59 protein-coding genes and 3 tRNA genes (2 of these 62 only partly in view) are annotated in these 57,671 nt (G+C 45.8%); 54 read left to right on the top strand and 8 right to left on the bottom strand.

Annotation, left to right across the window (positions count from 1 at the left end; genetic code table 11):
* The 7 genes in view from TRQ2_RS00605 to nagA (TRQ2_RS00575) are tightly spaced (at most 49 nt apart) and all read left to right on the top strand, a layout consistent with a single transcriptional unit that may run on beyond the window.
* Positions 1-938, top strand: partial view of an ROK family transcriptional regulator gene (locus TRQ2_RS00605; RefSeq protein ID WP_012310335.1) — the 3' portion only. It extends 115 nt beyond the left edge of the window; only the last 938 of its 1,053 coding nucleotides appear in the window; its start codon lies beyond the left edge, outside the window; its stop codon occupies positions 936-938.
* Between the two features lie 7 nt (positions 939-945).
* Positions 946-2,349 (top strand): beta-N-acetylglucosaminidase, encoded by a 1,404-nt coding sequence (gene nagA, locus TRQ2_RS00600; RefSeq protein WP_148202873.1) that lies wholly within the window; start codon positions 946-948, stop codon positions 2,347-2,349.
* Entirely contained in the window at positions 2,346-3,608 is a 1,263-nt protein-coding gene (locus TRQ2_RS00595; RefSeq protein ID WP_012310333.1) for a sugar ABC transporter substrate-binding protein, read from the top strand. The genes nagA (TRQ2_RS00600) and TRQ2_RS00595 overlap by 4 nt, the downstream gene beginning before the upstream one ends.
* Positions 3,609-3,657: 49 nt before the next feature.
* Positions 3,658-4,560 (top strand): carbohydrate ABC transporter permease, encoded by a 903-nt coding sequence (locus TRQ2_RS00590; RefSeq protein ID WP_004080851.1) that lies wholly within the window; start codon positions 3,658-3,660, stop codon positions 4,558-4,560.
* Positions 4,553-5,368 (top strand): carbohydrate ABC transporter permease, encoded by an 816-nt coding sequence (locus tag TRQ2_RS00585; protein WP_012310332.1) that lies wholly within the window; start codon positions 4,553-4,555, stop codon positions 5,366-5,368. The genes TRQ2_RS00590 and TRQ2_RS00585 overlap by 8 nt, the downstream gene beginning before the upstream one ends.
* A 13-nt stretch (positions 5,369-5,381) precedes the next feature.
* Positions 5,382-6,374: an SIS domain-containing protein gene (locus TRQ2_RS00580; RefSeq protein WP_012310331.1), complete on the top strand. Its 993-nt coding sequence runs from the start codon at positions 5,382-5,384 to the stop codon at positions 6,372-6,374.
* 10 nt (positions 6,375-6,384) lie between these two features.
* A complete protein-coding gene (gene nagA / locus TRQ2_RS00575; protein ID WP_012310330.1) occupies positions 6,385-7,479 on the top strand; it encodes an N-acetylglucosamine-6-phosphate deacetylase in 1,095 nt (364 codons plus the stop codon).
* A 5-nt stretch (positions 7,480-7,484) separates the two neighbouring features.
* On the opposite strand, the gene TRQ2_RS00570 is transcribed toward nagA (TRQ2_RS00575), so the two are convergent.
* Positions 7,485-8,879, bottom strand: a complete 1,395-nt coding sequence (locus TRQ2_RS00570; RefSeq protein ID WP_012310329.1) for an MATE family efflux transporter — start codon at positions 8,877-8,879, stop codon at positions 7,485-7,487.
* A 108-nt stretch (positions 8,880-8,987) separates the two neighbouring features.
* Here TRQ2_RS00570 and TRQ2_RS00565 point away from each other — a divergent pair, with 108 nt between their 5' ends.
* The 9 genes from TRQ2_RS00565 to pheT all read left to right on the top strand — a co-directional run bounded on the left by TRQ2_RS00565 (position 8,988) and on the right by pheT (position 18,336).
* Positions 8,988-9,416 (top strand): MarR family winged helix-turn-helix transcriptional regulator, encoded by a 429-nt coding sequence (locus tag TRQ2_RS00565; RefSeq protein ID WP_004080846.1) that lies wholly within the window; start codon positions 8,988-8,990, stop codon positions 9,414-9,416.
* A 1-nt stretch (position 9,417) separates the two neighbouring features.
* The gene (locus TRQ2_RS00560; protein WP_012310328.1) at positions 9,418-11,442 is read left to right on the top strand and encodes an RND family transporter; all 2,025 of its coding nucleotides are present in this window, start codon (positions 9,418-9,420) and stop codon (positions 11,440-11,442) included.
* A gap of 43 nt (positions 11,443-11,485) precedes the next feature.
* Positions 11,486-11,572, top strand: a tRNA-Leu gene (locus TRQ2_RS00555).
* A 47-nt stretch (positions 11,573-11,619) separates the two neighbouring features.
* Positions 11,620-12,351, top strand: a complete 732-nt coding sequence (locus TRQ2_RS00550) for a WecB/TagA/CpsF family glycosyltransferase (protein ID WP_012310327.1) — start codon at positions 11,620-11,622, stop codon at positions 12,349-12,351.
* 51 nt (positions 12,352-12,402) lie between these two features.
* Entirely contained in the window at positions 12,403-13,602 is a 1,200-nt protein-coding gene (locus TRQ2_RS00545; protein WP_004080841.1) for a uracil-xanthine permease family protein, read from the top strand.
* 38 nt (positions 13,603-13,640) lie between these two features.
* Positions 13,641-14,828: an iron-containing alcohol dehydrogenase gene (locus tag TRQ2_RS00540; protein WP_004080839.1), complete on the top strand. Its 1,188-nt coding sequence runs from the start codon at positions 13,641-13,643 to the stop codon at positions 14,826-14,828.
* Positions 14,829-14,854: 26 nt separating this feature from the next.
* Positions 14,855-14,943, top strand: a tRNA-Ser gene (locus TRQ2_RS00535).
* Positions 14,944-14,976: 33 nt separating this feature from the next.
* The gene (gene pheS / locus TRQ2_RS00530) at positions 14,977-15,954 is read left to right on the top strand and encodes a phenylalanine--tRNA ligase subunit alpha (protein WP_004080838.1); all 978 of its coding nucleotides are present in this window, start codon (positions 14,977-14,979) and stop codon (positions 15,952-15,954) included.
* Positions 15,955-15,969: 15 nt separating this feature from the next.
* Positions 15,970-18,336, top strand: coding sequence for a phenylalanine--tRNA ligase subunit beta (gene pheT, locus TRQ2_RS00525; RefSeq protein ID WP_012310326.1), 2,367 nt, complete (start codon positions 15,970-15,972; stop codon positions 18,334-18,336).
* Positions 18,337-18,353: 17 nt separating this feature from the next.
* Here pheT and TRQ2_RS00520 read toward each other — a convergent pair whose 3' ends face one another.
* The 3 genes from TRQ2_RS00520 to TRQ2_RS00510 all read right to left on the bottom strand — a co-directional run bounded on the left by TRQ2_RS00520 (position 18,354) and on the right by TRQ2_RS00510 (position 21,443).
* Entirely contained in the window at positions 18,354-18,926 is a 573-nt protein-coding gene (locus tag TRQ2_RS00520; RefSeq protein WP_012310325.1) for a TetR/AcrR family transcriptional regulator, read from the bottom strand.
* 15 nt (positions 18,927-18,941) lie between these two features.
* Positions 18,942-20,390 (bottom strand): radical SAM protein, encoded by a 1,449-nt coding sequence (locus TRQ2_RS00515; protein ID WP_012310324.1) that lies wholly within the window; start codon positions 20,388-20,390, stop codon positions 18,942-18,944.
* Positions 20,391-20,471: 81 nt separating this feature from the next.
* Complete coding sequence (locus TRQ2_RS00510; protein WP_008193002.1) at positions 20,472-21,443, bottom strand: radical SAM protein; 972 nt, start codon at positions 21,441-21,443, stop codon at positions 20,472-20,474.
* Positions 21,444-21,570: 127 nt separating this feature from the next.
* Between TRQ2_RS00510 and TRQ2_RS09885 the strand changes: the two genes are divergently transcribed.
* From TRQ2_RS09885 to yqeH, 23 genes are all read left to right on the top strand, one after another.
* Entirely contained in the window at positions 21,571-21,741 is a 171-nt protein-coding gene (locus TRQ2_RS09885) for a hypothetical protein (RefSeq protein ID WP_148202872.1), read from the top strand.
* Positions 21,683-22,414, top strand: coding sequence for an ATP-binding cassette domain-containing protein (locus TRQ2_RS00505; RefSeq protein ID WP_238514452.1), 732 nt, complete (start codon positions 21,683-21,685; stop codon positions 22,412-22,414). The genes TRQ2_RS09885 and TRQ2_RS00505 overlap by 59 nt, the downstream gene beginning before the upstream one ends.
* Positions 22,415-22,443: 29 nt before the next feature.
* On the top strand, positions 22,444-23,403 hold the full coding sequence (locus TRQ2_RS00500) for a 1-phosphofructokinase family hexose kinase (RefSeq protein WP_004080817.1): 960 nt from the start codon (positions 22,444-22,446) through the stop codon (positions 23,401-23,403).
* Complete coding sequence (locus tag TRQ2_RS00495) at positions 23,404-23,856, top strand: HPP family protein (RefSeq protein ID WP_008193009.1); 453 nt, start codon at positions 23,404-23,406, stop codon at positions 23,854-23,856.
* Positions 23,853-25,157, top strand: a complete 1,305-nt coding sequence (mtaB, locus tag TRQ2_RS00490) for a tRNA (N(6)-L-threonylcarbamoyladenosine(37)-C(2))-methylthiotransferase MtaB (protein WP_012310322.1) — start codon at positions 23,853-23,855, stop codon at positions 25,155-25,157. Before TRQ2_RS00495 ends, mtaB begins: the two co-directional genes overlap by 4 nt.
* The gene (locus tag TRQ2_RS00485) at positions 25,117-25,938 is read left to right on the top strand and encodes an aminotransferase class IV (RefSeq protein ID WP_012310321.1); all 822 of its coding nucleotides are present in this window, start codon (positions 25,117-25,119) and stop codon (positions 25,936-25,938) included. Before mtaB ends, TRQ2_RS00485 begins: the two co-directional genes overlap by 41 nt.
* Positions 25,935-26,240, top strand: a complete 306-nt coding sequence (locus tag TRQ2_RS00480) for a DUF721 domain-containing protein (RefSeq protein ID WP_012310320.1) — start codon at positions 25,935-25,937, stop codon at positions 26,238-26,240. The genes TRQ2_RS00485 and TRQ2_RS00480 overlap by 4 nt, the downstream gene beginning before the upstream one ends.
* Positions 26,221-28,131, top strand: a complete 1,911-nt coding sequence (gyrB, locus tag TRQ2_RS00475; RefSeq protein ID WP_012310319.1) for a DNA topoisomerase (ATP-hydrolyzing) subunit B — start codon at positions 26,221-26,223, stop codon at positions 28,129-28,131. Before TRQ2_RS00480 ends, gyrB begins: the two co-directional genes overlap by 20 nt.
* Before the next feature lie 92 nt (positions 28,132-28,223).
* Positions 28,224-28,688 carry a DUF4894 domain-containing protein gene (locus TRQ2_RS00470; RefSeq protein ID WP_238514451.1) on the top strand — a complete coding sequence of 155 codons (465 nt, stop codon included), beginning with the start codon at positions 28,224-28,226 and terminating at the stop codon, positions 28,686-28,688.
* Between the two features lies 1 nt (position 28,689).
* Positions 28,690-29,940 (top strand): cell division protein FtsA, encoded by a 1,251-nt coding sequence (locus TRQ2_RS00465; protein ID WP_004080802.1) that lies wholly within the window; start codon positions 28,690-28,692, stop codon positions 29,938-29,940.
* Between the two features lie 16 nt (positions 29,941-29,956).
* On the top strand, positions 29,957-31,012 hold the full coding sequence (gene ftsZ, locus TRQ2_RS00460) for a cell division protein FtsZ (protein WP_004080800.1): 1,056 nt from the start codon (positions 29,957-29,959) through the stop codon (positions 31,010-31,012).
* Complete coding sequence (locus tag TRQ2_RS00455) at positions 31,012-32,712, top strand: GspE/PulE family protein (protein WP_012310318.1); 1,701 nt, start codon at positions 31,012-31,014, stop codon at positions 32,710-32,712. The genes ftsZ and TRQ2_RS00455 overlap by 1 nt, the downstream gene beginning before the upstream one ends.
* Positions 32,709-33,914 carry a COG1361 S-layer family protein gene (locus TRQ2_RS00450; RefSeq protein ID WP_012310317.1) on the top strand — a complete coding sequence of 402 codons (1,206 nt, stop codon included), beginning with the start codon at positions 32,709-32,711 and terminating at the stop codon, positions 33,912-33,914. Before TRQ2_RS00455 ends, TRQ2_RS00450 begins: the two co-directional genes overlap by 4 nt.
* A gap of 42 nt (positions 33,915-33,956) precedes the next feature.
* Positions 33,957-34,991 carry an FtsW/RodA/SpoVE family cell cycle protein gene (locus tag TRQ2_RS00445; RefSeq protein WP_255346206.1) on the top strand — a complete coding sequence of 345 codons (1,035 nt, stop codon included), beginning with the start codon at positions 33,957-33,959 and terminating at the stop codon, positions 34,989-34,991.
* 48 nt (positions 34,992-35,039) lie between these two features.
* Positions 35,040-35,693, top strand: coding sequence for a hypothetical protein (locus TRQ2_RS00440; protein ID WP_012310315.1), 654 nt, complete (start codon positions 35,040-35,042; stop codon positions 35,691-35,693).
* 16 nt (positions 35,694-35,709) lie between these two features.
* Positions 35,710-37,080: a PEGA domain-containing protein gene (locus TRQ2_RS00435; RefSeq protein ID WP_012310314.1), complete on the top strand. Its 1,371-nt coding sequence runs from the start codon at positions 35,710-35,712 to the stop codon at positions 37,078-37,080.
* Positions 37,081-37,118: 38 nt separating this feature from the next.
* The gene (locus TRQ2_RS00430) at positions 37,119-37,880 is read left to right on the top strand and encodes a response regulator (RefSeq protein WP_011942788.1); all 762 of its coding nucleotides are present in this window, start codon (positions 37,119-37,121) and stop codon (positions 37,878-37,880) included.
* The gene (gene ftcD, locus TRQ2_RS00425) at positions 37,877-38,791 is read left to right on the top strand and encodes a glutamate formimidoyltransferase (RefSeq protein ID WP_012310313.1); all 915 of its coding nucleotides are present in this window, start codon (positions 37,877-37,879) and stop codon (positions 38,789-38,791) included. The genes TRQ2_RS00430 and ftcD overlap by 4 nt, the downstream gene beginning before the upstream one ends.
* On the top strand, positions 38,788-39,243 hold the full coding sequence (locus tag TRQ2_RS00420; protein ID WP_011942786.1) for a 23S rRNA (pseudouridine(1915)-N(3))-methyltransferase RlmH: 456 nt from the start codon (positions 38,788-38,790) through the stop codon (positions 39,241-39,243). Before ftcD ends, TRQ2_RS00420 begins: the two co-directional genes overlap by 4 nt.
* A 16-nt stretch (positions 39,244-39,259) precedes the next feature.
* The gene (locus TRQ2_RS00415) at positions 39,260-40,627 is read left to right on the top strand and encodes a hemolysin family protein (RefSeq protein WP_012310312.1); all 1,368 of its coding nucleotides are present in this window, start codon (positions 39,260-39,262) and stop codon (positions 40,625-40,627) included.
* On the top strand, positions 40,566-40,964 hold the full coding sequence (gene cdd / locus TRQ2_RS00410) for a cytidine deaminase (RefSeq protein ID WP_012310311.1): 399 nt from the start codon (positions 40,566-40,568) through the stop codon (positions 40,962-40,964). Before TRQ2_RS00415 ends, cdd begins: the two co-directional genes overlap by 62 nt.
* Positions 40,960-41,856, top strand: coding sequence for a GTPase Era (gene era, locus TRQ2_RS00405; RefSeq protein ID WP_193325879.1), 897 nt, complete (start codon positions 40,960-40,962; stop codon positions 41,854-41,856). The genes cdd and era overlap by 5 nt, the downstream gene beginning before the upstream one ends.
* 11 nt (positions 41,857-41,867) lie before the next feature.
* The gene (gene yqeH, locus TRQ2_RS00400; protein ID WP_012310309.1) at positions 41,868-42,959 is read left to right on the top strand and encodes a ribosome biogenesis GTPase YqeH; all 1,092 of its coding nucleotides are present in this window, start codon (positions 41,868-41,870) and stop codon (positions 42,957-42,959) included.
* On the opposite strand, the gene dnaJ is transcribed toward yqeH, so the two are convergent.
* From dnaJ to hrcA, 3 genes are read right to left on the bottom strand one after another with little or no spacing between them, the layout of a single operon-like run.
* On the bottom strand, positions 42,956-44,065 hold the full coding sequence (gene dnaJ, locus TRQ2_RS00395; RefSeq protein ID WP_012310308.1) for a molecular chaperone DnaJ: 1,110 nt from the start codon (positions 44,063-44,065) through the stop codon (positions 42,956-42,958). The two genes, yqeH and dnaJ, sit on opposite strands and share 4 nt — an antisense overlap.
* A gap of 6 nt (positions 44,066-44,071) precedes the next feature.
* Entirely contained in the window at positions 44,072-44,590 is a 519-nt protein-coding gene (locus TRQ2_RS00390; protein ID WP_012310307.1) for a nucleotide exchange factor GrpE, read from the bottom strand.
* Positions 44,591-44,594: 4 nt separating this feature from the next.
* Positions 44,595-45,611 (bottom strand): heat-inducible transcriptional repressor HrcA, encoded by a 1,017-nt coding sequence (hrcA, locus tag TRQ2_RS00385; RefSeq protein WP_012310306.1) that lies wholly within the window; start codon positions 45,609-45,611, stop codon positions 44,595-44,597.
* A gap of 128 nt (positions 45,612-45,739) precedes the next feature.
* On the opposite strand from hrcA, the gene TRQ2_RS00380 reads away from it, so the two are divergent.
* The 11 genes from TRQ2_RS00380 to secF all read left to right on the top strand — a co-directional run bounded on the left by TRQ2_RS00380 (position 45,740) and on the right by secF (position 54,550).
* Positions 45,740-45,826: transfer RNA gene (locus TRQ2_RS00380), tRNA-Leu, on the top strand.
* A gap of 53 nt (positions 45,827-45,879) precedes the next feature.
* Positions 45,880-46,887, top strand: a complete 1,008-nt coding sequence (locus TRQ2_RS00375; protein WP_012310305.1) for an L-threonylcarbamoyladenylate synthase — start codon at positions 45,880-45,882, stop codon at positions 46,885-46,887.
* Between the two features lie 7 nt (positions 46,888-46,894).
* Complete coding sequence (locus TRQ2_RS00370) at positions 46,895-48,373, top strand: cell wall metabolism sensor histidine kinase WalK (protein WP_012310304.1); 1,479 nt, start codon at positions 46,895-46,897, stop codon at positions 48,371-48,373.
* A complete protein-coding gene (locus TRQ2_RS00365) occupies positions 48,342-49,199 on the top strand; it encodes an HDOD domain-containing protein (protein ID WP_041434233.1) in 858 nt (285 codons plus the stop codon). The genes TRQ2_RS00370 and TRQ2_RS00365 overlap by 32 nt, the downstream gene beginning before the upstream one ends.
* Before the next feature lie 12 nt (positions 49,200-49,211).
* The gene (gene rbfA / locus TRQ2_RS00360; protein WP_012310302.1) at positions 49,212-49,607 is read left to right on the top strand and encodes a 30S ribosome-binding factor RbfA; all 396 of its coding nucleotides are present in this window, start codon (positions 49,212-49,214) and stop codon (positions 49,605-49,607) included.
* Positions 49,604-50,533, top strand: coding sequence for a tRNA pseudouridine(55) synthase TruB (truB, locus tag TRQ2_RS00355; RefSeq protein WP_012310301.1), 930 nt, complete (start codon positions 49,604-49,606; stop codon positions 50,531-50,533). Before rbfA ends, truB begins: the two co-directional genes overlap by 4 nt.
* 5 nt (positions 50,534-50,538) lie before the next feature.
* Positions 50,539-51,420 (top strand): riboflavin biosynthesis protein RibF, encoded by an 882-nt coding sequence (gene ribF, locus TRQ2_RS00350; RefSeq protein WP_012310300.1) that lies wholly within the window; start codon positions 50,539-50,541, stop codon positions 51,418-51,420.
* A gap of 7 nt (positions 51,421-51,427) precedes the next feature.
* Positions 51,428-51,928, top strand: coding sequence for an ECF transporter S component (locus TRQ2_RS00345; protein ID WP_008193067.1), 501 nt, complete (start codon positions 51,428-51,430; stop codon positions 51,926-51,928).
* Complete coding sequence (gene yajC, locus TRQ2_RS00340) at positions 51,921-52,271, top strand: preprotein translocase subunit YajC (RefSeq protein ID WP_004080747.1); 351 nt, start codon at positions 51,921-51,923, stop codon at positions 52,269-52,271. The genes TRQ2_RS00345 and yajC overlap by 8 nt, the downstream gene beginning before the upstream one ends.
* A gap of 3 nt (positions 52,272-52,274) precedes the next feature.
* The gene (gene secD, locus TRQ2_RS00335; protein ID WP_004080746.1) at positions 52,275-53,672 is read left to right on the top strand and encodes a protein translocase subunit SecD; all 1,398 of its coding nucleotides are present in this window, start codon (positions 52,275-52,277) and stop codon (positions 53,670-53,672) included.
* Positions 53,669-54,550, top strand: a complete 882-nt coding sequence (secF, locus tag TRQ2_RS00330; RefSeq protein WP_012310299.1) for a protein translocase subunit SecF — start codon at positions 53,669-53,671, stop codon at positions 54,548-54,550. Before secD ends, secF begins: the two co-directional genes overlap by 4 nt.
* A gap of 23 nt (positions 54,551-54,573) precedes the next feature.
* Here secF and TRQ2_RS00325 read toward each other — a convergent pair whose 3' ends face one another.
* A complete protein-coding gene (locus tag TRQ2_RS00325; protein WP_012310298.1) occupies positions 54,574-55,641 on the bottom strand; it encodes a glucose-1-phosphate thymidylyltransferase in 1,068 nt (355 codons plus the stop codon).
* Between the two features lie 82 nt (positions 55,642-55,723).
* Here TRQ2_RS00325 and rplI point away from each other — a divergent pair, with 82 nt between their 5' ends.
* The 4 genes in view from rplI to TRQ2_RS00305 are tightly spaced (at most 13 nt apart) and all read left to right on the top strand, a layout consistent with a single transcriptional unit that may run on beyond the window.
* The gene (gene rplI, locus TRQ2_RS00320; RefSeq protein WP_012310297.1) at positions 55,724-56,173 is read left to right on the top strand and encodes a 50S ribosomal protein L9; all 450 of its coding nucleotides are present in this window, start codon (positions 55,724-55,726) and stop codon (positions 56,171-56,173) included.
* Positions 56,170-57,012 (top strand): ribonuclease Z, encoded by an 843-nt coding sequence (gene rnz, locus TRQ2_RS00315; protein ID WP_012310296.1) that lies wholly within the window; start codon positions 56,170-56,172, stop codon positions 57,010-57,012. The genes rplI and rnz overlap by 4 nt, the downstream gene beginning before the upstream one ends.
* A gap of 12 nt (positions 57,013-57,024) precedes the next feature.
* The gene (locus TRQ2_RS00310) at positions 57,025-57,447 is read left to right on the top strand and encodes an NfeD family protein (RefSeq protein WP_004080739.1); all 423 of its coding nucleotides are present in this window, start codon (positions 57,025-57,027) and stop codon (positions 57,445-57,447) included.
* Positions 57,448-57,460: 13 nt separating this feature from the next.
* Positions 57,461-57,671: the 5' end (the start) of an SPFH domain-containing protein gene (locus TRQ2_RS00305; RefSeq protein WP_012310295.1), read on the top strand. The gene runs 707 nt beyond the window's last position; only the first 211 of its 918 coding nucleotides appear in the window; its start codon is at positions 57,461-57,463; its stop codon lies beyond the right edge, outside the window.

Genomic DNA, 57,671 nt, shown 5'->3' with positions numbered 1-57,671 from the left:
ATTTTCGTTCTCTGCTGGAATCGGGTTTTGCTCTGAAGGTCGAAGAAGCATCTCCTGGTTCCTCGGGAGGTAGAAAAACCGCTCTCTATACGGCAAACCCGAATAAGTTCTTCGTTCTGGGGATTGGAGTTGAGCAGAACAGGTTGATCGGTGTTGTGATCGATGCGAAGGGAAACGAGGTTGAAAAAAGTGAGATACACAGAAGCTTTCGTGGAGACGAGATCGTAAACGCTCTTGTTGATTGTGTTGAACCTTTTAAAGAAAAGTATCCAAACACAGTGGGAATTTCCATCGGTATGCCTGGAATCATAAAAGAAAACAAGGTGATCTTTTCTTCGGCCCTCGGTATTGAAGATCTCGATCTTGGAGGAATTCTCTCCAGGGAATTTGGAACAGAGATTTTCGTTCTTAACGACGCAAACGCGGCAGTTGTGGGATACGGTTTTCAAAAGAAAAATGTAGTTTATTTTCTGATCTCTGTTCCTTACTATCTGAACCAGCCGGTGGGTGTTGGAGCGGGACTCTGGCTGGAAGGAAGCCTGTACCAGGGTTCCAACGGTGCTGCAGGTGAATTTGAAATTGACATCCTGCCGCCCATTCTGTCTGAACCAGCCACACTCGATGAAGTAGATTTGAAAAACCTTTCTTCCGATTCACTCTTGAAACTTCTTTCGAAGCTTTCGGAGGTTGCTTCTTTCGTTAGCTATCTTTTAGATCCCGAAACCGTGATTTTTGGTGGGGACATAACGTTGTTTTCCCCGGAATTTCACAGCGGTCTGGCAAAGAACGTTCGGGATCACCTCGAAAAAAGACACATCTCTGACGTTGAGGTTCTCTTCGATGAAAGAGGGCTCTGGACGGTCGCCTTCGGTGCAGCAAAAGCCTTCTGGAAAAGGATTCTGGAAGACTACGAGTTCGCCGGCAAGATTCTGAAATGAAGGAGTGGTGGACGTGGATCTTGGAAAGCTGTTCTTCTGCGGTTTCAACGACTTCAACGAAGAAGTCAAGGAAATAATCAGAAAATACAGACCGGCCGGTATTTTGATCTATCCAGGAGTTCTTTCGAAAGAGTACCTTCTAATGGATTTCATGAGTTTTCTATCGAAGGAAGGAGATTTTCTCATCAGTTCCGATCACGAGGGTGGCCAGCTTGAGGTGTTGAAATACGTTCCCTCGTCTCCGGGAAATCTTGCCTTTGGGAAAAACTCACCAGATGTGACTTACAGATATTCCAGGGTTGCGGGAAAGATCATGGAGATTGTGGGGTTCAACATGGTTTTTGCTCCTGTTCTGGATCTTCTTTCTGAAGAAAGCTCTTCGGTGATCGACATGAGAAGCTACGGCTCAGATCCCAAAATCGTAGCCGAGCACGGGGCAAAAGCCTGTGAAGGTTATCTGGAAGGTGGAGTTATGCCCTGCATCAAGCACTTTCCAGGTCACGGAAGAGCGAGAGAAGACTCTCACCTCACCCTTCCTGTGGTCGATGCACCCTTTGAAAAACTCTGGGAAGAGGATCTTCTGCCGTTCAGAAAGGTGCTGGAAAGGGAGAAAAAGGTCACGGTCATGACGGCCCACGTCAGATACTCTTCGATAGACAGTCTCCCGGCTACTCTTTCGGAGAAGATCATAACGGACGTTCTCAGAAAAAAGATCGGTTTCGACGGTCTTGTGATCAGTGACGCTATGGAAATGAGCGCTGTGTCGAACAATTTCTCTGTTGAAGAGATTGTGAGTCTCTTTCTGAACGCGGGAGGAAACATGATCCTTCTCGGTGATTACAGAAATCTTCCGGTTTACTATGAAACGCTGGTGAAACTCCTCGAGGATGGAAGGGTCCAGAAGGACAAAGTGGAGCGCTCCATAAGGATGGTGGAAAAATATCTTGCTTTTGCGAAGAAAAACAGCGGTGTTGGTTTCCTCGCCGATTCTTCGGCAAAGGCTGTGGAATTCCTCGGTTTTGAAAAGATAGATCATACCAGTGAAGTGACTCTTCTCGTTCCTTCCAGTGAGAATCTGAGTCAGGCAGACACCACGGGGGGCGATTACGATCAGATTCCAGAGATCGTTTCCAGATTTTTCGAAGTCGAGAATGTTGTTCGATACACCGTAGAAGACGGTCCCGAGTTCGTTGAAGGTGATTTGATCTTCGATTTTGTAGCCGACATACCGAACGAAAAGGCTTTGAAAGCCCATCTGAGCCTTCCGGCAGAAAAGACCATCTACTTTGTTCTGAGAAATCCGTTCGATGTCAGGTATTTCGAAGGAAGAAAGATGGTCGTCACAAGATCGACAAAACCCATTTCTATCTATAAATCCTTAGAACATTTTTTAGGGAGGTGTGATTCATGAGGAAGTTTTTGGTCATTCTCATGGTAGTTCTTCTCGCAGTTCTGGCACTGTCCAAAACCAAGATAGTCTTCTGGACCATGTCGTTGAAACCGACCTTCACAGATTTCATTCAGGGAATCATCGACAGGTACGAAGAGTTGAACCCGGATGTTGAAATCGTCTGGGAAGATGTTCCATGGGACGTTCTCCAGCAGAAGCTTCTTGCGGCCTTTTCTTCTGGAAATCCACCCGATGTTGTGAACCTGAACGCTCAGTGGACCATCGAATTCGCTCAGAAGAAAGTCCTGTTCCCCTTGAACGATTTGCTACCCGAAGAAGTTATCAACCAGTACTTCGACAACATGATCAAAGGACTCACTTGGAAAGACGGAATTTATGGAATTCCCTGGTACACAGCTGTGGACGTGATATTCTACAACAAAGAGATCTTCGAAAAAGCTGGACTGGATCCGAAGTATCCACCTCGAACCTGGGATGAAATACTCCTCTACTCAGTTTTGATCAAGGAAAAAACGGGAAAATACGGTGCTCTTCCTACGATCTTCCAAGATCCCTCTGCGATCTTCAACTGGGACGGATTGAATCTCTACACGGTGGATGAAAACAACAGAATAAAAGAAGTGCTCTTCGACAGACCGGAATACGCTCACACTCTCAACAAATGGGCCACTCTTTACAAACAGAAGTACATCCCGAGTGAAATCGTCCAGGGTGGAGAATGGACGAGAGCAACAGAACTTTATCAGGCTGGGGAACTCGCCATGTTGATCACTGGTGTTCAGTTCGCGGACAGAGTGAAATGGAACGCTCCGGAAATATACGAAAAATCCGATGTTGCTCCGATTCCGGCTCCAAAACCGGGTGTGAGAATGAGTGGATGGTACTCAACTCTGAACGTAGTCAGAGGATCCAAGAATCCTAAGGAAGCCGCTAAATTCGCAGCGTTCGTTGCAAACCTCGAGAACCAGATCGCATTCTGTAAGCTCGTGACCATATTCCCGACTCTCAAAGCAGCGGTGAACGATCCGTGGTTCTCAAAAGACGATGGAACGCTCGCTGCCAAAGCCAGGATCATGGGAGCCGAGTATCTTGAGAACATCACGTTCTACAACGATGACATACCGTTCAGAAAAGAAGCGTTCGACAGACTGAAGGATGCCATTATTCAGGTGTTCCTTGGACAGAAAGATCCCGAAACGGCGCTCAAAGAGACCGCGAAGTACTGGAGATATCTCATTCAGACTCAGCAATCGAAATAAAAAAGATGGGGAGGGGTGTGTCCCCCTCCCTTTCGAAAGGAGAGAGAGAATGCCAGGAAGGTACTACAAGAGTCTGAGAAAAAAACAGCTTCTTCTTGCATTCTTCTTCATAACGATCCCAACTCTCCTCATGGTGCTTTTCATATATTATCCTCTCGTGTTCGGTATCAAAATATCCTTTTACCAGTACGACATAGTGGGAGAATCTCTTTATATTGGACTGAAAAACTACGTCGATCTGCTTCGCGATCCTTTATTCTGGAACGCCTTCAAAAACAGTCTTTTGTACCTGCTTGTTGTACCTCCGCTCCAGCTCATTTCTATACTGCTTGCAGTCCTGCTCGACAGGGCCATAAGGGGTAGGAATCTTTTCAGAACTCTCATCTTTCTTCCAGTGGTTACTCCCATCACCATCGCTGCGATCACATGGCAGTGGATGTACAGAGAAAAAGGATTCATCAACTTTCTTCTCCAATCACTTCATATTATAGACGAGCCGATTGCTTTCCTCTCGGATCCCAAGATAGCTCTCTTCGCTATCATGTTTGTCACCATGTGGAAGGGCTTCGGTTACTACATGGTCATATATCTGGCAGGACTACAGAGCATCCCCAGGGAATTGATAGAGGCTGCCAGGGTTGACGGTGCGAAGCCTTCTCAGGTCTTCTTCAAAGTGACGATCCCCCTTCTGAAACCGTACATCCTGTTTTGCTCAACCATGTCATCTATAGCGGCTTTGAACGTCTTCGGAGAGATTTACGCCATGACAAAAGGTGGCCCGGTTCACGCAACGGAAACAATGGGAATTTTCATATACAATCGAGCTTTTGAATATCTCCAATTCGGATATTCGAACGCCGCCGCTGTTCTGTTCAGCTTCGTTGTGATTGCGTTTTCGCTTCTGAACTTCTACCTGTTCAGGGAAGGAGGTTTGAAGAGCTATTATGCCTAAAATCAGAAAGGTTTTGACTTATGTGGTTCTTGTTCTTTTTGCGATTCTCTCAGTGTGGCCGTTTTACTGGATCGCAAAGACCTCTTTCGAGGCAGGGGGCAACGTGTACAAGTATCCACCGAGTCTCATCCCGTACCCGGCAACCTTTTCAAACTACGTTGGGGCATGGAAAACTGTGAAACTTGGAAATTACTATCTGAACACGATTATAATAGCGGGTTTTGGCACACTTTTGAACGTACTCTTCTCACTGATGGTGGCCTATCCTCTCGCTAGGATAGATTTCAAAGGAAAACAGCTGGTGCTCTTTCTGATTCTTCTTCCGATGATGATTCCAGTTCAGAACACCTTGATAGTCAACTACCTCACCCTCAGAAAACTCGGTCTTTTGAACACCTACACTGGAGTGATTCTCCCTCAGGCCGTTACGATCTTCGGTATCTTCATGATGAGACAGGCTTACTTGAGTATTCCAAAGAGCTTTGAAGACGCTGCGAGGATAGATGGTGCCGGAGAACTTTACATATGGTGGAGGATAATCACACCTCTGATAAAACCAGATATTGCCACTCTCGTTGTGTTCCAGGTGATCACCTGGTGGGACAATTTCCTGTGGCCTCTCATAGTTCTGTCCGATTCCAACAAGTATCCACTTTCTGTGGCACTCGTTTATCTGAACAGCACTTTCCAGGTGAATTTCAGATACACCGCAGCTGGAATCGTTCTGGCAATACTTCCTGTTGTGCTGCTGTTCATCTTCGCTCAGAGGTACATAATAAACGCTATTGCCGGTGGCGTGAAATACTGAAGGAGGGAAGATTATGAGCAAAACGCTGAAAGAGATCACAGACCAGAAAAACGAGTTGAAGGAGTTCTTTGGGAATTTTGTTCTGAATCTGGAAAAAACGGAAATATTCAGTGAAATACAGAAGAATCTGACCGATGAAGTGCTCTTTGTGGGATGTGGGAGTTCGTACAACCTCGCTCTCACCATCTCCAATTATTTTGAGAGAGTGTTAAAGATAAGAACGAAGGCGATTCCAGCAGGTGAAGTGGCTTTCCAGAAGGTTCCAGATCTCAAAGAGAAAGGACTGGCCTTTCTCTTCTCGCGGACCGGGAACACAACGGAGGTACTTCTCGCAAACGATGTTCTGAAGAGACAAAACCACAGAACGATAGGAATCACCATAGAAGAAGAATCGAGACTCGCAAAAGAGAGTGATCTTCCACTCGTGTTTCCCGTACGAGAAGAAGCGATCGTGATGACGAAGTCTTTCAGTATGATCCTGCTCTCTTTGATGTTTCTTGCGGACAAGATAGCCGGAAATTCAACGGAGAGGTTCTCAGAACTCGTTGGGTATTCGCCCGAGTTCTTCGATATCTCCTGGAAAGTGATTGAAAAGATCGATCTGAAAGAACACGATCACTTCGTGTTTCTTGGCATGTCAGAGTTTTTTGGAGTTAGCCTTGAATCGGCTTTAAAATGTATCGAGATGTCGCTCACTTTCTCGGAGGCGTATTCAACGCTTGAATACAGACACGGTCCAAAGGCTCTGGTGAAAAAAGGCACCCTCGTTTTCATGCAAAAAGTGTCGGGAATGGATGAACAGGAGAAGCGCTTGAGAAAAGAACTCGAGTCACTCGGTGCCACCGTTCTGGAAGTGGGGGAAGGTGGAGATATCCCGGTGAGCAACGACTGGAGATCTGCCTTTTTGAGAACTGTTCCCGCTCAGATTCTCGGGTACCAGAAGGCGGTTTCCCGGGGTATCTCACCAGACAAGCCACCTCATTTGGAAAAGACCGTTGTTCTGTGAGGTGCATTCTATGATTGTTGAGAAAGTTCTGATCGTTGATCCCATCGATGGAGAGTTCACCGGGGACGTGGAGATGGAAGAGGGAAAAATCGTGAAGATTGAGAAGAGAGAATGCATTCCACGGGGTGTTCTCATGCCCGGGTTTGTTGATCCGCACATCCACGGTGTGGTGGGTGCGGACACCATGAACTGCGACTTCTCTGAAATGGAAGAATTTCTCTACTCTCAGGGAGTCACCACGTTCCTTGCCACAACTGTTTCCACTTCGCTCGAAAAAATGAAAGAAATTCTGGCGAAGGCAGGAGAATACATCCTTGAAAACCCGTCAACGTCGCTGCTGGGTGTTCATCTGGAGGGACCGTACATCTCGAAAGAGAAGAAAGGGGCACACTCAGAGGGACACATAAGACCACCTTCGGAGAGAGAACTGAGGGAGATCGATTTTCCGACAAAGATGCTCACCTTCGCACCTGAGATAGAAAGCTCCGAACTTCTTTTGAAACTTGTGGAAAGAGACATCGTTCTCTCTGCGGGACACTCCATTGCAACTTTTGAGGAGTTCATGAAATTCTACAAAGAGGGTGTCAAGAGAATCACACATTTTCCGAACGGGTTGAAACCTCTTCATCATAGAGAGATAGGAATCACGGGAGCGGGGCTTTTGCTGGACGATGTGAAGCTGGAGCTCATCTGCGACGGGGTGCATCTCTCCAGAGAGATGGTGAAGCTCGTCTACAAAGTGAAAAAGGCGGACGGAATCGTTCTGGTCACAGATTCTATATCTGCGGCGGGTCTCAAAGACGGAACGACCACCCTGGGAGATCTTGTGGTGAAGGTGAAAGGCGGTGTTCCAAGGCTGAAAGACGGTACGCTCGCGGGAAGCACGCTCCTTTTCTCGCAGGCCGTGAAGAACTTCAGAAAGTTCACGGGGTGTTCCCTTACAGAACTTGCAAAAGTGTCCTCGTACAACAGCTGTGTTGAACTGGGACTGGATGACAGAGGAAGAATAGCCGAAGGAACGAGGGCGGATCTTGTTCTCCTCGATGAAGATTTGAACGTTGTGATGACGATCAAAGAGGGTGAGGTAGTTTTTCGATCCAGATGAATGAATTATCCCAACTCTTTCACTCTCTCCCGTGTGAGGACGGCTCTCTTTTCCCACTTGCCGGAGAGGAAGAAGAGGAGCTTCAGTGTACTTCGAAAGATGATGTCTGCGATCATTCCGATCCAGGCACCGAGAAGCCCAAGCTGGAAGTACTTCACCATCACGAAGGCGACGGGAAGCCTCACGGTCCAGATGGAGATGAAGGTGATGATCATCGGTGGAAGGGTGTTTCCCGTCCCCCTGAGGGCACCGTTCATGGTTGAATCTATTGCGAGGAAAAATTGGAAGAGTCCAATTATCTTGACGGGGAGTTTTGAGATCTCTATTATCTGTGGATCACTGGTGAAGATGCGTATCAGTGGCTCTGGAAAAAGAAAGATTATAATACCAACCGTCACCTGAAACAGAAGACTCAGGATCCATCCCTGTCGAATGACTCCAAGAACGTGTTCCTTGTTTCCCATTCCGTTGTACCTTCCAACCAGTGTGGTGATAGCGACCGAGATTCCGAACGCGGGCATGAAAGATAGAGACTCGACGTTTATACCTATTCTGTGTCCAGCGTACGCTTCAGCTCCTGCGATGAGCAGGATGTTCGCAAACATCAAAACACCTGTGGAAAAAACGAAGTTCTCTATGGCAGTTGGAAATCCAACACGGAGAATTTCTTTTTGACTGGACCACTTGGGAGGAACAAACCCTTTTCTGAGCTGGAACTCCTCTCTTTTGAATATCACGTACGTGAGGATCGCTGCTCCCACAAATCTTGAGAGGATCGTCGCAACTGCTGCTCCTCTGACCCCCATCTCCGGGAATCCGAACTTTCCAAAGATCATGGCGTAATCGAGGAAGATGTTCAGAAAGTTCGTGAGACCAGTGACGATCATCGGCGTTTTTGTGTCACCAGCACCCCTGAGTATCGCAGAGAACACGGCCATGATGGAAAAGCCCATGGAACCGGAAAGGATGACTTTCAGATACTCCTTCGCGGATGATTCTATTTCTCCTTCCAGATTCGGAAAGATGTTTATCAGTACATCGGAGAGCGGTGTGAGGGCGGTGAGAATAACACCCGTGAATATGGCGAGAAAGACACTGTTCCAGGCAAGGGACCTCACAGCTTTCCTGTTGCCCGCTCCGATGGCGTTCGCTATCGTGACGGTGGCTCCCATACTGGCGGCGATCAGAACGACCTGAACCACCCAGAATACCTGGTTGGAGAGTCCCACACCGCTCATCGCTTTCCATGAGTAATGTCCCAAAAAGGCAGTGTCTGCCATTCCAAAGAGCATCTGAAGCACGTTTTCTCCCATGGCAGGAAGTGCCAATTTTATGAGTTCTTTTCTGATTTCTGGTACCTCTTCTTTCGGCAGGTAATTCTTGAAGAGTGAATATCTCATCCTCATCACCGGTTCTTATTCTACAACAAATAGTTCGTATGGTGAACCATTTGGTAAAATAATTGAACTGTTCTATAATTGAACTGTCAAAAAATGGGAGGTGAAGACATGGATGCTCTGGAGATATTCAAAACACTCTTTTCGCTGGTGATGAGGTTTTCCAGTTATCTTCCATCGAACGAAGAGATCTCTGACATGAAAACAACGGAGCTCTACGCGTTCCTCTACGTGGCTCTCTTCGGCCCAAAAAAGATGAAAGAGATAGCGGAGTTTCTTTCCACAACGAAGAGCAACGTAACGAACGTGGTGGATTCTTTGGAGAAAAGAGGCCTGGTCGTCAGAGAGATGGACCCCGTTGATAGAAGGACGTACCGGGTGGTCTTGACCGAAAAGGGAAAGGAAATCTTCGGAGAGATTCTTTCGAACTTCGAAAGTCTTTTGAAAAGTGTTCTTGAGAAATTTTCCGAGGAAGACTTCAAAGTGGTGAGCGAAGGATTCAATCGAATGGTGGAAGCTCTGTCGAGGGAGGGAAGGTAGCATGAGAAGGTACCTTTTCACCACAACATACGTGGTGCTGGTTTTTCTTTCGTTTTTTGTTGTTTTCTCCCTTGGAAAGATAGAGACCGGCCCTGAGGTGTTCCTTCCAGGTTACAATGGAGATCCCGAAAAGACTACGAACGAAAACGTGAAAAACCTCTTTCGTGTGAACAAGGAGTTCGGCGGTAGTTCTTCGATTGTGATCGTTGTCGAAAGCGATAAGAACTTCTTCGAAGACGCAAGGACTCTGTACGAACTCCACAGAGCTCTGGAGGAAAGAGAAGACATCTCGAGTGTTATGAGTCCCGTGAACCTTCCAAAGCTTTCTGGTTTCAGAATGGACTATTACTTCAAAGATGAGAAGATTTCAAAAGACGTATTGAACGACCCGAATGCGAAGAGTTTCATCACAGAAGATGGGAAGTACGCGCTTCTGAACGTGATATTCAAAGAAGGTGTCAATGCAAGGGACAAAATACCCGAGATAAAAAGGCTCGTGTCCAGCTACTTCGAGAAAAATTACCTCTTTGGTGAACCGGTGATAGACAGCACTCTTTTCAAAGAACTGGTGAAGCAGACTTTTGTTTATCCCGTTTTCATGTTTCTTGTGATCTTTCTTCTCTTCTATTATCAGTTGAGATCCTTCAGAGCGGCGATCTTTTCTTTGATAGTTCCTGTGCTGGCTACGTTTTTTGTGTTCGCTGTGTTTTTCGCTATGGGGAAGAGCCTCAACACCATGACCGTGATGACCATCACCTTCCTCCTCATCATCGGCTCTGCGTACGGGCTTCACTTCTACAACGCGCTGTTCAGGTTCAGTGATAAAAGAGAGGCGGTAAAGCACATCTTCAAACCCATACTCTTTTCGATGCTCACCACTGCAGCGGGATTCATGTCTTTCGTCTTCATCGATATAAGGGCGTTCAGAGAACTCGGAATCCTGGTTTCTTCCGGACTCGCTGTTGTGGTGCTTGTGATATTCACATCAGGTGTGGAGATCTTCAGAAACTACACTCCAAAGAGAACTCCAAGGAGCTTTGGAATGAAGTACGTGGTAAGAAAGATCGCTTTGATCGTTCTCGTTGTTTTCCTGGTGATGGCGGCTCTTTCACCGTTTCTGCTCAAAAGAGTACAGGTGGGTTCAGATATGGTGTCCTATTTTGAGAGGGATTCCGAACTCAGAAAGGCTTACGACCTCATCGTGAAAAAGTTCAACACGAGAGAGCCGATCTATCTGGTGCTGGAAAAAAATGTTCCGTTCGTTGGAACAGATTCCAAAATTTTGAAAGAGCTGATCGAAAAGATAGAAAAGAGCGAGTACGTCTCCAGTGTGGTGTTTCCTGTGGACATTTCCGTTCCGATAATGTACACGCTCTCCAGAACGAACCCGTTTCTCAAAACTTTCGTTGGAGACAGAAACAGGATAAGGTTGATCGTCAACCTCACTCCGGAAGGATACGAGCATGTGAAGAAAGTGGTAGATCTGATCAACGAAGTAGTCAGCGAAACGGGATGGTCACACTACGTGGCGGGATCCGTTCTGATCTGGAACGATATCAACGAAAGCATCATGAAATCACAGATACAGAGCATCGTTCTTGCGTCCATCCTGATCTTTGTTATGGTCTTCATCATATTCCGAAGACCGCTCACTACACTGAGTGTGATGATACCAATCGCTTTCACAACGGTGTTCAACTTCCTGTTCATGGCCCTCTTTGGCATCAGTCTGGATGTTTCCACGTCGATCACTTCCGGTATCCTCATGGGTCTTGTGATAGACTATTCCATTCACATTGCTTCAGAAGAGAGGAGACTGAGAGATCCGTACCTTGTGGTCAAGAACGTGGGACCATCTGTTCTCACAAACGCGCTGGGTTTGATCTCGGGATTCGCTGTTCTTCTCTTCTCTGAACTCGCACTCTTTAAAAACATATCTCTGCTTATGATGCTCGGAATAGGTGTTGGGGCCATTTTCACGCTGATCGTTCAGCCGATGATACTGGAAAAGAGGGAAAACTCTTGACGCTTGCGGAAGAAGATGTTAAACTATCTGAACGGAGAGGAGTGCCGAGGTGGCGGAACTGGCAGACGCGCATGACTCAGGATCATGTGGGGGTTTCCCCGTGCGGGTTCAAGTCCCGCCCTCGGCACCAGCAGAAAGCGGAGGTCTTCCCTCCGCTTTTTTTTGGAGGAAAACGGGGTGAAAGAGATCGAACTTTTCGGAACGAAAGTTCTATCGGGGACAAGGCGGGAATTCCTGAACGCGATCGAAGAGAGAATAGAGAAAGACATTAAAACCTTCGTTGTCACCATGAACGCTTCGATTCTTTTGAAAGCCATAGAAGATGCAGGATATAGAGCTATCGTGAACTCTGCGGACCTCGTTGTACCCGATGGTTTCGGTGTTGTCTGGGCTATGAAAACTCTCACAGGGGAGACGACTGAAAGGTTGCCTGGAATAGAGATCATGAAACACCTCTGTGAAAGATCGAAAGAAAAAGGCTGGAAGGTGTATCTTCTCGGAACGAAAAGGGAAATCGTTGAGAAGGCAAAACAAGTACTGGAGAGATCGGGTGTGAGAGTTGTGGGCTGTCACGACGGTTTCTTCTCCGAAAAAGAATCACCGAAAATCGTTGAAGACGTAAACAGAAGTTCAACCGATCTTCTCTTTGTCGGGATGGGTGTTCCCCGTCAGGAGGAGTGGATATATAGGAACTTTCCACAGCTGAACGTGAAGCTCGCCATGGGTGTTGGAGGATCCATAGACGTCGTATCGGGCAAAAAGAAACGCGCACCGGAATGGGTTCAGAGGATGAACCTGGAGTGGCTTTACAGGTTTTTCCAGTCTCCTTTGAGTAAAAGAAAGGTACCGGTGCAGGTTTCAAAGTTCGTCTTTTTCGTTTTGAGAGAAAAATTGAAAAACAGAAACTGAAGGCTCTTTGATTCAAAGAGCCTTTATTTTTAAATGTCAGGAGGTGTTCCCATGGAGTTCGAAGGAGCGGTTACCAAGGTCAGTGGATGGAGATGGTTCCTGCTGGCACTTCAGCACTTCGTTGCCATGTTCGGTGCCACCGTTCTGGTCCCTCTCATCACGGGGCTCGATCCTCTTGTAGCGCTTCTCACCGCGGGAATCGGCACGCTCATCTTCCATTTTGTAACAGGCGGGATTGTACCAGTCTTTCTTGGGTCGAGCTTTGCCTTCATCGCTCCGATTCTGGCAGTGAAAGAGATCTATGGAGATCTCGCCTACGCGACGGGCGGAATATTCGTGGCGGGTCTGTTCTATGTTTTGTACGCTTTGATAGTGAAGGCAGTTGGTCCGGAAAAGGTGAAAAAGATTCTCCCTCCCGTTGTCACCGGAAGTATGATCATGGTGATAGGGCTCACGCTCAGCCCCGTTGCCATCCAGATGGCATCGAGTGATTGGCCGCTTGCCCTCATCGTCATAGCCACTGTCGTTTTCGTTTCAACCATGACGAGAGGCTTCTTCAGCATGGTCCCAGTGATCACAGGAGTCGTTGTTGGATACGTAGCAGGACTCTTCATGGGAAAGATCGATACCAGTGTGATAGTGAGCACACCTCTCTTCAGTGTACCAAAAGTAATGCTTCCGAAGTTCGACTACGGAGCGATATTCATGATCGTCCCGGTGACCCTCGCTACCTTCATGGAACATCTTGGAGATATCACCACCAACGGGGCGGTTGTCGGTAAGAATTTCTTCGACAAGCCCGGTCTTCACAGAACACTCCTCGGTGATGGACTCGCAACAGCTGTGGCCGGTCTTCTTGGAGGTCCTGCGAACACCACTTACAGTGAAAACACGGGAGTGCTGGCCCTCACGAGGGTGTACGATCCTTCCGTTCTCAGAGGAGCAGCCCTTGTGGCCATATTCGCCGCCTTCGTGTCGAAGTTCGGGGCTATCCTCCAGACGATTCCTCAGGCGGTGATGGGAGGAGTGAGTCTCATCCTCTTCGGTATGATCACCTCCGTCGGTGTAAGGACCATGGTGAATGCAGAGGTGGATTTCTCCAAACCAAGAAACCTCATGATCACCGCTTTGATGCTCACTGTTGGTATCGGTGGAGCGGTTTTGAAGGTAGGAAGAGTGGAGCTGAAAGGAATAGGGCTTGCCGCCCTCGTCGGTATCTTCCTGAATCTGATCCTTCCAGATAGAGATTGAGCCATCATGATACAATCGAAATGAGGAGGTGGTAATCGATGGAGAACTTCGTCTTCCACAATCCCACGAAGATCGTCTTTGGAAGAGGAACGATTCCAAAAATAGGAGAAGAGATAAAGAACGCGGGAATCAGAAAGGTGCTGTTCCTATACGGTGGTGGATCGATAAAGAAAAATGGCGTTTATGATCAGGTTGTCGATTCACTGAAAAAGCACGGAATAGAGTGGGTAGAAGTATCTGGTGTCAAGCCGAATCCAGTCCTTTCCAAGGTCCACGAAGCCGTCGAGGTGGCGAAAAAAGAAAAGGTGGAGGCTGTTCTTGGTGTTGGTGGAGGAAGCGTTGTGGATTCTGCAAAAGCAGTAGCGGCTGGTGCTCTCTACGAGGGCGACATATGGGATGCTTTTATCGGTAAATACCAGATCGAGAAAGCCCTTCCTATTTTCGACGTGCTCACAATCTCGGCGACAGGAACGGAGATGAACGGTAACGCTGTGATAACGAACGAGAAAACGAAGGAAAAATATGGAGTGAGTTCGAAGGCTCTCTATCCAAAAGTATCCATAATCGATCCTTCTGTTCAATTCACTCTTCCAAAAGAACAAACAGTTTATGGAGCGGTGGATGCGATCTCACACATCCTCGAGTACTATTTCGATGGGAGCAGTCCTGAGATCTCCAACGAAATAGCGGAAGGTACTATCAGAACGATCATGAAAATGACAGAAAGGTTGATAGAAAAACCGGATGACTACGAAGCAAGGGCAAATCTCGCGTGGTCTGCAACGATCGCTCTCAATGGAACGATGGCAGTCGGAAGAAGGGGCGGAGAGTGGGCTTGTCACAGGATCGAGCACTCCCTCAGCGCTCTTTACGATATTGCACACGGAGCGGGTCTCGCCATTGTGTTTCCGGCGTGGATGAAGTATGTGTACAGAAAGAATCCTGCGCAGTTCGAAAGGTTTGCGAAAAAAATCTTCGGATTTGAGGGTGAGGGAGAGGAACTGATTCTGAAAGGGATAGAAGCTTTCAAAAACTGGCTGAAGAAGGTAGGAGCTCCTGTGTCCCTCAAAGATGCGGGAATCCCAGAAGAAGACATAGACAAGATCGTGGACAACGTCATGCTTCTTGTGGAAAAGAATCTGAAACCTAAAGGAGCGAGTTTGGGAAGAATAATGGTGCTCGAAAGAGAAGACGTTCGTGAAATATTGAAATTAGCGGCGAAATGAAATAAAATATGAAGATGGAAGGACGCGGAGGCGTGTCCGAACTGGCTAAGGAGCCGGTCTCGAAAACCGGTGGGCCGTGAGGCCCTTGTGGGTTCGAGTCCCACCGCCTCCGCCATTTTTTTGTATAACAGAACAGGGGGTACGAGAGATGGAGATAGAAGCCGTCGAAAAGGAAGCCATCGAGAAATTATCGAAGATATCGAACGTTCAGGAGCTGGAAAGTTTCAGGATAGAGTTTCTCGGAAAGAAAGGAAAAATCACTGGCTTGATGAAAAACCTCAAGAATCTCCCACCTGAAGAAAGGCCTGCCTACGGTAAAAGAGTGAACGAACTCAGAGAGAAGATAGAAAAACTCTTCGAAGAAAAGAGACAGCAAATCCAAAGGATACTCGAACAGGAAAAGATGGAAAAAATGAGAATAGACGTCACAGTACCGGGGGCAAGGAGGAAACTTGGACATTCTCACCCTGTTCTGAAGGTTATGGAAGAGATAGAGAGAATCTTTGTATCGATGGGATTCGATGTGGTGGAAGGGCCGGAGATCGAAACAACCTGGCACAACTTCGACGCACTGAACACACCGGAATGGCATCCAGCCAGGGACGAACACGATTCTTTCTACATAACGGATGATCTCCTTCTCAGAACTCACACTTCTCCCGTTCAGATCAGAACAATGCTCGAGAGAAAACCTCCCATCGCTATCATATCACCCGGAAAAGTTTACAGAAGAGACTACGATGCGACGCACCTTCCCATGTTTCACCAGGTGGAAGGGTTGCACGTAGATAGAGATCTCAGCGTGGCTCATTTGAAATTCACCCTCGAAGAGTTCGCTCGAAGAATGTTCGGCGAGGGTGCGAAGGTGCGTTTGAGGCCGAGCTTTTTCCCGTTCACGGAACCGAGTTTTGAGGTGGATGTCTATCTTTCCGGGTACGGATGGTTGGAGATTCTGGGAGCAGGCATGGTCGATCCGAACGTCTTCTTGAATGTAGGATACGATCCGGAAGAATGGACGGGTTACGCTTTTGGAATGGGAGTGGAAAGAATCGCCATGCTGAAGTACGGCATAGCAGACATAAGAGAGTTCGTCAGAAACGACGTGAGATTTCTCAGTAGCTACTGATGGGGGTGTGATGAGGTGAGAGTTCCCGAGTCTTGGCTCAGAGAATTCGTAGATCTCGACTGGGATATCGAGCAAATAGCGGAAAGACTCACTTTTTCTGGCACGAGTGTGGAGGATATTCTGAGACCTTTCAACGTTTCCGGAGAGATAATCACAGCGAGGGTGATAGAAAGGTTCGATCATCCGGCTTCAGAAAAGCTCATCGTGTGCAAGGTGGACACCGGAAAGAGAATCTACACGGTCATCACAGCCGATAAAACCGTGAACGAAGGAGACTACGTCATACTGGCTCTCGAAGGAGCTACCTTGAACAACGGTCTCAAGATAGAGCCTCGTGAGTTCAAAGGGGTTATCTCGGAGGGTATGCTTTGCTCACTTGAAGAATTGGGACTTGAGGAAAAATCCGACAGAGTTTATCGTTTCCCTGATCCCGTGGAGCTCGGTGTGAACGTGGTAGAGGAATATGGACTCAACGAAAGAGTCCTGGACATAGAGATAACTCCAAACAGGCCTGATTGTCTTTCGATTATTGGTGTTGCGAGAGAGCTTTCTGCCCTCAGCAGAAGGCCTTTGAATAAGCCTCAACCCGATGTTTCTTTTGTGGATGAAGATGTTCAGTTCGATGTGGAGATAGAAGACGTGGAGGGTTGTCCCAGATACTCTGCTCGAATAATGAAAGGTGTCACCGTGAAGGATTCGCCGCTCTGGATGAAGGCGAGGCTCGTAGCGGCAGGGGTTCGTTCTCTGAACAACGTGGTCGACGCCACGAACTACGTGATGATCGAGCTGGGACATCCCGTTCACGCGTTCGATCTGAACAGGCTCAAAAACAAGATAATCGTTGTGAAATCTGCAAAGGGTGGAGAAAGAGTCCTGCTACTCGATGAAAAGGAGTACAAACTGAAGGGCGGAGAGATCTTGATAACGGACGGTGAGAACGTCCTCGCACTTGGCGGAATCATGGGAGGAATGGAATCTGGTGTGTACGATGACACCAGAGATCTGGTGCTGGAAGTGGCTTACTTCGATCCTGTGAGGATAAGAAAGGCAGCCAAAGCGCTTGGAATCAGCTCTGAGTCTTCTTACAGGTTCGAACGTGGTGTGGATCCAAACGATGTGGAGCTCGTATCTTTGAGACTCGCTGAATTGATTCAAAAGCTGGCCGGCGGTTATGTTCTCAGGAAATTCTGGGATGTTTATCCTCGAAAGATAGAGCCCAAAAAGGTGATGTTCAGAAAAGCCAGGATCGAAAAGATACTGGGAACGAAAGTTGAAGAGCCAGGCGATATTCTCAGACGACTTGAATTCCAGGTGGAAGACAGAGGAGACAGTTACGAAGTCCTTGTTCCCACCTTCAGGCCCGATGTTGAAAGGGAGATAGACCTCATAGAAGAGATAGGAAGGATTTACGGGTACGAGAAAGTCGAGTCGAAAGTGATAAGCGTTCCCGCGGTAAACCGCGGCTGGGGCGAGAAACAGCTCTTCAGAAGGGAAATTTCTCAATTCATGAAAGGAATGGGATTCGATGAAGTGGTGACCTTCTCCTTTGTGGACTCCCTGAAGGTTAAAAAGTGGCCTCTGGTGGACAGAGAACCCATAGCTCTCTCCAACCCAATCGCTTCAGATATGGACGTAATGAGGACGTCACAATTTTACAGCCTGATACAGGTGCTCGCTGAAAATTTCAAGAGGCAGAACAGAGATCTGAAGCTCTTCGAGATTGGAAAGATTTACTTCAAGGAGAATGGAAACTTCAGGGAGATAGAGACACTCTCTGCCATGAGCTGTGGACTGGAAAATCCGGGAGACTACACCGATAAAAGAAGCGTGTCCTTCTACACGATCAAGGGAGTTCTCGATGAGCTCTTCTTCAGGCTCGGAGTGAACGTCGTATACAGAGCTGTAGAGATACCTGGATTGTTTCCGACCAGATCCGCTCGTATCTACGTGGAAAACAGGGAGATCGGTTTCATTGGAATGGTCGATCCAAAGCTCCTCGATGAGTACGATGTGAAAGAGGATACCTACTTCTTCGAGATAGATATGGAACTTCTGAGAAAATACGCATCGAAGAGACCCGCTTACAGGCCCACACCGAGATTTCCCGCTGTGAGAAGAGATATCTCCTTCCTGCTCCCGAAAGGATTTGAGTCTGTGAAGATCATCGAACTTTTCAAAAAGAGCGGAGGAGATCTGGTGGAGGAAATGGGAGTGTTCGACATCTATGAGGGTAAAGGGATCCCGGAAAATATGGTGAGTGTTACCTTCTATGTGGTGTTCAGACATTCAGAAAGAACCTTGACCGATGAAGAGGTGAACAAAATCTTTGAAGAGATGGTGCAGAAAGCAGAACGGGAGTTTGGAATAAAGAGAAGATTTTGAAATTAAAAGAAGAGGGGCTAACGCCCCTCTTCTGTTTTCACCTTGAGCAGTCCTCTGAGTATCATTTCCTGGATGTTTTGAAGTAGTCTCTTATCCTTTGGAACGTCTCCGAACGAGTTGACTATCAGTTCCGCAGCGGCTCGGGAGTCGAGATCTTTGTAAACGTAGTTTTGTTTCTTCCCTTCTTCTATGAGTTCTTCGACTCGCTTTATGAAGCTTTCATAACGTTCTCTGAGTTTCGACCATTTTTCTTCTTCGAATCTGACGGTCGATTTTTCTTTCTCGATGATTTCATTCAAAACGGTTTTATTCAGGACAAAATCAACGTAGGACTTCAGAAACTTCTTTATCTTCGCAAAGTAAGAATTCGTCTCTTCGGTGACGGCGAAAAGATGGCTCTCCAGCTCCTCGAGTGCTTCTCTCCAGACCTCTTCGAAGAGTTTGTCTTTGCTCGGAAAATAGTAGTAGATGAGGGCCTTCTTCACACCGGCCTCACGTGCGATTTCTTCCATACTTACTCCATCGTAGCCGTATTTTGAGAATGCCTTCCTCGCCGCTTCGAGGATTTTCCTTCTTGTTTCGGAGCTCAATTCGATCCCTCCACATCAGTCCCTGTAGCGTTTATCCACTGCGAGGAGTTTTTCTTTGTCTGCGTACCTCCTCATTCTCACTTCGTAGCTGTAAACTCCCCTGTTGGCTGGATAGATCTCGGAGTAACCTTCTTCGTACCAGAGTTTGTCAGCGTATTTCTTCCACTCGGCTGCGAGTTTGTCCAGCTCGGGCGCAAGATCTGTGATGACCCTTTCGGATCCCTCATGCTGTGGTTTTGCGTTGAAGGCTCTCACCATGGCTCTGAAGACTTTCGGGTTGTCAATTATCGGACACGGTCTGAAGAGATTGTCGCTGTAAGGAATCATCCTCTTGTAGGCTTCGAAGAACGGTGATCTCAAGATGTCGATGAGTTTTTTCTCGCGAATGCTGTCCACCGCGAACTGCTGGAAGACACAGGGTTCCACATAACCTTTCGCGTTTATGTGGAGGTACTTGGCACCTGCTGCGAGACAGCCATTGGTGAGGAACCCGTGGTTCCAGAAGTCGGCAACGAAAGCGAATCTTCCGCTGAGTCTGAGCTGTTCGAGTTTGTGGAATCTTTCGTATCTCTGCTGTGGTGTGGGAACGAGGTCCATCGTTGGATTCATTCCCACGGGCATGAACTGGTAAACCCACACGTAAGAAACTCCCTGTTCTTCGAGGAAGTCCCAGAATTCATCTTTCATTATGGTATCGTGGTTCATTCGTGTTGCCGTCACAGAAGCTCCGAAGATCACACCATGTCTTCTGAGTCTTTCCCAGGCTTCGAGGACTCTCTTGAATATTCCCCTTCCTCTTCTCCAGTCTGTGTCAGTTTCGAATCCCTCAACAGATATGGAGACCGTCACATTTCCAAGTTCTGCGAGTTTCTTGGCCGTTTCTTCTTTTATCAGAGTTCCGTTGCTGTAAACCAGGAAGTAGCTGTCTTTGAACTCTTCGAATATGTCCATCAGGTGAGGCCAGAAGAAGGGTTCACCGCCGGTGATGATGAAGAAGTATATTCCCAGGTCGTTGGCTTGTTTCAATATGTCTCTGACTTCATCGTGAGAGAGTTCGTATTTTCTACCGTAAAGTCCCGCGTAGCACCCAACACAGTTCAGATTACAGGCGTATGTGGGGCTCAGAACGAGGAGTTTTGGGAGCACCGTTTTGTACTCGTGCATCTTTTCCTGCCTGATGGGTTCTCCGAGGGCGAACTCGTTGATGATCAGGTTGTTTATAACCCCTTCAACACATTTTGGACTTGCTTTTTTGAAAACGTTCACCCATGACATCACCATAGGATGTCTTTCTTTGGCGAGGTCAGCCAGTTTTCGAAGGCCACTCTTCGCGGGCTCCTTCGTGAACATGCTCAAAGTACCGAAGATCTTTCCAAGAGTTTCCACTTCAGCGTTTTTAACGAATGAACCGACGAGTTTTCCCGCCTGACGATAGATCATTCCTTTGATTCCACCTACTGCCATCCAACCACCTCCATATTTTTTTACTTACCGGTCGGTAAAAATATTCTATGCACACGCGGTGACAATCGAGTTTCATTTAAGTTACTTTATGTTGTACCGTTCTTTGTTCAGGAAACAAATAGCTTCGTCTTTTTCGTGCTCTCTCAGCAAGTAGTAAGCCTTGCAACCTCCACCGCATTCGTTCAGGATGGGACACTGCTGGCAGGAAGCCGGGGAAGGAATGGGAGTGTATTCGTGCCAGATTTCCGAGAATTTCTTTTCTCTAACGTTCCCCATGTAGAATTCCTTTCTGTATCTGAAGTGCCCACAGGGGACGACTGTGCCATCGGCCAGAACCGATGCATGTGTGATTCCTGCGGAACACGGCTTTCCCGATATAGATTCTTCCACGTAAAATGTCAAATGGTTTTTGTAATTTTCTATCACTCCAAGGACGTGTTTTATAGCTACTCTCCACTCCTCGGGATTCATATCCAGTTCTCTTGCATGGATCATGCCCCTTCCAACCGGTATGAACCTATCCACATACAAAGCATTAACCCCCAGTTCCAGTGCGAGTTTTACCATATCTTCGAACTTTCTCCAGTTTCTCTTGTTTATCACGTTCAAAATGGTGACCTGAAACCCTTCATCCACGAAGTTTTTGATGCCTTGAACTGCTCTTTTGAAGTTTCCGGTTCCTCTCACAAAGTCGTTGGTCTCGGGATCTGGTCCTTCAAGGGAAACTCCAATAAGCACGTCGGGATTGGCCTTCTTTATTTTCTGTACCATTTCCTTGGTGGCGAGCGAACCGTTGGTGTTGATCATGAGACGCTGTCCGACCTCTTTTCCGAAGGCAAGAATATCCAGTATTTGAGGGTGAAGAAGAGGTTCGCCACCCACAATATCGAGAGCCCAGGTGCCCAATTCTTTCATATCGAGTATCAGTTCCTTTATTTCTTCGAAACTCAGCTCTTCAGGATGGGGTTTTCCGGCCTCGCAGTAGCAGTGTTTACATCTGAAGTTGCATCGCAGTGTCAGTTCGTATTCCACAATAAAAGGTGGGTTCCGCATCCAATCACCTCCAGGATAGATTTTAACCCTGGAGACGTTTTATTACATTCTCCGGGTTTTAATTGTAATGATCCATACAAGTCCAATTAAAGGTTTGGGGTTAGAATCAAAAACGAGGTGATGCCTCTTGGAGAAGAAAGTATCCAGAAATCCCCGTGTTTTATCGCAGATAGATTTGCTCAAATTGATGACCGATGGAGATGAAAGTGCTCTCAGGGAAATAAAGAGACGTTTGGGCCTTGACGAGAAGAAAGAAAGAGATAACGATGAAAAGCGAAAAGTTTCCGATAAGGTTTGAAAATTTTTCCATATCTGTGGATGGTAAAAGTGTGCTTGAGAATATTACTCTTTCCTTTGTTGAAGGAATGAACGTTCTTTACGGTCCAAGAGGATCCGGAAAATCTTTTCTCCTCAGATCTATCGTCAAATTGAACGTTGAAATATTCAACGAGATTTCCAGAAGTGGTTCCGTCTATTTGTTCGATCAGAACGTTGAGGATCTTGATGACATTTACGTTAGAAAAAACGCTCTGTATCTCGATACGAGCTTCATCGATGCGATGAATCGCTACACATTCGATGAGTTTCTTAAGCTTGCCCTGAAAAGGAAAATTTCTCTGGAGGATTTTTCCGAGAAACTCGATGATCTTGGAATACTGAGGATGCTTATTCGCGGTCAAAAGACCCCCCTTTCTGTGTTTTCGCCTGCCGAAAAGATCTCCCTCCTTCTTTTCATTCTCGAGCAGAAAAAGCCTCGCGTTATTTTAATGGACTGTCTGCTGGATCACCTGGACGATGAAAATCTGGAGAAGATAATGGACATGTTCCTCAAGATGAAGGAAGAACGAACTTTTGTCATATCCACCCGCATTCTTCAGAGGTTTCTCTACATCGCCGATTTGTTGGTTATACTGAATAATGGTAAAATCAATTATGTTGGGAGTCCCAAGGATTTCGTTTTAAAAATGTGATTCCCCACTTCTGATTTCGAGGTGATCGTATGGTCCTGACGGTGACCCTCAATCCCGCTTTAGACAGGGAAATTTTCATAGAAGATTTCCAGGTGAACAGGCTGTACAGGATAAATGATCTTTCTAAAACTCAAATGTCCCCAGGTGGAAAGGGTATAAACGTTTCTATAGCTCTTTCCAAATTGGGAGTGCCGTCAGTCGCCACCGGATTCGTGGGTGGGTACATGGGGAAGATTCTTGTGGAGGAATTGAGAAAAATTTCAAAGCTGATCACGACGAATTTTGTTTACGTGGAGGGAGAAACGAGGGAAAACATCGAAATAATCGATGAAAAGAATAAAACAATAACCGCTATCAATTTTCCCGGTCCGGATGTTACGGATATGGATGTGAATCACTTTCTGAGAAGATACAAGATGACGCTTTCGAAAGTCGATTGCGTTGTTATATCGGGGAGTATTCCACCGGGAGTAAACGAGGGAATATGCAACGAACTGGTGAGACTCGCGCGTGAAAGAGGAGTCTTTGTTTTTGTCGAACAGACTCCCAGATTGCTTGAAAGAATTTATGAAGGTCCAGAATTTCCCAACGTCGTGAAACCAGATTTGAGAGGTAATCATGCTTCTTTTCTTGGTGTTGATTTGAAAACCTTTGACGATTACGTGAAACTCGCCGAAAAGCTCGCCGAAAAATCGCAGGTTTCCGTGGTGTCATACGAAGTGAAGAACGATATTGTTGCAACAAGAGAAGGGGTCTGGCTTATAAGATCCAAAGAAGAAATAGACACATCACATCTTCTGGGTGCGGGAGACGCGTATGTAGCTGGTATGGTCTATTACTTCATTAAACACGGAGCCAACTTCCTCGAAATGGCAAAATTTGGTTTTGCCTCCGCACTGGCTGCCACTAGAAGAAAGGAAAAATACATGCCCGACCTTGAGGCGATAAAGAAGGAATACGATCACTTCACCGTAGAGAGGGTGAAGTAAATGAGGGTAAAGGATGCCGTCATCTATGATATTTCCGCTGTTTTTGAAGATGAAACGGTTGAAACGGTGATAAAGCTCCTCTCCAGGCAGAATCTTTCTGGAGTTCCCGTTGTTGACCATGATATGAGGGTGGTTGGCTTTGTCAGTGAAAGCGACCTCATAAAGGCTCTTGTACCCAGTTATTTCTCGCTTTTGAGATCCGCTTCTTTCATTCCAGACACCAACCAGCTGATAAGAAACGTAGTCAAAATAAAGGACAGACCCGTGTCTGATTTTATGAACAAGCCTCCCGTTGTTGTGAAAGAAGACGATCCTCTTATCGTAGCAGCTGATTATCTCATAAGACACGGCTTTAAATCGCTTCCTGTTGTCGATGAAGCCATGCAGCTCGTTGGCATAGTGAGAAGAATAGACATTCTGAGGGTAGTTTCGGAGGGAAAGCTTGAGATATGAAAACTGTCAGGATAGAGACTTTCGGCTGTAAGGTGAATCAGTACGAAAGTGAATACATGGCTGAACAGTTAGAAAAAGCCGGGTACGTGGTTTTACCCGGCGGGGATGCTTCTTACTATATAGTGAACTCTTGTGCCGTTACCAAGGAAGTCGAGAAGAAAGTGAAGAGATTGATAAAGAGCATCAGAAACAGGAACAGGAACGCAAAAATCATCCTCACTGGATGTTTTGCCCAGCTTTCTCCGGATGAGGCAAGGAATCTTCCGGTGGACATGATTCTGGGAATCGATGAGAAAAAAAACATAGTGGATCATATTAACTCCTTGAATGGCAAACAACAGGTTGTTGTATCTGAACCCGGCAGACCCGTTTACGAGAAAGTGAAAGGAAGTTTCGAAGACAGAACCCGTTCTTACATAAAGGTTGAAGACGGGTGTGACAACACCTGCACCTACTGTGCTATCAGGTTGGCCCGTGGCACAAGAATCAGAAGTAAGCCGCTCGAAATATTCAAAGAGGAATTCGCGGAAATGGTAATGAAAGGTTACAAAGAGATCGTAATAACCGGTGTCAACCTTGGAAAATATGGAAAGGACATGGGTTCTTCCCTAGCTGAGCTTCTGAGGATCGTGGAAGAAATTCCTGGAGATTATCGTGTGCGTCTCAGCTCCATAAATGTGGAAGACGTGAACGACGAAATTGTGGAGGCTTTCAAGAGAAACCCCAGACTGTGTCCGCATCTTCATATTTCGGTTCAGAGCGGATCCGACGATGTGTTGAAAAGGATGGGAAGAAAATACAAAATCTCTGATTTCATGCGTGTTGTTGACAAATTGAGAAGTATCGATCCAGATTTTTCAATAACAACGGACATAATCGTTGGTTTCCCTGGAGAAACGGATGCCGACTTCCAGAGAACTCTTGAACTGGTGGAGAAAGTGGAGTTCAGCAGAGTACACATTTTCCGATTCTCACCACGCCCCGGAACTCCAGCGAGCAGAATGGAAGGCGGTGTTCCCGAATCGAAGAAGAAAGAGCGTCTGGATGTTTTAAAAGAGAAAGCGAAAGATGTTTCTATCAGGTACAGGAAGAGAATCATTGGGAAAGAAAGAAAAGTACTCGCTGAGTGGTACGTTATGAAAGGTGTTCTTTCTGGCTATGACGAGTACTACGTGAAGCACGAGTTTGTAGGAAATAGAGTGGGAGAATTTCATAGTGTGAGGGTGAAATCCCTTTCAGAAGAGGGAGTGATTTCCTGTCGTGCTGATATGGTGGAGGGGAAAGTTCCGGCGCGCGGATGAAATTTCACTGGATTTCTCTCTGTTTGAAAAGTCGCTCCAGGGAGCAGTGTATGAAACTCTGAGAACTTACAGTAGGGCCCCGTTTGCGGCTTACAAACATTACACTAGGCTGAAAAGATCTGCCGATTTCTTTAATCTTCCTCTTTCTCTGAGCTTCGATGAATTCACAAAGGTGCTGAAGGCGGGAGCTGATGAGTTCAAACAAGAAGTGAGAATCAAAGTCTATCTTTTCCCTGATTCCGGGGAGGTTCTCTTTGTGTTCTCACCGCTCAATATACCAGACCTGGAGACAGGAGTCGAGGTGAAAATATCGAACGTTCGAAGGATACCGGATCTTTCTACTCCACCAGCTCTAAAAATAACTGGACGCACCGACATAGTGCTTGCAAGAAGGGAAATAGTGGACTGCTACGATGTGATTTTGCTCGGTTTGAACGGGCAGGTCTGTGAGGGAAGTTTCAGCAATGTGTTTCTGGTGAAAGAAGGCAAATTGATTACACCATCGCTTAACAGCGGTATTCTGGATGGCATCACACGGGAAAACGTTATAAAGCTCGCAAAAAGTCTCGAGATACCTGTTGAAGAAAGAGTAGTGTGGGTGTGGGAACTGTTCGAAGCGGATGAAATGTTTCTCACACACACAAGTGCGGGAGTGGTTCCTGTCAGAAGGTTGAACGAGCACTCGTTTTTCGAGGAAGAGCCAGGACCTGTGACAGCGACTTTGATGGAAAACTTTGAGCCTTTTGTCTTAAATCTGGAGGAAAACTGGGTGGGAATATGATCCTTTTCAGACAGCTGTTCGAAGAGCTTTCCACCAAACAACCTCTTTTTTTTGAACTGAAGATAAAGATGCTCCTTTCTGAATGGGACAAGATAGTTGGACCTGTGATAGCGAGGCACACGAAGGTGGAAAAAGTGGAGAACGGGACAGTTTACATTGTTTGCGATGATTCGCTGTGGATGACGGAACTCACCATGCAGAAAGATCGCTTGCTCAAAATTCTGAATGAAAGATCGGGCAAAGAACTGTTCAGAGATATAAAGTTCAGGAGGGGAAAAGTAGATGGAAAAGTACTCCGCTGAAAGTATAAAGGTTTTAAAAGGACTGGAACCTGTCCGAATGCGACCCGGAATGTACATAGGATCCACGGGCAAACGTGGATTGCATCACCTCGTGTACGAAGTGGTTGACAACAGTGTTGATGAGGTACTCGCTGGATACTGCGACTGGATACGTGTGACTCTCCATGAAGATGGAAGTGTGGAAGTCGAGGACAACGGAAGGGGAATCCCCGTTGACATACATCCAGAAGAGGGAAGAAGCGCTCTGGAAGTGGTTTTCACAGTTCTTCATGCGGGCGGAAAATTCTCCAAGGATTCCTACAAGATAAGCGGTGGCCTGCACGGTGTTGGTGTATCGGTGGTGAACGCTCTTTCGGAGTGGCTGGAAGTGCGGGTACATCGTGACGGGAAGATCTACAGACAAAGATACGAAAGGGGTAAACCGGTCACACCTGTGGAAGTGATAGGAGAAACCGATAAGCACGGCACGATCGTTCGATTCAAACCCGATCCTCTCATATTTTCGGAGACAGAGTTCGATCCCGACATACTCGAACACAGATTGAGAGAGATAGCTTTCCTAGTACCAGGACTCAAAATAGAATTCGAAGACAGAATAAACGGAGAGAAGAAAACCTTCAAATTCGACGGAGGCATAGTGGAGTATGTGAAGTATTTGAACCGTGGGAAAAAAGCTCTACACGATGTGATACACATAAAGAGAACGGAAAAAGTGAAAACAAAAAATGGTGAAGACGAAGTGATAGTGGAGATCGCCTTTCAATACACTGATTCGTATTCTGAAGATATCGTGTCTTTTGCAAACACCATAAAAACTGTCGATGGTGGAACTCATGTTACAGCCTTTAAGAGCACCCTCACAAGACTCATGAACGAGTATGGGAAAAAACATAATTTTCTCAAGAAAGACGATTCCTTCCAGGGTGAGGATGTTAGAGAAGGCCTCACGGCGGTTATCAGTGTTTACGTGAAGAACCCCGAATTCGAAGGGCAAACAAAGTCAAAACTCGGCAACGAAGAAGTCAAGGAAGCGGTAACCAAGGCTATGAGAGAAGAGCTGAAAAAAATATTCGACGCGAATCCCGAGCTCGTGAAAACAATTCTTTCAAAGATCATGAGCACCAAACAGGCAAGAGAAGCGGCAAAGAGAGCTCGAGAAATGGTGAGAAGGAAAAACGTTCTTCAAAACACAACACTTCCCGGAAAACTGGCAGACTGTAGTTCCACACATAGAGAGAAAACGGAGCTTTTCATCGTGGAAGGTGACTCTGCCGGGGGATCGGCAAAACAGGCCAGAGACAGAGAATTTCAGGCTGTTCTTCCCATAAGAGGAAAGATTTTGAACGTGGAAAAATCATCTCTCGATAGATTACTGAAAAACGAGCAGATCAGTGACATAATTGTTGCAGTGGGAACGGGCATAGGAGATGATTTCGACGAAAGCAAGCTCAGATACGGTAGGATTATCATCATGACCGACGCCGATATAGACGGTGCACACATAAGAACTCTCCTTCTGACACTCTTCTATAGATACATGAGACCCCTCATCGAACAGGGCAGGGTATACATAGCACTCCCACCTCTCTACAGGATCAAAGCTGGAAGAGAAGAGTTCTACGTTTACAGTGACCAGGAGCTGGCGGAATACAAAGAGAAACTCCAGGGAAAAAGGATCGAAATTCAACGGTACAAAGGACTTGGCGAGATGAATCCTGAGCAGCTCTGGGAAACAACGATGAATCCAGAAACGAGAAAAATCATAAGGGTAACTATAGAAGATGCCGAAGAAGCGGATAGACTCTTTGAAATTCTCATGGGTAACGATCCGTCCAGTAGAAGGGAGTTCATAGAAAGGCACGCTCTGAAAGTGAAAGAACTGGATATCTAGTCATGAGATCCCTGAGAGTTCTTCTCATCACAATGATTGTTCTTTACATTCTGTTCTTTGTGAATTCTTTTTTTCAAAGTCGTAGAGAACACGTGAGGGTTCCAGAAAAAGTGTATTCATATTTGATAGAAAATTTTAACATTTCTCCAAAAAGTATTATAATAGATTCGAAAAAGGCTATAGGGATAGTTTTCTATGAAGGGAATTATTATTTATGCGCTGAAGATGGGAGTTTGGTAGCTTCGTTATCGAAAAAGGACCTATTCAAATTCTACCCAGTGTTTCTGGAAGTTAATCTTGAAGGGCTTCGACTTTCAAAGAGCGACAGGGAAATTCTGGAGATGTTGATTCCGATTCTTAAAAGTTCTGTAGTGTCCGCTGTTTTTTTTGAGTCAAAAGAAGTTGTTCTGCTGAAGGGATCCAGAATCATGTTTGAAGAATGGAAAGATCTTGTCGAGAACTTTCAGGTAATAATGGAGCAATCTGAGAAAATGAAAGCGAAGGAAAGGTATTTCCTGACGGATGATGGAAGATTGATGTGGATAAGGGGTGATTGACTTGTCAAAAACTGTCTTTTATACCTCGATTGATATAGGTTCACGATATATAAAAGGACTCGTTCTCGGAAAACGTGATCAAGAATGGGAAGCACTGGCCTTTTCAAGTGTGAAATCGAGAGGATTGGATGAAGGTGAAATAAAAGACGCCATCGCTTTCAAAGAATCTGTGAACACACTGCTTAAAGAACTCGAAGAACAGCTGCAAAAGTCTCTGAGAAGTGATTTTGTCATTTCTTTCAGCAGCGTGAGTTTTGAAAGAGAAGACACCGTGATCGAAAGGGACTTCGGTGAAGAGAAACGATCTATCACCCTGGACATCTTGAGTGAGATGCAATCGGAAGCTCTTGAGAAATTGAAAGAGAACGGGAAAACTCCTCTTCACATATTTTCGAAAAGATATCTCCTGGACGACGAAAGGATCGTTTTCAATCCTCTCGATATGAAGGCTTCGAAGATAGCCATCGAGTACACATCCATTGTCGTACCTTTGAAAGTTTATGAGATGTTCTACAATTTCTTGCAGGATACCGTTAAAAGTCCGTTTCAGTTGAAGTCTTCTCTTGTTTCAACTGCCGAGGGAGTTCTCACCACGCCTGAGAAAGACCGAGGTGTGGTGGTTGTGAACCTGGGATACAATTTCACCGGGTTGATAGCGTACAAGAACGGTGTTCCCATAAAGATATCCTACGTTCCTGTGGGGATGAAGCATGTTATAAAAGATGTTTCTGCAGTTCTCGACACCTCCTTTGAAGAATCGGAAAGACTCATTATAACTCATGGAAACGCAGTTTATAACGATTTGAAAGAGGAGGAAATACAGTACAGAGGGCTCGATGGAAACACCATAAAAACGACTACTGCGAAGAAACTTTCCGTCATTATACACGCACGTCTCAGAGAGATAATGAGCAAATCCAAGAAATTCTTCAGGGAAGTTGAAGCGAAGATAGTAGAAGAAGGGGAAATAGGGATACCTGGTGGTGTGGTTCTCACCGGGGGAGGGGCCAAGATTCCAAGAATAAACGAACTGGCCACGGAGGTGTTTAAATCTCCGGTGAGAACGGGTTGTTACGCGAATTCCGACAGACCATCCATCATCAATGCGGATGAAGTTGCCAATGACCCTTCCTTCGCTGCTGCGTTTGGAAATGTTTTCGCCGTTTCGGAAAATCCTTATGAGGAAACTCCGGTGAAAAGTGAAAATCCGCTGAAGAAAATTTTCAGACTCTTCAAAGAATTGATGGAGTGAGTAGGAGGTTAAGAGTATGGGATTTGACCTTGATGTTGAGAAGAAAAAGGAAAATAGAAACATCCCTCAGGCGAACAATTTGAAGATAAAAGTCATAGGTGTAGGCGGTGCCGGAAACAATGCCATAAACAGAATGATAGAAATAGGAATACACGGTGTTGAATTTGTCGCGGTGAACACCGATCTTCAGGTACTGGAGGCTTCTAACGCTGACGTGAAGATTCAGATCGGTGAGAACATCACACGAGGCCTTGGTGCAGGGGGACGTCCCGAGATAGGAGAACAAGCTGCTCTTGAGAGCGAGGAAAAAATCAGAGAAGTGCTCCAGGATACCCACATGGTCTTCATAACTGCAGGGTTCGGAGGAGGGACGGGAACAGGTGCTTCCCCTGTCATAGCAAAGATAGCCAAAGAAATGGGAATCCTGACTGTAGCCATAGTGACGACTCCCTTCTATTTCGAAGGCCCGGAGAGACTCAAAAAAGCGATAGAGGGGCTCAAAAAACTTCGAAAACATGTGGATACCCTCATAAAGATATCCAACAACAAACTCATGGAAGAACTCCCGAGGGATGTCAAGATAAAGGATGCTTTTCTGAAGGCTGACGAGACTCTTCACCAGGGAGTGAAAGGAATTTCGGAACTGATAACGAAGAGGGGTTACATAAATCTCGACTTTGCAGACATAGAGTCGGTAATGAAGGACGCCGGTGCTGCGATCCTTGGCATAGGTGTTGGAAAGGGAGAACACAGAGCGAGAGAAGCTGCTAAGAAGGCTATGGAAAGCAAGTTGATAGAGCATCCTGTAGAAAATGCGAGTTCGATTGTGTTCAATATAACTGCTCCCAGCAATATAAGAATGGAGGAAGTGCACGAAGCAGCTATGATCATAAGGCAGAACAGCAGTGAGGACGCGGACGTCAAATTCGGTCTCATCTTCGATGATGAAGTACCCGATGACGAAATACGTGTGATCTTCATAGCTACAAGATTCCCAGATGAAGACAAGATTCTATTCCCGGAAGGTGACATACCGGCCATTTACAGATACGGTCTGGAGGGGCTTCTTTAATGCTGAGAAGATACAGAAAATTGGGTGAAATTCTTCTGGAAAAAGGATTCATAACCAGAGAAGAACTGGACAAGGCTCTTGAAATTCAAAAAGAGAAAAAAAAGCCGCTCGGAGAAGTTCTAATTGAGACAGGGTATATCACGGAGGATCAGCTGCTGGAGGCTTTGAGTGAACAATACGGAGTCCCAATCCTGAAGGAACTACCAAAAAACATACCACTCAACGTGGTGGGTTCTATTCCAAAGAACATCATCGAATCTCTGCACGTCATTCCTGTAGAAAAGAAGGAAGACGGAACTCTCGTGGTGGTGACGGATAACGGAACGAACATTCCAAGGATCAAACAGGAGATACGTTTTCTCACGGGGAAGAATTCGGAGATTTATCTGGTGACGAGCAGAGATTTTTCTGTTTTGTATCAAACGTATGTTCTTGGTGTTCCTCTCGAACTTTTCGAGGAGCCTTACGTTGCCATAGAAGAAACACCAGAACAGGTTGAGGAAGAAGAGGAAGAAGAAAGGGAAGTAGAAGAAGCTCCCATCGTCCGGCTCGTAAACAATATCGTAAACCGTGCCATAGAAATGGGAGCGAGTGATATCCATATAGAACCGATGAAAAGAACCGTGAGGGTGAGATTCAGAATAGATGGTATTTTGAGAAAAGTTCTTGAGTATCAAAAGCCACAGCACAACTCAGTTGTGGCACGAATTAAAATTATGAGTGGTCTCGATGTGTCGGAAAGGAGGCTTCCGCAGGACGGGAAGTTTTACACAATAAAAAGCGGTGAGCAGTACGATTTTCGCGTGTCAACCATGCCTTCCACTTTCGGAGAAAAAGTCGTGATGAGGATATTGAAGGTATCCGATGCTAACAGGCGTCTCGAAGAACTAGGATACAGTGAATACAACCTGAAACGAATTCTATCACTGTTAGAAAAACCCTACGGTATCATCCTGGTTACCGGACCAACGGGAAGCGGGAAATCCACTACACTTGTCGCTATGATAAATTATTTGAAGAATGAAAGTGTGAACATAGTAACAGCGGAAGATCCTGTGGAATACACCATCGAGGGGGTTACTCAGTGTCAGGTTTTCCCAGAAATAGGTCTCACGTTTGCGCGGTACTTGAGAGCTTTCCTCAGGCAGGACCCCGACATCATCATGGTGGGTGAGATCAGAGACAGAGAAACCGCACAGCTTGCGGTGGAAGCCTCCCTCACGGGACACTTAGTTCTGAGTACGCTTCACACCAACACCGCTGCCGGTGCTGTCTCAAGGCTCATAGAAATGGGAATAGATCCTCACCTTCTCGGAGCCTCCCTTATCGGAGTCATAGGTCAAAGGCTGGTGAGAAAGCTCTGTGATGAGTGTAAAATGTCCGGAGAAATCCGGGATGAACAGGTAAAATCTTATTTCGAACGATTCTTTGGAAAGGTACCGGATCAAATTTACTATCCTTCAGAAGAGGGATGTTCTACCTGCAAGGGGATGAGATACAGAGGGAGAATGGCTATAGGGGAAGTTTTGATTGTGGATGAAGAGTTGAGAGAATTGATCTCTTCCAAAGCAAGTGAAACAGAGATTGCAAAGCTTGCTGTGAAAAAAGGTATGCGCACCATGTTCCAGGATGCCCTCGAGAAAGTCCTTCTTGGGCAGACGAGCATCGAAGAGGTCTTCAGGGTGACTACACCGTTATGAAGTACTTTTCTAAAAGCCCTGAAGAATGGCAGAAGAGAGACGAAGAAAAGGAAAGAGAGTTCAGAAACAGAAAAAACAGAATTCGCCGCAGGGCGAATTTTATTCTTGTCGTGAATTTTGCAATAGTGTTTTTCCTGATCTTTTTTACGAAAGCGTTTTTTTCCAACAAATCGGAAGGTGTGATTGGGCCCTTCCAGCTGGTGATAGAGACAAAAGAGTCCTACCTTCCAAACGATTCCCTCGATGTGCGTGTAAAAGTGTTCAACAGAGAGAAGAAAAAAGAGAACCTTGTGCTGGAAGACTTCGTATTTTCCATCAAAAGGGAGAATGACACGGTGTACGAATTTCACTTTCCGCAGCGTGTGGAAAAAGAGGTGGAGGCTTTCGGAAGTGTCCTGGTTTTTGATCTTTTGAGGGAGGAAGAGCTGTCAAATCTATCTGGGGGAAATTACACGATCACAGTCTCTGTCAAGTTGAACGGCCAGAGGGTGGTTATCAGTAAGGTCGTTTCAGTGATCGAAAAATGGCAAATCGAGGTTGAAAACCTGAAAGATTTTTATTTCCCTTACGAAAACGTGTATTTTTCTGTTTATCTGGAAAACATAAGTTCAAAGAGTCGGAAAATTCGTGTGGAGTCGATTGGCCTTATTGTCCTTAAGGGAAATGAGGCTGTCTTTGAAAGAGATATTCCTATAGAAAAAGACTTCGTGATAAATCTGATGATGGTTGAGCAGATCCACGAAGTGAACTTTTCCGCTCCGAAAGAATCGGGAGATTACATCATCGAATTGAAATTGAAGACAGAAAGCGGTTTGATAGAAAAATCAATGCCTCTTTTCGTCACGCAGGAGTATCAAAAAGATTTGAAGGGACTCTCCCTTGTCATTGAAGGGAGGAAGTTTGTAGCATCCGGTGAAAGATACGATTTCTCTGTGAAGCTTTTGAACGAAGAAAAGAAACGAAATTACATAGTTTTGAAAAACGTCATGATTGTTTTGACGCACAAGGAACCGGTGTTCTCGTATGCTTATTCTGAAGAGTACAGAATGACGATCGAAGGATACTCTTCAAGGGAAATCTTTAAGACGACCAGTTACGATATCATAAAGCTCGAGGATCCCGGGACTTACAAACTCATCGTTGTGATAGAAAGTGAAGAAGACAGGCTGATGAAAGAGATGGAGATAGTCGTTTCAGAGTGAGGTGGGAACATACCACACGAGAACAAACGAATAGACTGGATTATAGTTGTTCTTGTGTCCATCTTGATGTTGTTTGGACTTGCAACTTTGAGGAGCGCAACTTATGGAGAAAACGAACAGCTTTTCACGAGGCAGATTGTGTGGGATATAGCCGGTTTTTCGTTGATGTTTCTGGTTCTGTTCATCAAGGACAGAACGATAAGGAATTTTTCGATCATTCTCTACGTCTTCTCCGTTGTTTTACTGGCGGTCCTTCTTGTGAAAGGAACCTCCATCGGTGGTTCAAAGAGATGGTTCAGAGTGATGGGATTCAGTTTCCAGCCCTCAGACTTTGCAAAGCTTTCGCTCATCGTTCTGCTCCCATATCTTCTGGAGAAAAGGTGGTTCTGGAGAAGTTTTTTCTTCACAGTCGTCCCCGCTGTTCTCATATTTCTGGAACCCGATCTTGGCACCACGCTTTCTGTGGGATTGATCTGGTTGTTTGCGGTTCTGGCTTCGAATGTGAATAAGAAGCCCCTTGTGATTCTGTTGATATTTGCCCTTGTGTTTCTTCCTGTCTTCTTTTTCTTTGGGCTTAAAGAGTATCAAAGAGCGAGGATACTTTCTTTTCTCAACCCGGGAGAGTACGGCGAGAGCTACTCCTACAACGTTCTGCAGTCGATTCACGCGATCGGAGCCGGTGGGCTCTTTGGAGCAGGATACATGAAAGGAAAAGCGAACCTTATGGGATACGTCCCTGTCTCGTACACTGATTTCATCGTATCGGTGATCGGTGAGGAATTCGGATTCATCGGAATAGTCTTTCTGCTTTCGCTTTTCGGTTTTCTGTTCTTCGAGGTTTCCAGGTGGATCCTGAACGTGAAAGACGAGTACTGGGAAATACTGATGGTTTCTGCGTGTGGACTGATATGGTTCCACGTCTTCGAAAACGTCTCGATGAACCTGGGACTCCTTCCAGTCACTGGTGTTCCTCTTCCATTCATCAGCTACGGTGGAACCTCTACACTCATGTTTTCCATTCTCGTCGGACTCATTCTCAAAGGGATTGCACTGGCAAGAGTGGAAAAGAAATTTTGAGAACTCTCTTCTTTACTTGAAAGTCTTAGATTTGAGGGGGTGAAGAAAATGAAGAGATTTTTTCCCTTTCTGGGGTTGATTCTTCTGATTTTGACAGCTTGTCTGCCACCACTTGAGGAAAGACACGAGTTCATCGTCGAAGTGGTTGGGAATGAGTACCTTGATGATGTGATGGATTGGTATCAACCATCCTATGGTGATTATCTTGTTCAGGAACACCCTGTGATTGTACTCTACTATCCGGATGGAAGTTATGCTTACAGTGAAAGGGCGGCATTCTATGAGCAAAACAACGACTTCGTCGCGGCTGCGGGGGAGATCGTTGATACGGCAGATCTTAAAGATGACTTGAACCAGATCTGGAGCAGTTACTATCCAATTTACGACGTGGATGTGTGGTGGCAGGCAGATCAGGGAGAATGGCAGGCAAGGGTGAAAAGTCTTTCCAAATCAGTAAAATTTGCACCTCAGAGTCTTTTCGTTGTACAGTTTCAGAGAGAAAGCTACGATGGAAAGGTCTACTACAAAGTTTTGAGCGTGGACAAGGAGGAGCCCGATGAAAACGATTTATACCATCTTGGTCAACTGCAGGTAGATTCTTCACACGGCTTTGCGGTGTTTTTACAAGAAGATCCGCATAAGAGCCTTCCAGCAGAAAGCAACACAAAGATCCTCGGTGCGGAAGTCAGATGGATAAAATAACAAGGAGGTGTGACCCATGAGGAGATATGTGTTTCTTCTTCTGATTCTTGTCTCGATGGTGGCTTTCTCTTTCGACGCAAAGAGCATCATCATAGTACCCGAGAGACCCTACTTCACGGTGGATGTGTGGCTCAACAAACCGGAAGGATCCGTCTATGAAGTGGGAGAGAGGATGGAGATCTTCGTCAAATCTTCCAGAGACGCGTACATACTCGTCTACGACATCAACGCACAGGGTAAGGTGACTCTCATTTTCCCGAACAAATACGAAAGCGACAATTTCGTCAGGGCAAATGAGATAAAAAAGATTCCTTCGAAATCCACCTACTCTCTCAGAGTTTCACCACCGTATGGAAAAGAGTACATTCAGGTGATCGCAAGCACCAGACCGATACCGATTTTCAACCAGCTGAAAGAACTCGGAACCGCTCAAGCCTTTCCAACGCTGTCTGACAACGTCGAAGAATACGTTCAAAATAAATTGAAACCCTATCTCACGGGTGAATGGGTCTCCGATCTCACTTATTTCTACGTGGGAAGAGCCCCCGCGTTCGGAACGCTGATCGTTGACTCGACACCTCCAGGAATGACTGTCTATATTGATGGTTCTTACAAAGGAAAGACACCGGTCACGGTATCAGTGGACGAAGGAACACACTACGTGACGGTGTATTTTGAAAACTACACGTTCTACAAGGAAGTCTATGTGGGAAGAGATCAGACGGTGAAGGTGATAGCCACTTTGCCTCTCGCTCAACTCTCTCTCAGTTCAAGCCCGAGCGGTGCGAGCGTCTATCTGAACGGAGTCTATCAAGGAAAGACTCCTCTGACGTTGAACCTTTCTCCTGGAAATTACACTGTCACGTTCAGAAAAGAAGGGTACCGCGAGGAGACCCGAAACATAACACTCGGCGTGGGAGAAACCAGATCCGTGTATGTCACGCTGAAACCAGCACAGTCTTCTTTGAAACTGAGAACAGATCCTTCTGGTGTCGACGTCTATATCGACGGAAGATACGTGGGAACGACCGATCAGAACGGTTTGAATCTCATTCTTGATCCTGGAACGTACGAGATAAAACTGGAAAAAGAAGGGTACGAAACAGATCGCTTCACGGTGAATTTCGGACCAGGAGAAGAAAAGGAGATTTTCAGAAAACTGGAGAAGAGAGTGGTCTTTTCAGAGGTTAGAATAGAGACCGATCCATCGAGAGCTACGATATACCTAAACGGGTACTACCACGGTGAAACACCCATCACTCTATACATCCAGGCAGGAACCTACGAGATCACGATCGTGAAACCCGGTTACAGAACGATCGTGAAAACCATCACTTTTGACGATGAAGAAGAATACTTCAAGTTCATCATGAACAGGATAGAGTGATCGATGTTAAAATTAATGGTAATAAGGAGGAGTTCACGGTGACTCCAACGGTTATGGTAGTGGATGAATCCAGAATCACCTTCCTTGCCGTCAAAAATGCCCTTGAAAAAGACGGTTTCAATGTGATTTGGGCAAAAAACGAGCAGGAAGCGTTCACGCTCCTTCGCCGCGAAAAGATCGATCTCGTGTTCGTAGATGTGTTCGAAGGTGAAGAGAGCCTGAATTTGATAAGAAGAATACGTGAAGAGTTTCCCGACACGAAGGTCGCGGTTCTGAGCGCCTACGTTGACAAAGATCTAATTATTAATTCGGTGAGAGCGGGTGCGATTGACTACATTCTCAAACCCTTCAAGCTCGATTATCTCTTGGAAAGAGTCAAAAAAATCATTTCTTCCGCACCCAGGCTCACCGTTTCTCTCAAGAAAAATATCGAGGATCTTGAGATCACCCTCAAGTTCGAAGATATCGTGAGAAAAGAAATAAAGCGTTCCAACAGGACAGGTTCTCGTTTCTGCGTCATGTACGTTAAGTTCGAAGATATCATGAGAGACTACGAGACTATCAAGAAATTCTTCAGGGAAACAGATTACATCCTACCCATCTCTGCCAGCGAATACCTGTTTGTACTGACACTGACGGGAAAACACGGAATAGAGGCCGTTACAAAGAGGATGAAAGAGAAACTTTCCGAACGTTTCAGCTACACGTACGTGTGTTACCCGGACGATGGTAAAACCTATGAGGAAATCATTTTAACTCTGAAAGATAGAATGTCCAAACCAAGGGGGAATGAGAGTTGAAACTGATAGAATCGGTACCAAACTTCAGTGAAGGGAGAAGAAAGGAAGTAGTTGAAAAGATCGTCGCGGAAGCGAAAAAATACGACAGGGTATGGGTACTCGACTGGTCAATGGATGCGGACCACAACAGATCGGTGGTAACGCTCGTGGGAGAACCGGAGAACCTCATAAACGCTCTCTTCGATATGACGAAAAAGGCGGCCGAACTCATCGATTTGAGAAATCACACAGGCCAGCATCCCAGAATGGGTGCAGCGGACGTCATACCACTTGTGCCCCTCTACAACACGACCATGGAAGAGTGTGTGGAGTATTCGAAAATACTCGGACGCAGGATAGGAGAGGAACTGGGTATTCCCGTGTATCTTTATGAAAAATCTGCCACACGACCTGAAAGACAAAATCTTGCAGATATCAGAAGGGGAGAGTTCGAAGGCTTTTTCGAGAAAATAAAAGATCCCCTGTGGAAGCCCGACTTCGGCCCCGACCGCGTACATCCCACAGCGGGTGTGACGGCGGTTGGTGCGCGTGAATTTCTCATAGCTTTCAACGTGAACCTTGGAACGCGGGATGTGAAGATAGCCGAAAAAATAGCCAGGGCAATCAGATTCTCCAGCGGAGGGCTCAGGTACGTCAAAGCGATAGGTGTTGATTTGAAAGGAAAGGGAGTTGTCCAGGTTTCTATCAACATAACAGATCACAAAAGAACACCTCTCTATCGAGTTTTTGAACTCATAAAGATGGAAGCCGAACGATACGGGGTACCGGTTCTGGGATCAGAGATAGTGGGACTTTTCCCGCTTGAATCTCTGCTGAAGACGGTTTCTTACTACCTGAGAACGGACCTCAACGCTAAAAAGGTCATAGAATCCAGTCTTCTGGAAATACTCGTTAGAGAGAGTGAGAAATGAAAGTAAGAATAGCGGTGGTTGGGAAACTGGACGGTTTTATCAAAGAAGGTATAAAGCACTACGAAAAGTTCTTGAGACGATTTTGTAAGCTTGAAGTTCTCGAAATAAAGCGAGTTCACAGAGGAAGCATCGAAGAAATCGTCAGGAAGGAAACAGAGGATCTGGCAAACAGGATTCTCCTCGGAAGTTTTGTTATGGTCATGGATAGGAGAGGGGAGGAAGTTTCTTCAGAGGAGTTTGCCGACTTTCTCAAAGATCTGGAAATGAAGGGAAAGGATATAACGATCCTGATAGGTGGGCCCCATGGGTTGAATGAGGAGATCTTCGCGAAGGCCCACCGTGTTTTTTCATTATCGAAGATGACCTTTACACATGGAATGACCGTTTTGATAGTGCTGGAGCAGATATTCAGAGCGTTTAAAATAATCCATGGGGAAAACTATCACTATTGATGGAGGTGGAACAGAAGTGGAAGATCCTGTCAGTAGTGCTTTGACTCTTGGACTGGAGTCACTGCTGCTGGTCTTTCTGGTCTATCTGTCGAACTTTTTCTCTTCTTCGGAGACTGCGCTCACTCTCATGAGTAAGGTAAAGATCAAAGAGTTTCTGGAAGAAAAAGAGGAAAACTCTGAAAAAGCAAGTTACATACACCTGTTCAACAAGTATCTCACTACGATTCTCATAAGTAACAACCTCGTCAATCTCCTTGCATCTTCTATCTCCACTCTCATCTTCTTGAATCTGCTCAGAAACATGAGCGAAGAGTTCGTGGCAATCGTATCTACTCTCTTCATCACCACCATCCTTCTCATCTTCGGTGAGATCACACCAAAGGTCCTGGCACGATCAGATCCAGAACGCGTGTTCCGCAGATCGATAGGTGTTATCAGATTTCTCACCCGTGTTCTGGATCCCATAGGAAGGTTACTCGTGAAAACAGCAGACGGCATCATTTCCCTGAGACATGGAAAAAAGGTCTCCGAAGATCTGTTCATAACCGAGGAGGATATCGTTTCCATTGTTCAGGTCGGAGGAGAAATGGGTGTCATAGAGGAGGAAGAGGAAAGGATCATCAAGCGCGCTTTTGAAATGAAGCAGATAGCCGTGAAAGAAATCATGACACCGCGGGTCGACATAGTGGCGATAGAGGAGAACCAGACAGTGAAAGACCTCATCGAACTGGTTGAAGACGAAGGATACTCCAGAATACCCGTTTATAAAGAAACCATAGACAACATCGTGGGTATCTGCTACGCTAAGGACGTGCTTTCGATTCTGGCTGCAAAAGATTGCGAAGAAGTGAAAGGTATGAAAGTTAAAGATATCATGAGAGAAGCCCTTTACGTTCCCGAGACGATGAACATAGATGAACTCCTTAAGATCCTCAAAGCTAAGAAGATTCATATAGCAATCGTTGTGGATGAGTACGGAGGAACGGCCGGTATTGTAACGCTTGAGGACATCATAGAAGAACTCTTTGGAAACATAATGGACGAGTACGACTACGATGAGATCTCCGGTATAAGAAAGATCGATGAAAGGACTTTTGTGGTAGATGGGACCACACCGATAAACGACATCGAGATAGAGTTGCGCGTTCAATTTCCAGAAACAGAGTACGAAACGATAGCGGGATATTTGCTCGAGCACTTCAAAAGGATACCGAATGTTGGAGAAGAAGCGGTGATCGGAAATCTGTACTTCAAAATACTCGCTGTCGGAAAAAACAGAATAGAGAAAGTCATGATAAAGATACTTGGGAGGGAAGAGATCAATGGTGGATCCGGAGAAACTGGTGAAAATGGCTCTGGAAGCCAGGAAAAAGGCGTACGCTAAATACTCAGGTTTCAGAGTCGGTGCCGCTTTGCTCACAAAGAGCGGAAAGATATACACGGGGGTGAATGTGGAGAATTCTTCTTATGGTCTTACGATCTGCGCTGAAAGGGTAGCCGTTTTCAAAGCCGTTTCTGAAGGAGAAAGAGAATTCGCTGCAATAGCGATAGCGTCGGATTCTCCAGACAAGACTGTTCCCTGCGGTGCTTGCAGGCAGGTTCTCTACGAATTTTCCGACGATCTGGATGTGATAATTGCGGATAGAGACGGAAATTTTGAAGTTGTGAAATTGAAAGATCTTCTACCAAGAGGGTTCAGGTTGGGAGGTGGTGAGCATTAAATCGGGTTTTGTCGCTCTGGCAGGAAAGCCGAATGTGGGGAAATCGACCTTCATAAATGTTGTTATGGGAAGAAAAGTAGTGATCGTTTCAGACAAACCTCAAACTACTAGGAACAGGATAAACTGCATCTACACGGACAAAGATAGTCAGATCATATTTGTGGACACTCCCGGTATCCACAAGCCTCTTCACAGACTGGGAGAATACATGGTGAAGGCTGCTGTTCAGGCTCTCAAAGGGGTGGATCTCATACTATTCATGCTGGATGCGGCGGATGGATTTACGAAGACAGACGAACACGTTGCGGAGATCGTGAACGAGTCTGGAACCAAAACTATCATTGCTGTGAACAAGATCGACGTGGCGGGTGAAGAGAAGGCGAAAGCGGTGGGACAACTCGCAAAAAGTATGGTGGAGAACGTTGTGTCTGTCCATTACATATCCGCTCTGAAAGGTGAGGGTGTCTTCGAAGTTCTGGAGAAAATAAAAGAAGAACTACCGGAAGGGCCACAGTATTACCCCGAGGACATGGTAACAGATCGCCCTCTCTCTTTCATGGCCGCTGAAATCATAAGGGAGAAGATCTTTCATCTCACGAGACAGGAGGTACCTCATTCTACGGCCGTGGTGATCGAGGAAATAAAGGATAGACCAAATGGTGTCCTCTACATACGGGCGAACATATACGTGGAACGCGACTCTCAGAAGGGAATTCTCATAGGAAAGAACGGCAGCATGATAAAGAAAATTGGAACGCTCGCCCGTGAAGAACTGGAGTTTCTCGTGGGAAGAAAGGTTTATCTCGACTTGAACGTCAAAGTAAAAGAAAAGTGGAGAGAAAAGGACTTCATCATACTTCAAGAAATAGGCTTGAAAGACGACATAAAATGAGGTGAGGATCGATGAAATGTCCTGGATGTGGAGCAGCCATTCAGTTCGATGACCCGAAAAAACCGGGGTACATCCCGCGTGAGGTCTACGAAAGAAGGCTCGAAGAAGGAAAGGAGATACTCTGTCAGAGATGCTTCCGAATGAAACATTACGGCAAACTGGAACCAGTTGAATTCGATTGGGATTTCAAAAACCAGTTGAAGTCGTACCTTGGAGGATTCGATGTGGTGGTCTGGGTGATCGATATTTTCGATTTCGAAGGAACCTACAGGGAGGATATAGTAGAAATTCTGGAAGGAAAAAGGGTTGTCTACGCCATAAACAAGATCGATCTTCTGCCAAAGGCTATTACGGTGAAGGAAATCAAAGAGTGGGTGAAGAAGAGGATAAAAGTGAAAAACACAGATGATATAAGGATCGTCAGCGCTGAAAAGAATTTCGGTCTGAATTCGCTTGTGAAGTATCTTTCGCGGTTGACCGACAAAGCACTGGTGGTGGGAGTAACGAACGTTGGAAAGTCTTCACTGCTGAACAAAATCTGCACCCATGAGAACACCATAAGTCCTTTTCCAGGGACAACTCTGGGAATTCTCAGAAGAAAGGTAAAAGAAGCGAATCTGTATCTCTACGATACCCCAGGTATCATGACAAACGATAGAATTCTCGATCTTCTGGATCCTGAGTGTCAAAAGAGAGTTCTGCCAAGAGAAGAACTCTCCAGGAAAACCTTCAAGCCAGATAATGGAAGAACCATCTTCATGGGAGGACTGTGCCGATTCGATATTCATTTTGAAACAGAAAAGAATCCGATCTTTCTGCTTTTCTCCTCTAAAGAAGTAACCTTCCATGAAACGAAGAGGGAAAGAGCAGATGAGCTCATGAGAAACAGACTGGGAGATCTGCTGATTCCTCCGTGTTCTAAAACAAAATTTGAAAATTTCAAGTGGAAAAGAGAAACCTTTACATTGAAAGAAGGAGAAGAACTGGCGGTGGCGGGACTGGGATGGATGAGTGTCCGAAGAGGTCCTTTCACCGTCGTAGTCACGGTTCCGGATAACGTGAAGCTCGTTGTAAGAGAAGCACTCGTCAATCCCAAACGCTAATCGATAGTGACTCCGCGTTTTTTCGCCAGTTCTTCGAGAACTTTTCTTTCCTCTCTGGAGAGACTCTTTGGTATCTCAACGTGTACGTTCACGATGAGATCTCCGCGCCTTCCATACCTGTTTGGAAGACCTTTTCCCTTCAACCTGAAGACGGTTTCCGGCTGAGTTCCCGGAGGAATCTTCAGCATCGTCGTACCACCTTCTGGAAGAGGAACTTCAACGGTTGTTCCCAAAATAGCCTGGAGGTAGTCTATCGTGATATCGTACACGAGATCTGAACCGGATTTTTTGAATCTAGGATCTGGTTTCACGCGGACGATGACTATCAGATCACCGTAAGGTCCGCCGTAATATCCAGCATTTCCACCGCCAGTGATTCTAAGCTGGGTTCCATCTTCCACATTTGGCGGTATTTTCACCGTTTTCCTGACCTTTCTGAGAACTCTGCCGCTTCCACCACACTCGTGGCAGTATTCCCGTGGAATCTTCCCTGTGCCGCCACATCTCTCACAAGTTCTCTCACTGACGAAGTAACCAAAGAACGATCTTCGTTCTTCTCTGATCCTTCCCGTTCCACCACAACTTGGACAGTTTATGTATCCGGCATTGGGTTCCACGCCTGTTCCGCCACACCTTGGACAGGTTTCGTACCTTTCGTATTCCACGGGTATCTCCGCTCCGTTGATCAAATCGGAGAGAGTTACTTCTATTTCGTACCTTATATCTTCGCCTCTTCGGGCGTATTCTCTTCTTTCTTCCTGGTGCGGTCTTTCCCCAAAGAAAACGTCGAATATGTCTCTGTTGAAGATGTTTTCAAACTCTCTGAATATATCATCGAAGAAGCCACCAGATTCTGTTTCCTGATACGTGGGCTGTTCTCCTACGTACCCGAAACGATCGTACATGGCCCTCTTCTGTGGATCGCTGAGGACCTCGTAGGCCTCCTGAATTTCCTTAAAACGTTGTTCGGCTTCCTTTCTGTTTTCCGGATGCCGGTCTGGATGCCACTCTTTTACGAGTCTCTTGTAAGCCCTTTTTATTTCTTCCTGTGTGGCGTCTCTGGGAACACCGAGAATTTCGTAGTAGTCTTTCTTTTCTTTTTTCATGAGGCATCACTCCTTCTTATCAGAAGGTTCTTCAACCTTCTCTGCTTCCTTCTTTCGTGGTTTCACTGCAACCTTCACTTTTGCGGGTTTCAAGACTTTCCCGTGGAATTTGTAACCACTCTCTACTACCTCAAGGACAGTGTATTCTTCCACGTCTTCTGTTTCTACTCTTTCAACTGCTTCGTGTTCAAAAGGATCGAATTTCTCTCCCACGTGGATCTTTGTAAGCCCCTCTTTTTCCAAGACGTTCAGGAGTTTTTTGTATATCATTTTCACGCCTTCATAGAAGGCGTCTCCCTTTTCTCCCTGATTCAATGCCCTTTCGAAATCATCGAGAACGGGAATGAGTTTCGATATGAGGTATTCATTCGCATTCTTTATCAATTCTCTTTTTTCACGGGCGACTTCCTCACGATAGTTTTCGTATTCAGCTTTCAGCCTTTTTGCGTACTCTTCCAGTTCTTTGTATTTTTCTTTCAGTTCTTCACATTCTTGTGTGAGCTCCTTTTTCTCTTTTTCGCTCATCTTTTCACCTCCTGGAAGTTGAAGTGAAATACTCTGAAAGACGGTTCAAAATGTACTCAAATATTTTGTGATTTCTATCGTACCTTGTAACCTTCGACGTGAAGAAGTACACACTACCGATAGGAGATTCTCCTTTGAAGTATCTTCCTGAAAAAACAGCGAATTTCTCCAGATTTTTTCTGCCAATTTCCCTTCCTATCCTGACGGTTATGCCTTCTCCAACTAAGCTCTCAAGAAATTTCTGATCTTTCACTTCTTCGAGAAGGTTTCTGATGTCCTCCAGAGTGAGAGTTTCATCCTTTAGAAGATTTTCAAGCCCCGCATCCAGATATCTTTCGACAGTCTCACCTATCAGAGATTCTATCAATCTGAGAAAGCCACTTCCTTTCAGGCTTTCTATTTTACCCATCAACACTTCTCCTATTGTCCTGCCTCTGAGGAGGAAGTTGAGCTGTCTTTCGATTTCTTCCCAGTTCAGTCGTTCCTGAGTTTTGATGGGGGTAACTCTGGAAACGCCGAACTCTGTCAGTATGGAAAAGATGAGGTAGTCCTCCGAAACAGGAATGAGCATCACTCTGAGTATTTTCAAATCTCTTGTGTTTGGTCTTTCTATGAGGACGTAACCCTGCGTCAATCGGGCTAGAAGATTTCCTGCGAGGAAGAGAATTTTTTCCGGATCGGCAAGAGGCACCGATTTGAAAGTCTCCACAGCGAGATCCGCTTCTGATGTCTCCTTTGAAATCTTCAGCATCTCTTCGTAGTAAAATCTCAGCCCCTTGTCAGTTGGAATCCTCCCAGCCGATGTGTGGGGCTGGTATATGTATCCAAGGTACTCCAATTTTTTCATATCGTTTCTTATAGTGGCACTGCTGAACTCTATATTGCTCACTTCCAGAACTCTCTGTGAGCTCACAGGTTTTTTATTTTCTATGTACTCTCTCACGATGCAGTAAAGCACTTTTCTCTGACGATCGTTCAGTTTCTTCAAGGCTTCGTTGTTCTTCCTGTTGAGCCTTCTCATGATTTAGCACTCCCTTCTTTTGAGTGCTAATAATAGTTTAGCACACATTTTAAAAGAATTCAAGAAGGAAGAGGGATTCTCGGAACTTGACTTTAGAAAGAGAGAGCTGGTACTATATATAATGGAGGGCCGAGGTGGCGGAATGGCAGACGCGGCTGACTCAAAATCAGCTGGGGGATGACCCCGTGCGGGTTCAAGTCCCGCCCTCGGCACCAGAAGGGGCTCCGAAGGGCCCCTTTATTTTGTATCATATCAGGAGGGAAAACCTGTGACCAGAGTGTTAAAGGTGGATCCCCTCTTTCCCGACGAGAAAGTTCTGAAAGAAGCAGTCGAACTTCTTCAAAACGGAGAAGTGATCATTTTCCCCACCGAAACCGTTTACGGAATAGGAGCGGATGCGTACAACGAAGAGGCCTGCAAGAAGATCTTCGAGCTGAAGGGAAGACCCGCTGACAATCCTCTCATTGTTCATATACATTCCTTCGAACAGCTGGAGGAAATCGCGGAGGGTTACGAACCTCATCTGGATTTTTTGAAAAAGTTCTGGCCGGGGCCGTTGACGGTTATTCTTCGAAAAAAATCCGAAAAGATACCTCCCGTGGTGACCGCTGGTCTTCCAACGGTGGCCATGAGGATGCCAGCACATCCGGTGGCCCTGAAGTTGATAGAACTCTTCGGTCATCCTATAGCCGCTCCAAGCGCAAATATTTCGGGAAGACCCAGCGCTACGAACGTGAAACACGTCGTAGAAGACTTCATGGGCAAAGTTAAGCTGATAATCGACGCAGGGGATACCCCCTTCGGCTTGGAGTCCACCATTGTGGACCTCACAAAAGAAAAGCCTGTTCTTCTGAGGCCAGGGCCAGTGGAAGTTGAACGACTGAAAGAGCTCTTTCCGGGACTCGTTGTGCCCGATTTTGTACGAAAAGGAAATTTTGAAGGCAGACCGCTTGCACCGGGAATGAAATACCGACACTACGCTCCTTTAAAGCCTCTGATACTCGTAGAAGATTTGACGAAGATGGAGGAAGTATTGAAAAAGTATCCGGATCATGTGGTCATCTGTGTTGAAGAGAGAAAGGAACTGTACGACGACAGAATCGTTGTAGGATCTTTGAAAAAACCCTACAGTATCGCCCAAAATATCTTTTCTGCTCTGCGTGAGGCTGAAAAAATGGGGAAAGAGTATATAATTGTTGAGGGATTTGAAGAAAGGGGAATTCTATTTGCGGTGATGAATCGATTGAGAAAAGCGGCAACAGAAATTGTGAGGTGACTTTTCTTTGGAGGAAACAAAAGAAATAAAAGAACAAAACAACCGTCTGTTTTTACTCCTTTCAATAATGATAATGGAGTTTTCCAATGCGAAAACGGAAAACGATATTCTTCAGGGTCTCTTGAACCTGGTGAAAAAAGTTGTTGATATCAAAGAGGTGGTTCTCGTCGATGAAAACAAGAGAAAAATCTGGGGAAGAGACATCGATATAAAAAGATTCGAAGAGTTCATTGACTGGTCCATCAGACAATCCAACCCTGTCTTTGTGGAGGATGAATTCGGTTATGTTGGAATAGTCCCTGTTGTGAAACAGGATAGGATGTTTGGAAGCTTAATTGTGCTACTGAATCACCAGCCATCAATGGAAGAAACAGAGATTTTCAAAGTTCTTTCGTTTCTTTCGGCGATCGTTCTGGAAAACATAAAGTTGTACAGGGAGTTAGAAGAAACGTACAACTACGTGAACGTCATTCTTAACGGTCTTCCAGAGGGGATCTTCGTTTATTCGAATGGGGAAATAAAATTTCAGAATGAGAAGTTCAAAGAGGAGAATTTTCCAGATGAAGTTTTGAAGAAGGCCATTTCTCTGTCAGAAGAGGCAATATCTTTGCGAACACAAAGAGTGGGTGAAGTGATATCAGGGGAAGAATTCTTTTCCATCACCTCGATACCTCTTGCCCTCGGCAGTGAAATTCAGGCGCTGACGATCGTTGAAAACGTGACAGAATCAAAAGAACTCGAAAGACTGAAGCGAATAGACAGGATGAAAACGGAGTTCATAGCGAACATCTCGCACGAGCTCAGAACACCTTTAACGGCCATAAAAGCCTATGCGGAAACAGTTTACAACAGTCTGGAGGAACTGGATCTCAGCACCCTCAAGGAGTTCCTCGAGGTGATAATAGATCAAAGCAACCACCTCGAAAATCTCCTGAATGAGTTACTGGACTTTTCCAGGCTTGAAAGGAAATCCCTTCAAATAAACAGAGAAAAAGTTGATCTCTGTGATCTCGTAGAAAGTGCGGTGAACGCGATCAAAGAATTTGCTTCATCTCACAACGTGAATGTTCTCTTTGAGAGTAATGTTCCCTGTCCTGTGGAAGCTTACATCGATCCAACAAGAATCAGACAGGTACTTTTGAATCTTCTCGACAACGGGGTGAAGTACTCAAAGAAAGATGCTCCTGATAAGTACGTGAAGGTGATCTTGGATGAGAAAGATGGCGGTGTTCTCATAATTGTAGAGGACAACGGTATAGGAATACCGGATCACGCAAAGGATAGGATATTCGAACAGTTTTACAGGGTAGATTCTTCGTTGACCTACGAAGTGCCTGGAACGGGACTCGGCCTTGCCATAACAAAAGAGATCGTGGAGCTTCACGGCGGCAGGATATGGGTGGAAAGTGAGGTGGGTAAGGGATCCAGATTCTTTGTGTGGATCCCAAAAGACCGTGCCGGCGAAGATAATAGACAAGATAATTGAAGAAATAGACAAGTTACCTTCACCAAATGTTGTTGTTCAAAGGATAATCGCCGTTTGTTCAAAGCCGGATGCGTCTTCTACTGAAGTGGCGAACACTCTCATGATGGACGCAAGCTTGAGTGCTAGGGTGTTGAAACTGGCCAACTCAGCCTATTATGGCGTTCCAAGAAAGATAACCACGTTGAGCGAAGCGGTCATGATCCTTGGCTTCAAAACGGTGAGAAATCTCGCTCTCAGTGTTTTCACTTACGATATGGTTTTCAAAAACAGTTCCTCTGGAATCGATCGTGAAAAGCTCTGGGAGCATTTCATAGCGAGTGCTATCGCTTCAGAAACCGTTGCAGAAACAATGGGCTATCCCCTTAAGGAAGAGATCTTCATAGCAGGACTCCTCCACGATCTGGGCAAGGTAGTTTATGATCTACTGTTCTCCGATATACTTGAAACGGAAGCCAAAATTGCTCAAAAGACGAAGAAAAACCTCATAGACATAGAAGAGGAGCTTGGGATTCCACCGCACTCCGAAGTGGGCGCAAAATTGCTCAGAAAGTGGAATTTTCCAGATCTTCTTGTTTTGTCTGCGGAATTTCACCACAACGTCGAGGGTAACCCGAACGAACTCTTCGTCAACCAGGTTTCCATGGTCCACATAGGAGATGTGATAGCGAATCTCATGATGAAAGGGGCTTCTCTTTCGTGGGGAGATCCGAAACTTTCTCCTTTTGCTTTGAATGTGCTGAAAGTGAAACCGAAAACTTTCTTGAGAATACTGGATAAATCCAAGGAGAAGTACAGCAAGGCTCAGGAATTCTTGCAGATAGATTAGGAGGTGAAAAGAATGAATCCAGCCTATAGAAAGGCCATGCTCGAATCGGAGATTCAAAAACTTTTGATGGAAGCACTTCAACAGCTGAGAGATCCCCGCTTGAAGAAAGATTTCGTCACGTTTTCCAGAGTGGAACTCTCAAAGGACAAAAGGTACGCAGACGTCTATGTCAGTTTCCTCGGCACACCGGAAGAACGAAAGGAAACGGTTGAAATATTGAACAGAGCGAAGGGTTTTTTCAGAACCTTTATCGCCAAAAATCTGAGACTCTACGTTGCTCCCGAAATCCGCTTTTACGAGGACAAAGGCATAGAGGCGAGTGTGAAAGTTCACCAGCTGCTGGTTCAACTTGGATACGATCCTCTGAAGGACAAAGAAAAGAAAGAGGAGGAAAAGAAAGAAGAGTGAAGCACGGAATCCTTGTAGCTTACAAGCCTAAAGGCCCCACATCGCACGATGTTGTGGACGAAGTTAGAAAAAAATTGAAGACGAGGAAAGTCGGACACGGAGGAACTCTCGATCCGTTCGCCTGTGGGGTTCTCATAATCGGTGTCAACCAGGGCACGAGAATTCTCGAGTTCTACAAGGATTTGAAAAAGGTGTACTGGGTGAAGATGAGGCTTGGTTTGATAACCGAGACTTTCGATATAACAGGCGAAGTTGTCGAAGAACGAGAGTGCAACGTCACCGAAGAAGAAATAAGAGAAGCAATCTTTTCCTTTGTGGGAGAATACGACCAAGTTCCACCAGCTTATTCTGCTAAAAAATACAAAGGCGAACGTCTCTACAAACTGGCGAGAGAGGGAAAGATCATAAATCTTCCACCAAAGCGAGTGAAGATCTTCAAGATATGGGACGTGAATATTGAGGGAAGAGACGTCTCTTTCAGAGTGGAAGTGTCTCCTGGTACCTACATAAGATCTCTCTGTATGGATATAGGTTACAAGCTCGGTTGCGGTGCCACCGCCGTTGAGCTCGTACGAGAGAGCGTGGGACCTCATACAATCGAGGAAAGTTTGAACGTATTCGAAGCCGCTCCTGAAGAGATCGAAAACAGGATCATACCACTCGAAAAATGCCTTGAGTGGCTGCCGCGTGTTGTCGTTCATCAGGAATCAACGAAAATGATTCTCAACGGTTCTCAAATATACCTTGAGATGCTCAAAGAATGGGACAGTTTCAAAAAGGGTGAAGTTGTCAGAGTATTCAACGAAGAAGGACGGTTACTTGCTCTGGCTGAAGCGGAAAGAAATTCTTCGTTTCTGGAAACCTTGAGAAAGCACGAAAGAAACGAGCGAGTTTTGACCCTCAGAAAGGTCTTCAACACGAGGTGAAAGGAATGGTTGTCAGCATCGGAGTTTTCGATGGAGTTCACATCGGGCATCAGAAGGTCTTGAGGACCATGAAGGAAATAGCATTTTTCAGGAAGGACGATAGCCTTATCTACACCATATCTTATCCCCCCGAATATTTCTCACCGGATTTTCCCGGTCTTCTTATGACGGTAGAAAGCAGGGTGGAGATGCTTTCTCGTTACGCCAGAACCGTTGTTCTGGATTTTTTCAGAATAAAAGATCTCACCCCAGAAGGGTTCGTCGAGAGGTATCTATCTGGAGTGTCAGCTGTTGTTGTTGGAAGGGATTTCAGATTTGGCAAGAACGTGAGCGGAAACGCGTCTTTTCTCAGAAAGAAAGGTATAGAAGTCTATGAAATTGAAGATGTCGTTGTTCAGGGAAAAAGAGTGAGCAGTTCTCTGATCAGAAACCTCGTTCAGGAGGGAAGAGTGGAGGAAATTCTTGCATATCTTGGCAGATATTTCGAAATCGAAGGAATCGTCCACAAAGACAGGGAGTTTGGAAGAAAGTTGGGATTTCCAACTGCCAACATCGATAGAGGAAATGAAAAACTCGTAGATCTGAAAAGAGGAGTTTATCTGGTGAGAGTTCATCTGCCGGATGGAAAGAAAAAATTCGGTGTTATGAACGTGGGTTTCAGGCCCACCGTGGGTGATGCAAGAAACGTGAAGTACGAGGTGTACATCTTGGATTTCGAAGGCGATCTTTACGGAAAGAAGCTGAAACTGGAAGTATTGAAATTCATGAGGGATGAGAAGAAATTTGGTTCAATCGAGGAGCTGAAGGCTGCTATTGACCATGATGTAAAGAGAGCCAGAAACATGATAGATGATATAATCAATTCGAAGTTCGAAAAAGAGGGGTGATATGCGGATGCGAAAGTTGACCTACACTGCGATGTGGCTCGCTGTTGGTGTAGCTCTTGCCTATCTTTTTCATCTGCTGAACCTCGGGAGAATGTTCCTGCCTCTTCATTTGGTGGCCATGCTCGCTGGAGCGACTTCTGGAGCCTTCGTGGGAGGAGTGACGGGTGCGGTACTTCCTATTCTTTCGTTTTTAACGATGGGGATGCCTCCATTTCCAATGTTTCTCTTCATGATACCTGAGGTGTTCACGTACGGTTTCGTTATGGGTGTTATGAAGAAGAACATTTTCGTTAGAATCCTCATCGCCGTAGTTCTTGGAAGACTCGTTTACTCGGTTTCCTACTACGTTCTTGGGGCCCTCATTGGTATTAAGCTTCAGCCGTTAACCTCCATTTTATTGAGTTTTACCACGGGTATTCCCGGTATCGTTCTTCAATTCATTTTGGTTCCACTGGTTTACAGACGGCTTCAATTGATATTTGAGAAGGGAGGAAAGGAGAATGCCTGAGATCATCTACGCAGCAGCTCCGGGTGCTTCGAACGGTACCACCACAACCGCAACAGGTGGTGGCTGGGGAAGTCTCCTCTTCATGCTGATATTCTTCATAGCCATTTTTTACTTCATGATCATCCTTCCCCAGAGGAGAAGAGAAAAACAGTTCCAGCAGATGATAAGTCAGATGAAACGAGGAGACACGGTCGTCACAATCGGAGGAATTGTCGGGAAAGTCATCGATATCAAAAAGGACACCGTCAAGATCAAAACAGCAAATTCCACGGAACTCGAGATAACAAAAAGGGCTATTTCCACGGTTATAAAGGAGAGGTCACAGGAAAATCAGGAGGGATGATGAATGAGGGGAGACAGAGTAAGACTCATAGTAGTTCTACTGGTACTGGCTGGTGCCCTGCTTGCCATTTTCTGGCCCAGTAAAGGAGGATGGATATCCAACATTCGTCTTGGTTTGGATATAAAAGGTGGTGCAAGGATCGAATACATGGTTGAAGTTCAGCAAGGAACAGAAAATCCTTCCGATGTTGTGGATGACGTATGGACCGTGCTGAGAAACAGGCTCGATGCGGCTGGTTACACAGAAGCGGCCGTGAAGAAAGTACTCCGGGATAACAAATACTACATAGTAGTGGAGATACCCGGGGCGACCGACACGGTCCAGGCGGAAAAGTTGATCGGATCGACGGGTGTCCTTTACTTTGCTCAGGTTCTCGATGAGTACCTCGGTGAAGATCCCAGCAAAGTACCTGAACTTTCCCTTGAAGCCAGAAGAGAGAACGCAGTATGGCTCAAAGGAAGAGATGGAAAGTGGTACCTCGTGAAAAAAGAGATAATGGGAAGGAAAGACCTGGTTCTTGAAGCTCCAAGAATCGTGTATGCAAGACCGGAAGTGGAGACAAGAACTGGAAGATACGGCTACAAGGTTTCCTTTGAACTCGCGAAGGAATATGTTGATATATTCAAAAAGATCACACAAGCGCTGTACGTTCCCGAGGGAACTTATGATCCAAAGAAGAGACTCGCTATAGTGCTCGACGATGTTGTTCAATTCGTTGGTCAAGTGGTTGCAATCATAACTGATGGGAAGGCAGAGATAACAGGTAATTTCTCACTGGAAGAAGCGAAACAGCTCGCTGCCATTCTAAGGAGTGGCGCGCTTCCCGCAAGGCTCGTAAAAACCTCTTCGGGATGGGTTGCACCGCTCCTCGGGCGTGATGTGATCGATGCTTCCTTGAAAGCAGGAATAATCGGACTAATACTCGTTCTCGTTTACATGATCATTTACTACAGAACGATGGGCATAGTTGCCGATCTTGCGCTCATTTACAACACCGTACTACTTCTTGGTGTGATGGCAGCCGGCAAATTCATTCTCACCCTCCCTGGAATAGCGGGTATCATCCTCACTATAGGAACGACCGTCGATGGAAACGTGATCATATATGAGAGGATAAAAGAAGAGATGAGGCTGGGTAAACCTGTTAAAACTTCCATAGCGGCTGGTTTCGACAGATCGCTTTCGACGATACTCGACGCGAACATCACGACGATACTCACAGGTCTCATTCTCTACTATTTTGGCACAGGAACCATCAAAGGCTTTGCCATCACTCTGATCATCGGTGTACTTGGAAGTATATTTGTGAATCTGGTATTCAGTCGTCTGCTTCTCGATGCACTTGCGCGCTTCATCAAGCCACTCAGAGCCGATGAGGCACAGGGAGGGACCGGGCAATGAGGAAAGAAATTGATTTCATGGGAAAGTCGAAGATCTTCATTACGATCTCGCTGATACTGATAGCGATATCCATCGTTTCCATATTCACGAAAGGATTCAACTTCGGAGTGGAGTTCACCGGTGGTTCCGAGATCATAGTGAGATTTGAAAACAAAGAGGTCACGGAAAACGACATAAGGGCCGCTATTTCTCAAATCTCTGAAGAATTTGCAAACGCGAGAATAGTAGAAGTTCGTTCCGCGGGAGATCCTTCAAACGTTCAGAAGTACTCCATTATCGTTCCGAAAACTTACGAACCGGATGAAAAGCAGAAAATTCAGGAAGAGATGGAAAAGCTCCTTTCTGGCAAGGTGGTGTCCTTCAATGAGATCAGTGGAACAGCGGCTGAGGAAATCAGAAGGGGAACGTGGACGGCGATTCTGGTGGCTCTTGTTGTGCTCCTCATCTACATAACCATCAGATTCAGATTCATCTTTGGAGTCGCCGCTGTTGTGGCTCTGATACACGATGTGCTCATCACCATGGGATTCTTCTCGCTGTTCGGCTACGAGATAAACGTCGCGGCGGTGGCAGCGTTTCTCACACTACTCGGTTACTCTCTCAACGACACGATCGTTCTTTCAGACAGGATCAGGGAGAACATGAGAAGATATCGCGGAAGGAACATGGTGAACATCGTGAACATGAGTATAAATCAGGTGCTCGCCAGAACGATAAACACCTCTCTCACCACGTTCTTCGTCGTTTTTGTTCTTCTTCTGTTTGCTGGAAACGCCGTCAAACCCTTCGCTTTCGGAATGACGGTGGGTACGATTGTGGGAACGTATTCCTCGCTTTACATTGCCTCGCCTATCATCGTGAAATGGACAAAACAATAAGAGGGGCTCAAAGCCCCTCTTTTTTAAAGCTCCACCCGACTCATGTCCCCCAGGATGAGATTCAAGCTCGCCGGTCTCTTCTGCGATCCTTTCACAGAAACTCCCTTTCCCAATATGGAAGAGTCTATTCTTTTTTCCACACCTGTTATAGAGCATTCATCCATCACGATGCTGTTTTCCACTTCACAATCTTCGAGTATCACTCTGTTTCCTATTGAGGAATAGGGCCCTACGTAGGAGTTCTTTATGAAACAATTCTCTCCTATAACCGCGGGACCTCTGATCACAGAATTGACGATTTTCGACGCTTTTCCTATTCTCACGGGCCCCTGTATGGAGGACTTGTCATCCATTTCCCCGAGAAGTTCTTCGGTTGTCTCCATCAGGATCTTCCTGTTCGCCTCTAACAGATCTTCTGGCTTTCCAGTGTCTTTCCACCAACCGTAAACGATGTAACCCCGAACTTTTTCACCCTTCTCAATAAGGTATTCGATGGCGTCCGTTATCTCGAGTTCTCCCCTCCAGGAAGGTTTTATGTTCTTTATTCCTTCGAAGATCTTGTTTCTGAAGAGATAGAGTCCCACGATGGCGAGATTGCTGGGGGGAGTTTTGGGTTTTTCCACAACCTTTATCACTCTGTCACCTTCCATTACAGCTACACCGAAACGGGTTGGATCTTTGACCGGCGATAGTAGAATCGAAGCGGCATAGTCCGAGTTTTCAAAATCTTTCACGAATTTTCCTAGATCTTCGAGAATGAGGTTGTCTCCCAGATACATCATGAAATCCTCGTCTCCGAGAAATTCCCGTGAAACCCAGACGGCGTGTGCAAGGCCCTTAGGTTCTTCCTGAATGATGTAAGAGATCCTGAGGCCGAAGTTTTCGCCTGTACCAACTATGCTTTTAAACTCTTCGGCGTTGTGAGGACTAACCACGATTCCCACTTCTTCGATACCGGCTCGCGCGATGTTTTCCAGGCTGTAGAAGAGAATGGGCTTGTTAGCGATAGGGATAAGGTGTTTGGCAGTTGTGAATGTGAGCGGTCTGAGTCTTGTCCCTTTTCCGGCACACAGAACTATCGCTTTCTTCACACTTCACACCTCCTCTTTTCAAGATTATATCAATCAAGCATGATAGAATAGATAAGGAAAAATTTTCAGGAGGTGATTTGTTTTGAAGGTGATACTTCTCAGGGACGTTCCAAAGATCGGGAAAAAGGGTGAAATCAAAGAAGTTTCGGATGGATACGCGAGGAACTACCTCATACCCCGTGGTTTTGCAAAAGAATACACGGAAGGGCTTGAAAGGGCGATAAAACACGAAAAAGAAATAGAAAAAAGAAAAAAGGAACGAGAAAGAGAAGAGAGTGAAAAGATTCTCAAGGAATTGAAAAAAAGAACTCACGTTGTGAAGGTCAAAGCAGGTGAAGGCGGAAAGATATTCGGAGCTGTCACAGCCGCAACACTCGCAGAAGAGATCTCAAAAACCACCGGTTTGAAGCTCGATAAAAGGTGGTTTAAACTGGACAAACCCATAAAAGAACTGGGTGAGTACTCTCTGGAAGTCAGTCTGCCAGGGGGTGTAAAGGACACGATAAAGATCAGGGTGGAGAGAGAAGAATGAACATCATAGGGTTTTCAAAGGCGCTGTTTTCCACCTGGATCTATTATTCACCGGAGCGTATACTCTTTGATGCGGGAGAGGGTGTCTCCACGACTCTTGGAAGTAAGGTGTACGCCTTCAAATACGTCTTTCTCACTCATGGGCACGTGGATCACATAGCGGGATTGTGGGGAGTTGTGAACATAAGGAACAACGGTATGGGAGACAGAGAAAAGCCCCTCGACGTTTTTTATCCAGAAGGAAACAGGGCAGTGGAGGAGTACACCGAATTCATAAAGAGAGCAAACCCCGATCTCAGATTCTCTTTCAACGTTCACCCTTTGAAGGAAGGTGAGAGAGTCTTTCTGAGGAATGCAGGGGGGTTCAAAAGGTACGTTCAACCGTTCAGAACGAAACACGTTTCCTCTGAAGTGAGTTTTGGTTATCACATATTCGAGGTTAGAAGGAAACTGAAGAAAGAATTTCAGGGGTTGGACAGCAAAGAAATCTCACGTCTTGTAAAAGAAAAAGGCAGAGACTTCGTCACTGAAGAATACCACAAAAAGGTTCTCACTATCAGCGGGGACTCGCTGGCGCTCGATCCTGAGGAGATTCGTGGAACGGAATTGCTCATCCACGAGTGTACTTTCCTGGACGCACGCGACCGAAGGTACAAGAACCACGCTGCCATAGACGAAGTGATGGAGTCTGTGAAAGCAGCGGGTGTCAAAAAAGTCATTCTCTACCACATTTCCACCCGTTACATAAGACAGCTCAAGTCGGTCATAAAAAAATACAAGGAGGAAATGCCTGATGTAGAGATCCTTTACATGGATCCAAGAAAGGTGTTTGAAATGTGAGGGGGCGAAAATATGGAAGCCTGGGTGTTCTGGCTCGTTCTCGGTGTGATCCTTATGGTTGCGGAAATTCTCACACCTACATTCTTCATATTCTGGTTTGGAGTGGGCGCCCTTGCCGCTTCTCTGGTATCACTCTATCTTGGGGTGTACGTTCAAATCATAGTTTTTGCAGCTGTATCTATAGTACTCGTCTTCCTCACGAGAAGGTTGGTTCAGAACTGGGAATCTCCGAGAAAGATCCATGTTGAAGAGATCGCTGGAAAGGTGGCTCTCGTCATTGAGACAATAGACAACAGAAAGGGAACTGGCCTTGTGAAGATCGATGGAGATGTGTGGAGGGCGTACGCGGAAGACGACGATGAGGTCATAGAGAAAGGAGAACACGTGAAGATAATGAAGGTGGAAGGTGCCCATGTGGTTGTAAAAAGAGTATGAGGGAGGTGTTTCTATGTTGATAGCTCTTGTTGTTCTGGTTTTCTTCCTGATCGTACTGGCTGCGAGTTCTATAAGGATCGTGCGTCCGTACGAACGAGGTCTCGTAGAAAGGCTTGGGAAATTCAAAAGAGAAGTCGGGTCAGGAGTACATTTCATAATTCCTTTCTTCGAACGAATGATAAAGGTGGATATGAGAGAAAAAGTCATCGATGTTCCTCCACAGG

It is taken from the genome of Thermotoga sp. RQ2 (assembly GCF_000019625.1).
Taxonomy (GTDB): domain Bacteria; phylum Thermotogota; class Thermotogae; order Thermotogales; family Thermotogaceae; genus Thermotoga; species Thermotoga maritima.
The sequence above is the reverse complement of the archived record's forward strand: the minus strand, read 5'-3'. Positions and strand labels throughout refer to the sequence as shown.

What these genes read in the sequence shown, in the direction of transcription:
- rbfA (WP_012310302.1), top strand. Translation starts at nt 49,212, where the DNA reads ATGAATCCAGCCTATAGAAAGGCCATGCTCGAATCGGAGATTCAAAAA.
- secF (WP_012310299.1), top strand. Translation starts at nt 53,669, where the DNA reads ATGAGGAAAGAAATTGATTTCATGGGAAAGTCGAAGATCTTCATTACG.
- TRQ2_RS00420 (WP_011942786.1), top strand. Translation starts at nt 38,788, where the DNA reads ATGAAAGTAAGAATAGCGGTGGTTGGGAAACTGGACGGTTTTATCAAA.
- secD (WP_004080746.1), top strand. Translation starts at nt 52,275, where the DNA reads ATGAGGGGAGACAGAGTAAGACTCATAGTAGTTCTACTGGTACTGGCT.
- TRQ2_RS00495 (WP_008193009.1), top strand. Translation starts at nt 23,404, where the DNA reads ATGAGGGTAAAGGATGCCGTCATCTATGATATTTCCGCTGTTTTTGAA.
- TRQ2_RS00545 (WP_004080841.1), top strand. Translation starts at nt 12,403, where the DNA reads ATGGAGTTCGAAGGAGCGGTTACCAAGGTCAGTGGATGGAGATGGTTC.
- TRQ2_RS00585 (WP_012310332.1), top strand. Translation starts at nt 4,553, where the DNA reads ATGCCTAAAATCAGAAAGGTTTTGACTTATGTGGTTCTTGTTCTTTTT.
- TRQ2_RS00595 (WP_012310333.1), top strand. Translation starts at nt 2,346, where the DNA reads ATGAGGAAGTTTTTGGTCATTCTCATGGTAGTTCTTCTCGCAGTTCTG.
- TRQ2_RS00560 (WP_012310328.1), top strand. Translation starts at nt 9,418, where the DNA reads ATGAGAAGGTACCTTTTCACCACAACATACGTGGTGCTGGTTTTTCTT.
- TRQ2_RS00580 (WP_012310331.1), top strand. Translation starts at nt 5,382, where the DNA reads ATGAGCAAAACGCTGAAAGAGATCACAGACCAGAAAAACGAGTTGAAG.
- dnaJ (WP_012310308.1), bottom strand. Translation starts at nt 44,065, where the DNA reads ATGAAAAAAGAAAAGAAAGACTACTACGAAATTCTCGGTGTTCCCAGA.
- TRQ2_RS00435 (WP_012310314.1), top strand. Translation starts at nt 35,710, where the DNA reads ATGAGGAGATATGTGTTTCTTCTTCTGATTCTTGTCTCGATGGTGGCT.
- yajC (WP_004080747.1), top strand. Translation starts at nt 51,921, where the DNA reads ATGCCTGAGATCATCTACGCAGCAGCTCCGGGTGCTTCGAACGGTACC.
- TRQ2_RS00345 (WP_008193067.1), top strand. Translation starts at nt 51,428, where the DNA reads ATGCGAAAGTTGACCTACACTGCGATGTGGCTCGCTGTTGGTGTAGCT.
- TRQ2_RS00455 (WP_012310318.1), top strand. Translation starts at nt 31,012, where the DNA reads ATGCTGAGAAGATACAGAAAATTGGGTGAAATTCTTCTGGAAAAAGGA.
- TRQ2_RS00510 (WP_008193002.1), bottom strand. Translation starts at nt 21,443, where the DNA reads ATGCGGAACCCACCTTTTATTGTGGAATACGAACTGACACTGCGATGC.
- TRQ2_RS00540 (WP_004080839.1), top strand. Translation starts at nt 13,641, where the DNA reads ATGGAGAACTTCGTCTTCCACAATCCCACGAAGATCGTCTTTGGAAGA.
- TRQ2_RS00515 (WP_012310324.1), bottom strand. Translation starts at nt 20,390, where the DNA reads ATGGCAGTAGGTGGAATCAAAGGAATGATCTATCGTCAGGCGGGAAAA.
- TRQ2_RS00440 (WP_012310315.1), top strand. Translation starts at nt 35,040, where the DNA reads ATGAAGAGATTTTTTCCCTTTCTGGGGTTGATTCTTCTGATTTTGACA.
- mtaB (WP_012310322.1), top strand. Translation starts at nt 23,853, where the DNA reads ATGAAAACTGTCAGGATAGAGACTTTCGGCTGTAAGGTGAATCAGTAC.
- TRQ2_RS00480 (WP_012310320.1), top strand. Translation starts at nt 25,935, where the DNA reads ATGATCCTTTTCAGACAGCTGTTCGAAGAGCTTTCCACCAAACAACCT.
- ftsZ (WP_004080800.1), top strand. Translation starts at nt 29,957, where the DNA reads ATGGGATTTGACCTTGATGTTGAGAAGAAAAAGGAAAATAGAAACATC.
- hrcA (WP_012310306.1), bottom strand. Translation starts at nt 45,611, where the DNA reads ATGAGAAGGCTCAACAGGAAGAACAACGAAGCCTTGAAGAAACTGAAC.
- TRQ2_RS00450 (WP_012310317.1), top strand. Translation starts at nt 32,709, where the DNA reads ATGAAGTACTTTTCTAAAAGCCCTGAAGAATGGCAGAAGAGAGACGAA.
- ribF (WP_012310300.1), top strand. Translation starts at nt 50,539, where the DNA reads ATGGTTGTCAGCATCGGAGTTTTCGATGGAGTTCACATCGGGCATCAG.
- nagA (WP_012310330.1), top strand. Translation starts at nt 6,385, where the DNA reads ATGATTGTTGAGAAAGTTCTGATCGTTGATCCCATCGATGGAGAGTTC.
- cdd (WP_012310311.1), top strand. Translation starts at nt 40,566, where the DNA reads ATGGTGGATCCGGAGAAACTGGTGAAAATGGCTCTGGAAGCCAGGAAA.
- pheS (WP_004080838.1), top strand. Translation starts at nt 14,977, where the DNA reads ATGGAGATAGAAGCCGTCGAAAAGGAAGCCATCGAGAAATTATCGAAG.
- TRQ2_RS00500 (WP_004080817.1), top strand. Translation starts at nt 22,444, where the DNA reads ATGGTCCTGACGGTGACCCTCAATCCCGCTTTAGACAGGGAAATTTTC.
- TRQ2_RS00570 (WP_012310329.1), bottom strand. Translation starts at nt 8,879, where the DNA reads ATGAGATATTCACTCTTCAAGAATTACCTGCCGAAAGAAGAGGTACCA.
- yqeH (WP_012310309.1), top strand. Translation starts at nt 41,868, where the DNA reads ATGAAATGTCCTGGATGTGGAGCAGCCATTCAGTTCGATGACCCGAAA.
- rnz (WP_012310296.1), top strand. Translation starts at nt 56,170, where the DNA reads ATGAACATCATAGGGTTTTCAAAGGCGCTGTTTTCCACCTGGATCTAT.
- gyrB (WP_012310319.1), top strand. Translation starts at nt 26,221, where the DNA reads ATGGAAAAGTACTCCGCTGAAAGTATAAAGGTTTTAAAAGGACTGGAA.
- TRQ2_RS00390 (WP_012310307.1), bottom strand. Translation starts at nt 44,590, where the DNA reads ATGAGCGAAAAAGAGAAAAAGGAGCTCACACAAGAATGTGAAGAACTG.
- TRQ2_RS00590 (WP_004080851.1), top strand. Translation starts at nt 3,658, where the DNA reads ATGCCAGGAAGGTACTACAAGAGTCTGAGAAAAAAACAGCTTCTTCTT.
- TRQ2_RS00565 (WP_004080846.1), top strand. Translation starts at nt 8,988, where the DNA reads ATGGATGCTCTGGAGATATTCAAAACACTCTTTTCGCTGGTGATGAGG.
- TRQ2_RS00310 (WP_004080739.1), top strand. Translation starts at nt 57,025, where the DNA reads ATGGAAGCCTGGGTGTTCTGGCTCGTTCTCGGTGTGATCCTTATGGTT.